Annotated in this window: 44 protein-coding genes and 1 pseudogene (2 of these 45 only partly in view); 15 read left to right on the top strand and 30 right to left on the bottom strand. The window is 66.5% G+C overall.

The genetic code is table 11. The annotated features are described in order from the left end of the window. Positions 1–2,678, bottom strand: the 5' portion of a protein-coding gene (locus Q4A20_RS01930; protein WP_303119591.1) for a glycosyltransferase. The gene continues 1,384 nt to the left of window position 1, outside the view; the window shows 2,678 of its 4,062 coding nt (coding positions 1–2,678); the start codon lies at positions 2,676–2,678; the stop codon falls past the left edge of the window. Further along, positions 2,675–2,992: a WhiB family transcriptional regulator gene (locus tag Q4A20_RS01925; protein WP_303119588.1), complete on the bottom strand. Its 318-nt coding sequence runs from the start codon at positions 2,990–2,992 to the stop codon at positions 2,675–2,677. The genes Q4A20_RS01930 and Q4A20_RS01925 overlap by 4 nt, the downstream gene beginning before the upstream one ends. 352 nt (positions 2,993–3,344) lie before the next feature. On the opposite strand from Q4A20_RS01925, the gene Q4A20_RS01920 reads away from it, so the two are divergent. Beyond that, positions 3,345–4,250 (top strand): TIGR03089 family protein, encoded by a 906-nt coding sequence (locus Q4A20_RS01920; RefSeq protein ID WP_303119586.1) that lies wholly within the window; start codon positions 3,345–3,347, stop codon positions 4,248–4,250. Here Q4A20_RS01920 and manA read toward each other — a convergent pair. After that, a complete protein-coding gene (gene manA, locus Q4A20_RS01915) occupies positions 4,180–5,367 on the bottom strand; it encodes a mannose-6-phosphate isomerase, class I (RefSeq protein ID WP_303119583.1) in 1,188 nt (395 codons plus the stop codon). The genes Q4A20_RS01920 and manA overlap by 71 nt on opposite strands. Before the next feature lie 113 nt (positions 5,368–5,480). On the opposite strand from manA, the gene rfbA reads away from it, so the two are divergent. The 5 genes from rfbA to Q4A20_RS01890 all read left to right on the top strand — a co-directional run bounded on the left by rfbA (position 5,481) and on the right by Q4A20_RS01890 (position 11,269). Then, positions 5,481–6,353: a glucose-1-phosphate thymidylyltransferase RfbA gene (rfbA, locus tag Q4A20_RS01910; RefSeq protein WP_303119581.1), complete on the top strand. Its 873-nt coding sequence runs from the start codon at positions 5,481–5,483 to the stop codon at positions 6,351–6,353. Between the two features lie 78 nt (positions 6,354–6,431). Continuing rightward, complete coding sequence (locus Q4A20_RS01905; RefSeq protein ID WP_303119578.1) at positions 6,432–7,919, top strand: bifunctional dTDP-4-dehydrorhamnose 3,5-epimerase family protein/NAD(P)-dependent oxidoreductase; 1,488 nt, start codon at positions 6,432–6,434, stop codon at positions 7,917–7,919. A 156-nt stretch (positions 7,920–8,075) separates the two neighbouring features. Continuing rightward, entirely contained in the window at positions 8,076–9,398 is a 1,323-nt protein-coding gene (locus Q4A20_RS01900; RefSeq protein WP_303119575.1) for a hypothetical protein, read from the top strand. Further along, a complete protein-coding gene (locus tag Q4A20_RS01895) occupies positions 9,379–10,308 on the top strand; it encodes a glycosyltransferase (protein ID WP_303119572.1) in 930 nt (309 codons plus the stop codon). The genes Q4A20_RS01900 and Q4A20_RS01895 overlap by 20 nt, the downstream gene beginning before the upstream one ends. Then, complete coding sequence (locus Q4A20_RS01890) at positions 10,301–11,269, top strand: glycosyltransferase (RefSeq protein ID WP_303119569.1); 969 nt, start codon at positions 10,301–10,303, stop codon at positions 11,267–11,269. Before Q4A20_RS01895 ends, Q4A20_RS01890 begins: the two co-directional genes overlap by 8 nt. Positions 11,270–11,319: 50 nt before the next feature. On the opposite strand, the gene Q4A20_RS01885 is transcribed toward Q4A20_RS01890, so the two are convergent. From Q4A20_RS01885 to Q4A20_RS01855, 7 genes are all read right to left on the bottom strand, one after another. Further along, positions 11,320–12,075 carry a glycosyltransferase gene (locus tag Q4A20_RS01885; protein ID WP_303119566.1) on the bottom strand — a complete coding sequence of 252 codons (756 nt, stop codon included), beginning with the start codon at positions 12,073–12,075 and terminating at the stop codon, positions 11,320–11,322. Next, entirely contained in the window at positions 12,072–12,485 is a 414-nt protein-coding gene (locus Q4A20_RS01880; protein ID WP_303119563.1) for a DUF2304 domain-containing protein, read from the bottom strand. The genes Q4A20_RS01885 and Q4A20_RS01880 overlap by 4 nt, the downstream gene beginning before the upstream one ends. Then, positions 12,485–13,252: a glycosyltransferase family 2 protein gene (locus Q4A20_RS01875; protein WP_303119562.1), complete on the bottom strand. Its 768-nt coding sequence runs from the start codon at positions 13,250–13,252 to the stop codon at positions 12,485–12,487. The genes Q4A20_RS01880 and Q4A20_RS01875 overlap by 1 nt, the downstream gene beginning before the upstream one ends. An 85-nt stretch (positions 13,253–13,337) precedes the next feature. Further along, on the bottom strand, positions 13,338–14,660 hold the full coding sequence (locus Q4A20_RS01870; protein ID WP_303119561.1) for a UDP-glucose/GDP-mannose dehydrogenase family protein: 1,323 nt from the start codon (positions 14,658–14,660) through the stop codon (positions 13,338–13,340). 149 nt (positions 14,661–14,809) lie between these two features. Beyond that, complete coding sequence (locus Q4A20_RS01865; RefSeq protein ID WP_303119558.1) at positions 14,810–16,159, bottom strand: hypothetical protein; 1,350 nt, start codon at positions 16,157–16,159, stop codon at positions 14,810–14,812. A gap of 70 nt (positions 16,160–16,229) precedes the next feature. Beyond that, complete coding sequence (locus tag Q4A20_RS01860; RefSeq protein WP_303119555.1) at positions 16,230–17,615, bottom strand: glycosyltransferase; 1,386 nt, start codon at positions 17,613–17,615, stop codon at positions 16,230–16,232. Next, positions 17,612–17,899, bottom strand: coding sequence for a hypothetical protein (locus Q4A20_RS01855; protein WP_303119552.1), 288 nt, complete (start codon positions 17,897–17,899; stop codon positions 17,612–17,614). Before Q4A20_RS01855 ends, Q4A20_RS01860 begins: the two co-directional genes overlap by 4 nt. Before the next feature lie 56 nt (positions 17,900–17,955). Between Q4A20_RS01855 and Q4A20_RS01850 the strand changes: the two genes are divergently transcribed. Then, the gene (locus Q4A20_RS01850) at positions 17,956–20,559 is read left to right on the top strand and encodes a glycosyltransferase (RefSeq protein ID WP_303119549.1); all 2,604 of its coding nucleotides are present in this window, start codon (positions 17,956–17,958) and stop codon (positions 20,557–20,559) included. 50 nt (positions 20,560–20,609) lie between these two features. Here the strand turns inward: Q4A20_RS01850 and Q4A20_RS01845 are convergent, their stop codons facing one another. The 4 genes from Q4A20_RS01845 to Q4A20_RS01830 are packed head-to-tail and all read right to left on the bottom strand — an operon-like array spanning position 20,610 to position 25,022. After that, positions 20,610–21,536 (bottom strand): glycosyltransferase family 2 protein, encoded by a 927-nt coding sequence (locus Q4A20_RS01845; protein WP_303119547.1) that lies wholly within the window; start codon positions 21,534–21,536, stop codon positions 20,610–20,612. Next, complete coding sequence (locus tag Q4A20_RS01840; protein WP_303119546.1) at positions 21,533–22,897, bottom strand: glycosyltransferase family 4 protein; 1,365 nt, start codon at positions 22,895–22,897, stop codon at positions 21,533–21,535. Before Q4A20_RS01840 ends, Q4A20_RS01845 begins: the two co-directional genes overlap by 4 nt. 26 nt (positions 22,898–22,923) lie before the next feature. Beyond that, positions 22,924–24,114: an ABC transporter ATP-binding protein gene (locus Q4A20_RS01835; RefSeq protein ID WP_303119544.1), complete on the bottom strand. Its 1,191-nt coding sequence runs from the start codon at positions 24,112–24,114 to the stop codon at positions 22,924–22,926. Positions 24,115–24,140: 26 nt separating this feature from the next. After that, positions 24,141–25,022 (bottom strand): ABC transporter permease, encoded by an 882-nt coding sequence (locus tag Q4A20_RS01830; protein WP_303119543.1) that lies wholly within the window; start codon positions 25,020–25,022, stop codon positions 24,141–24,143. Positions 25,023–25,240: 218 nt separating this feature from the next. Here Q4A20_RS01830 and Q4A20_RS01825 point away from each other — a divergent pair, with 218 nt between their 5' ends. The 6 genes from Q4A20_RS01825 to Q4A20_RS01800 all read left to right on the top strand — a co-directional run bounded on the left by Q4A20_RS01825 (position 25,241) and on the right by Q4A20_RS01800 (position 29,661). Beyond that, positions 25,241–25,501 (top strand): transposase family protein, encoded by a 261-nt coding sequence (locus Q4A20_RS01825; RefSeq protein WP_303119541.1) that lies wholly within the window; start codon positions 25,241–25,243, stop codon positions 25,499–25,501. 25 nt (positions 25,502–25,526) lie between these two features. Further along, positions 25,527–25,826, top strand: coding sequence for a transposase (locus Q4A20_RS01820; RefSeq protein ID WP_303119540.1), 300 nt, complete (start codon positions 25,527–25,529; stop codon positions 25,824–25,826). Then, on the top strand, positions 25,796–26,371 hold the full coding sequence (locus tag Q4A20_RS01815) for an ISAs1 family transposase (RefSeq protein WP_303119537.1): 576 nt from the start codon (positions 25,796–25,798) through the stop codon (positions 26,369–26,371). Before Q4A20_RS01820 ends, Q4A20_RS01815 begins: the two co-directional genes overlap by 31 nt. A 164-nt stretch (positions 26,372–26,535) precedes the next feature. Beyond that, positions 26,536–27,564 (top strand): glycosyltransferase family 2 protein, encoded by a 1,029-nt coding sequence (locus tag Q4A20_RS01810; protein ID WP_303119535.1) that lies wholly within the window; start codon positions 26,536–26,538, stop codon positions 27,562–27,564. A 4-nt stretch (positions 27,565–27,568) separates the two neighbouring features. Beyond that, positions 27,569–28,732: a glycosyltransferase gene (locus tag Q4A20_RS01805; protein WP_303119533.1), complete on the top strand. Its 1,164-nt coding sequence runs from the start codon at positions 27,569–27,571 to the stop codon at positions 28,730–28,732. After that, positions 28,729–29,661, top strand: coding sequence for a lysylphosphatidylglycerol synthase domain-containing protein (locus tag Q4A20_RS01800; RefSeq protein ID WP_303119531.1), 933 nt, complete (start codon positions 28,729–28,731; stop codon positions 29,659–29,661). The genes Q4A20_RS01805 and Q4A20_RS01800 overlap by 4 nt, the downstream gene beginning before the upstream one ends. A gap of 102 nt (positions 29,662–29,763) precedes the next feature. Here Q4A20_RS01800 and Q4A20_RS01795 read toward each other — a convergent pair. Both Q4A20_RS01795 and Q4A20_RS01790 read right to left on the bottom strand, forming a co-directional pair. Next, a pseudogene (locus Q4A20_RS01795) lies at positions 29,764–30,216 on the bottom strand (YfhO family protein); the annotation flags it as partial. Positions 30,217–32,589: 2,373 nt separating this feature from the next. Then, on the bottom strand, positions 32,590–34,788 hold the full coding sequence (locus tag Q4A20_RS01790) for an N-acetylmuramoyl-L-alanine amidase (RefSeq protein ID WP_303119530.1): 2,199 nt from the start codon (positions 34,786–34,788) through the stop codon (positions 32,590–32,592). Positions 34,789–35,252: 464 nt separating this feature from the next. Here Q4A20_RS01790 and rfbB point away from each other — a divergent pair, with 464 nt between their 5' ends. Next, the gene (gene rfbB, locus Q4A20_RS01785; RefSeq protein ID WP_303119528.1) at positions 35,253–36,248 is read left to right on the top strand and encodes a dTDP-glucose 4,6-dehydratase; all 996 of its coding nucleotides are present in this window, start codon (positions 35,253–35,255) and stop codon (positions 36,246–36,248) included. An 85-nt stretch (positions 36,249–36,333) separates the two neighbouring features. Here the strand turns inward: rfbB and Q4A20_RS01780 are convergent, their stop codons facing one another. Genes Q4A20_RS01780 through Q4A20_RS01735 form a run of 10 tightly spaced genes read right to left on the bottom strand, consistent with a single transcriptional unit; the run spans position 36,334 to position 52,095 of the window. Beyond that, a complete protein-coding gene (locus Q4A20_RS01780; protein ID WP_303119524.1) occupies positions 36,334–37,911 on the bottom strand; it encodes an LGFP repeat-containing protein in 1,578 nt (525 codons plus the stop codon). 48 nt (positions 37,912–37,959) lie between these two features. Next, a complete protein-coding gene (locus tag Q4A20_RS01775) occupies positions 37,960–39,987 on the bottom strand; it encodes a DUF6541 family protein (protein ID WP_303119521.1) in 2,028 nt (675 codons plus the stop codon). Positions 39,988–40,018: 31 nt separating this feature from the next. Further along, positions 40,019–42,076 (bottom strand): DUF6541 family protein, encoded by a 2,058-nt coding sequence (locus Q4A20_RS01770; protein ID WP_303119518.1) that lies wholly within the window; start codon positions 42,074–42,076, stop codon positions 40,019–40,021. Further along, complete coding sequence (locus Q4A20_RS01765) at positions 42,073–43,368, bottom strand: nucleotide sugar dehydrogenase (RefSeq protein ID WP_303119516.1); 1,296 nt, start codon at positions 43,366–43,368, stop codon at positions 42,073–42,075. Before Q4A20_RS01765 ends, Q4A20_RS01770 begins: the two co-directional genes overlap by 4 nt. A gap of 49 nt (positions 43,369–43,417) precedes the next feature. Next, the gene (locus Q4A20_RS01760; RefSeq protein WP_303119514.1) at positions 43,418–45,073 is read right to left on the bottom strand and encodes a glycosyltransferase; all 1,656 of its coding nucleotides are present in this window, start codon (positions 45,071–45,073) and stop codon (positions 43,418–43,420) included. Positions 45,074–45,079: 6 nt separating this feature from the next. Beyond that, positions 45,080–46,363 (bottom strand): glycosyltransferase family A protein, encoded by a 1,284-nt coding sequence (locus tag Q4A20_RS01755; RefSeq protein WP_303119511.1) that lies wholly within the window; start codon positions 46,361–46,363, stop codon positions 45,080–45,082. Continuing rightward, a complete protein-coding gene (locus tag Q4A20_RS01750) occupies positions 46,360–47,466 on the bottom strand; it encodes a glycosyltransferase family 4 protein (RefSeq protein WP_303119509.1) in 1,107 nt (368 codons plus the stop codon). Before Q4A20_RS01750 ends, Q4A20_RS01755 begins: the two co-directional genes overlap by 4 nt. Further along, positions 47,463–48,695, bottom strand: a complete 1,233-nt coding sequence (locus Q4A20_RS01745) for a hypothetical protein (RefSeq protein ID WP_303119506.1) — start codon at positions 48,693–48,695, stop codon at positions 47,463–47,465. The genes Q4A20_RS01750 and Q4A20_RS01745 overlap by 4 nt, the downstream gene beginning before the upstream one ends. After that, positions 48,692–50,230, bottom strand: a complete 1,539-nt coding sequence (locus tag Q4A20_RS01740; protein ID WP_303119505.1) for a glycosyltransferase — start codon at positions 50,228–50,230, stop codon at positions 48,692–48,694. The genes Q4A20_RS01745 and Q4A20_RS01740 overlap by 4 nt, the downstream gene beginning before the upstream one ends. Next, on the bottom strand, positions 50,227–52,095 hold the full coding sequence (locus tag Q4A20_RS01735) for an ABC transporter ATP-binding protein (protein ID WP_303119503.1): 1,869 nt from the start codon (positions 52,093–52,095) through the stop codon (positions 50,227–50,229). The genes Q4A20_RS01740 and Q4A20_RS01735 overlap by 4 nt, the downstream gene beginning before the upstream one ends. A 188-nt stretch (positions 52,096–52,283) precedes the next feature. Between Q4A20_RS01735 and wecB the strand changes: the two genes are divergently transcribed. Continuing rightward, positions 52,284–53,390, top strand: a complete 1,107-nt coding sequence (gene wecB / locus Q4A20_RS01730; protein ID WP_303119500.1) for a non-hydrolyzing UDP-N-acetylglucosamine 2-epimerase — start codon at positions 52,284–52,286, stop codon at positions 53,388–53,390. An 825-nt stretch (positions 53,391–54,215) separates the two neighbouring features. On the opposite strand, the gene Q4A20_RS01725 is transcribed toward wecB, so the two are convergent. The 4 genes in view from Q4A20_RS01725 to Q4A20_RS01710 are tightly spaced (at most 1 nt apart) and all read right to left on the bottom strand, a layout consistent with a single transcriptional unit that may run on beyond the window. Next, on the bottom strand, positions 54,216–55,469 hold the full coding sequence (locus Q4A20_RS01725) for a glycosyltransferase (RefSeq protein WP_303119497.1): 1,254 nt from the start codon (positions 55,467–55,469) through the stop codon (positions 54,216–54,218). Then, positions 55,466–56,482: a Gfo/Idh/MocA family protein gene (locus Q4A20_RS01720; protein WP_303119494.1), complete on the bottom strand. Its 1,017-nt coding sequence runs from the start codon at positions 56,480–56,482 to the stop codon at positions 55,466–55,468. Before Q4A20_RS01720 ends, Q4A20_RS01725 begins: the two co-directional genes overlap by 4 nt. 1 nt (position 56,483) lies before the next feature. Further along, the gene (locus tag Q4A20_RS01715) at positions 56,484–57,614 is read right to left on the bottom strand and encodes a DegT/DnrJ/EryC1/StrS aminotransferase family protein (RefSeq protein ID WP_303119491.1); all 1,131 of its coding nucleotides are present in this window, start codon (positions 57,612–57,614) and stop codon (positions 56,484–56,486) included. Next, positions 57,614–57,671, bottom strand: partial view of an acyltransferase gene (locus tag Q4A20_RS01710; protein WP_303119489.1) — the 3' portion only. It continues 647 nt past the right edge of the window; 58 of the gene's 705 nt are visible here — the last part of the coding sequence; its start codon lies beyond the right edge, outside the window — the gene reads right to left on this strand; it ends in the stop codon at positions 57,614–57,616. The genes Q4A20_RS01715 and Q4A20_RS01710 overlap by 1 nt, the downstream gene beginning before the upstream one ends.

Raw genomic sequence — 57,671 nt, 5'->3', positions numbered from 1 at the left:
ACAGGCAGACCGGTGTCGGTGAGAAGATAGCGCAGGGCGTCGCCCGGGTCGCCTGCCTGTGCCAGGCGCAGGGCACGCCACCAGGCGGGTGCGGCAGTGGCCACGACCGGCAAGAGCGTGAGCAGCAGCCGCGGCGCGCTGCGGCGCACACACACTGCCAGCAGGATCAGCCCGCCAATGCTCAGCACGGCGGTCACCGGGGCGACAGCGACGATCAGACTCAGCAGCAGACCTGCGACTGCGGCGGCGGTGGGCGAACCGGGCCCGTAACCTTCCGGGGGCATCACCGCGGCCTCGGTTCCGGCAGCCTGCGCCGCAGCCGTTCCGGTGTCAGTCGATTCCGAGTCGGTCCCGTGCGCGCCGGAGCCATGAGAGTCGCCCGCATCAGCGGGATCCGTGCCGGACGGGGCGTCGACCGACCTCTCTGCCGCCTGCACCGATGTCCCCGGTTCCGGGGCGGCTGCGTCCTCGGTGCTCGCGGTCGGCCTCAGGACGGGGGCGTCGGGGTCGAGCATGGCCGCGTCTGCGACCGCGTCGGAGTACACCGGGATCACCTCGTCCTCCGCCGCTGTGTCATCGGCGACCGAGGCACTGTCTGCCGCCCGATCCGGCGCCTGCTCGGCAGCTGTGTCATCGGCGAGTTCGGCCAGGTCCTCAATGGTTTCGGCCGCGAACCGGTCCAGCTCGTCCTTCTCCGCCTGGGTGGCGTGGTGCGCGCCGATCATCCCTGACAGGATCACGTCGCGCCGGTCCGTCCCCAGCGCGCGGGCGAGAGCCGTCAACGCCCACGGCAGCGCCAGGTGAATGATCACAGCCGTCAGCCGCCCCTGCCCGACCGCCAGCAGTAGCGCCGGCGCCAGCGCCCATACACATGCGGCCCAGGCGCGCAGCGGATTGCGGCGGGTGATCGTGCCGGCGGCGTACCAGGCTCCGAGTGCGGCCAGTGGAATGGCCAGCACCAACAGCAAATGCATCAGGGCGTCGCCGTCGAGACCGAACCAGGAGCCAACCGCCACAGGTGGGGCGAGTACGGCCAATAGGGGGCTTATAGCGGCGGGGTAGCCGTCGCCCGAGACCGCCCAGGTGGACCAGGCGGCGTCCCACAGCTCTCGCCAGCCGGCCCCCAGGCCCGGCAGGGCGCCACCCATTACCGTGCGTGTTACCAGGATCTGCGACAGCCCGACGGCGGCGACCGCGGTCACAACGATCATGACACAGGCCAGGCCGAGGCGGCGCCGTCGGGTCAGGGCGGCCAACTCACGCAGTTCCAACTCACTGCGGGCCGCCTCGCGGGCGGCGCGTTCACGCTCCTGCCGGCGCCGGTCACGGCGGGAGGCACGGATGTCTCCTGCGCTGACATACAGCTCGGCCAACACCGAGCGGCGTACCTCCTGGTGTTCCGCCAGACGCCTGCGGCCGCTGCGGATCGCGGCGGTGCGTCCGGCGACGGCGAGCGCCGCGGCCAATTCGTCGCGGGCCAATGCGGGGGCCTTGGTCAGCAGCCGCCAGGCGGCGCGGGCCAGCCCGAGCATGAGGAACCACACCCTCAGCATCCAAACCGGCCGGGCTGAGAAAGTCGCCCACGCGGTCAGCTGGGCTACACGCCGCGCACGGAACGACCGATCCGGGTCGGGCTCTGCAGCCGCGGCAGGCGGGCCGAGATCGAGCGGCTCACCGGATCCGCGATCCTGTCCGGCCCGGCTTGAGCCGTGGATCCGCTGACCGGGGCGCAGCCCTAGGTAACTGGCGCGACGGTGACGAATGATGGCGTTAGGGACCACCACCACGCGATGCCCGGCCAGACGTACGGCCCGGGACAATTCCAGACCGTCGTCGAAGATCGGAAATGCGCAGGAGGTGCCGTCAAGCTCATCCCAGACCACGCGGTCGATCAGCGCTCCAGCACTGCCCACGGCGAGCATATCGGAACGGTCGTCATACTGACCCTGATCGACCTCCCCCTCAACCACGTCGTTGGCCCGCCTGGCGGAGGCGGTGGTGCGCAGACCTACCTCCAACAGCTCATGGGGTCGGTCCCAGTCGACCTGTTTGGGGCCGGCCAGAGCCACCGAGCGGGCCGTGCGGACGGCTGCGAGCAGACAAGCCAGACAGTCCGGCCCGGGGGCGGAGTCGTCGTGCAGCAACCAGAGCCAGGAGCCGTTGAAGGCCTCCTCGGCGGGCGCGTTGATGCGGGACACTCCACGGACCTCGGCCTCGGAGATCGGAGACATGGCCCCCGTAGGCCCGGTGAGTGGTCCGGATCCGGTTGCGGATGCCGCGGCGGAGGCATCCTCGCAGTCCGTCGGCTGCGTCCCGATATGACGGTCGGCACCTCGCCGGCGCCGTCTGCGATTGCCCTTGGCGATGAGTTCGGCGTATTTGGCCAGGCCACGTTTCACCGCGTCACCGAAACCGGTCGCCTCGGGGGCATGCACCACGCGCACAGCAGCGAAGTCATCAACACCGGAGGCGACCACGGCCTCCTCAATGGGCGTGCCGTCGCCGAGCCCATTAGCACGGGAGGCGACGTCGACGATCAGCAGCACTTCCGGGGCGAGGGACTGATCGGACAACGCGCGCAGGGTCTCAGGCAAGTACGGAGTGACCCCGGCGGAGACGAGGACCGCGAGGACCCCGCCAGGCGCGGACTCCTGCACGGCACCTCCAGCCCGACTCATACAGCGCGCCGTTTGAGCTTACGCCGCTCGCGCTCGGACAGGCCTCCCCAGATCCCGAAGCGCTCGTCGTTGGCCAGTGCGTACTCCAGACATTCCTCGCGGACCTCACAGGAGGCGCACACGCGTTTGGCCTCGCGGGTGGAGCCGCCCTTCTCGGGGAAGAACGCCTCCGGGTCGGTCTGGGCGCACAGGGCGCGCTCCTGCCACGCCAGCGGGCCCTCATCGGGATCGTCGTCGCCGAGCAGAAGAAGGAGCGCCTCGTCGTCGGCGCCGTCAGACCGCTCAAGCGGCCCGTCACCGAGGATGTTCCACACGATGGCCTCCTTTCAGGACAAGGACGATGTATACGTAGAATTACACGGGTGTGAGCCTCCGCGAGTCAAGCCGAGGCCGGGAAATTCACTCAATTGCGACGGCCCGCACACCTCCTTGGAATCAAGTGCGCTCACCCTGACTTTCGCGCGGCGTTACGCGATCCGCGAGGTCCGACCGGATACGCCCGCCGACGACCCCCGCCTGATTCAGGGCACTTTCCTGGGAAAGTACCGTGCGGAAGATTGCGGTTCCGCAACGTCTCCTGCGGGCCGCAGGTAGAGCTGCATACCCGGCGCACCAGATAGGGCCCAATCACTTTCGCCTCGGCGCCCGGTCTGATTGGATCCGGTTGTGCACGACACCCCAGCCGATCCCCTGGCCACACTGCTCCCCTCCGCTACGGACTCCGATCGCCCCTGGCTGGTCTGGTATGCACCCGGCGAGCGTGTGGAGCTGACCGGACGCGTGCTGCACATGTGGCAATGCAAAATCGCCAACCTGCTCGTTGAAGAGGTTATCGGGAACGATCCCGGAGCGGGCCCGCTCGTGCACCTGGGTCTGGGCGTGCACTGGCGCACGATGACCTGGTGCGGCGGCGTCTGGCTGACCGGCGGCACCGTGCTGTTCAGATCCTCCGCCGAAACCGACCGGCCGACCCCGGCCACGCCAGGGCCGCCCCGACCTGTGGACGTGTCGGTGGCATTCACCCACTCCGGGCTGGATGCGAATGCGCAGCTGCAGGTCCTGGTTCCACGCGAACCCCTGGCAGTGCGCTGGCCCGAATCGCTGCCGCCGCTGGTACTCGATGGCGTCGCCGACGTCATGACACGCGCGGACTCCTTCCCGTCCCTGCGAATCGATGGCCATCGTGCAGCGGTTCTGGAGGGAGCTGAGACACGACCGAGGAAACTACCGGGCGACTCGGCGGAGCTGTCGCGCGACGCCCTGGCCGCGGGCACGGTCGATTCGCCCCCAAAGGCAGGCAGCGCTGGACCAGCTCCCGTTCACCCAGGCATCGAGTCTTCCGATCTGCGCGGCGCCGGGCGCGCCGTCATGGTTCGAGCCGATTCACCCCTGGGGGCGGTGCGCGGCGTGCTCGCCGCATGGCGCACCGGCCTAACGGCAGTGCTGATCTCCCAGGACTCCGATGCCGAACTCGTCCGGGCAGCCTGCCGACAGGAGGGCGCTACGGCACATCGGCCTGGACCACCGTCCCCTCCCCCTCAACGGCAAGCGTGCGCTCATCGGCACCGATGAACAGCGCCTGCCCCTGGATCAACCGGGCCTGTCCCGCAGGCGTGGTGATCAGCGTGTCGCCTTCGGTCGCCAATAAGATCCGCGGCCCCCGGCCGGGAACCTGGACGCGCCCGTCGGACGGGACCACCGTGGTCACCATCAGCTCGAAATCGTCCACAGGTGCGTAGTAGGCGCGGGTGGCGCGGGACAGATACTCGGGGGCCGGACGCACCGGTGGCGCCGCCACATAGTCCACACAGGCCAGCATCTGCGGCACATCCACGTGTTTGGAGGTCAGCCCTGCGCGCAGCACGTTGTCGGAGGAAGCCATTACCTCAATGCCCATGCCGGACACATAGGCGTGCACACTACCGGCGGGCACGAACAGCGACTCGCCCGGACGCAGCGTGACGGGATTGAGTAGTAGAGCCGCAGCCACACCCGGGTCGCCGGGGAAGGAGCGCCACATGCTGATCACATTGGAGTCCACCCGCCGCGACGGCGAGGCTCCGGCGATCAGGCGAGCATCGATCTCCGCAACCAGTGCGGCGGTTTCCTCGACCTGCGGCCGGGTGGCGGCGGAGACGAGATCGGTGAATACCTGCCGGATTCCGAAGCGAGTCGGATTCAGCCGCAGGGTGCGGCGCATTCGCCGGGCCAGCGGGGAGCGCAGATCTGCCAGTATCTCCGCTGCCCGCCGGGGTGCCCGGAAACCCGCCACGGCCTCGAAGCGGGTCAGGGCCAGCACCATCTCGGGCTTGTGGTTGGTGTCCTTGTAGTTGCGCACCGCACTGTCCAGGGGCACGCCGGCCTCATTCTCCAGCTCGTAGCCGGCAACGGCCTGTTCCAATGAGGGGTGCACCTGCAGGGAGAGGACCCGGGCGGGAGCGATGAGCTTGAGCAGGAAGGGCAGTCTGGGTCCGAAGCGCCGCGCCACATCCTCGCCCAGCAGGCGCCGCGGATCGGAGTCGATCAGCTCGGCGAGAGTGCGCGTACCGGCCAGGGTGCGGCCGGCCGGGTGGGCGCCGAACCACTGCTCCGCCCATGGTTCGCCGTCCGCCTCAATGCCCAGGAACTCGGGGATGGCCTCGGCTGAGCCCCAGTCATAGCGCCGCCGCGCACCGTCAAGACGTTCCATGGGCGCCAACGGTAGCCGACCCTTCAGTTAAGAGTTCGAACGCCGGCCGGAATCACAAAACGCGTCTGGCCCATTTGCGGCAGAACAGCACGTGGATGGGCCACACTGTGCCCATGCGAGGCATCATCCTGGCCGGCGGCTCCGGCACGCGACTGAACCCGATCACTCTGGGCACCTCCAAGCAGCTGGTCCCGGTGTACGACAAGCCGATGATCTATTACCCACTGAGCACACTCATGCTTGCGGGCATCCAGGACGTCCTGGTGATCACCACTCCGCATGACGCGGCGAGCTTCCACCGGCTGCTGGGCGATGGCTCTCAGTTGGGCGTGAACCTGTCCTACACGGTGCAGGACGTGCCCAACGGACTGGCGCAGGCCTTCGTCCTGGGCGCGGACTTCATCGGCGACCAGCCGGCCGCCTTGGTGCTGGGAGACAACATCTTCTACGGCCCGGGTATGGGCACGCGTCTGCGCCGCCACACCAGCCCCGACGGCGGGGTTGTATACGCCTATCAGGTGGCCGATCCGAGTGCGTACGGCGTGGTGGAGTTCGACACCGACTTCAAAGCCATCTCCATAGAGGAGAAGCCCGCCCGACCCAAGTCCGACTACGCCGTGCCCGGCCTGTACTTCTACGACAACGACGTGGTGGAGATCGCTAAGAACCTCACTCCCTCCGCGCGCGGCGAGTATGAGATCACCGATGTCAACCGCACCTACCTGGAGGCCGGGCGGCTCACCGTGGAGGTCCTCCCCCGCGGCACCGCGTGGCTGGACACCGGCACCTTCGACTCCCTGGCTGACGCCACCGGATTCGTGCGCACCGTCCAGCACCGCCAGGGCCTGAACATCGGCTGCCCGGAGGAGGTCGCCTGGCGCATGGGCTTCATCGACGACGACGGTCTGCGAGAGCGCGCCGAGCCACTGGTCAAGTCCGGCTACGGCCAGTACCTTCTTGATCTGCTCGAGCGCGGCCGCCGCTGACACCCCTAGGGGGCCGGGTGCACGGCTTCCCCAACCCGCAACCACCGAGACCCACATCCCCACGAGCATTGGAGACTCATGACTGACAGCACCGACACGCCCACCACGGAAGGCAGCGGCATTGAGCTGCTCAAACCGCTCGGCGTCGAAACCACCCCAATCCCCGGATTTCTACGCATCGACCTAACCGTGCATGGAGACAACCGCGGCTGGTTCAAGGAGAACTGGCAGCGGGAGAAGATGACGGCTCTGGGACTGCCGGACTTCGGCCCGGTGCAGAACAACGTCTCCTTCAACGACGAGGTCGGGGTGACCCGTGGCATTCACGCCGAGCCGTGGGACAAGTTCGTGTCGGTAGCCACCGGGCGGGTCTTCGGCGCCTGGGTGGACCTGCGCGAGGGACCTACCTTCGGCACCGTGTACACCACCGTCATAGACCCATCGGTGGCGGTATTCGTGCCCAAGGGCGTGGGCAATGCCTACCAGACCCTGGAGCCCAACACCGCCTACACCTACCTGGTCAACGACCACTGGTCCGCCGAGGCCCAGTACACCTTCCTGAATCTCGCCGATGAGACCGTCGCAGTGCCGTGGCCAATTCCGCTGGACCAGGCGATCCAGTCCGACAAGGACCGTGCCCACCCGCGCCTGGCGGACGTCGTCCCCTTCCCTGCCGCGGAGGCTGACGCTACCGCGCCTGCCGGAGTGGGGCGGCGCGTGCTGGTTACCGGTTGCAAGGGGCAGCTCGGCCGGGAGCTGATGAAACAGCTGCCCGAGGCCGGCTACTCCCCCGTCGGAGTGGACCTGCCGGAGGTGGACATCTCCGACGCCGAGGCGATGGCCGCCTGGGACTGGTCCGCCTACGACATCATCATCAACGCGGCCGCCTGGACGAACGTGGACGGAGCCGAGACCATCGAGGGACGGCGCCTGTCCTGGCGCGCCAACGCCACCGGGCCGGCCAACCTGGCCCGGGAGGCATCCCGCCACGGGCTCACCCTGGTGCACATCTCCAGCGAATACACCTTCGACGGAGAACTCGAGCCCCACACCGAGGCCGAGGCCCCCAGCCCGCTGGGCGTGTACGGCCAGTCCAAGGCGGGCGGAGACGCCGCCGTCGAGGCCACTCCGAACCACTACCTGGTGCGCACCTCCTGGGTGGTGGGCGACGGCAAGAACTTCGCCAAGACCATGGCCTCCCTGGCCGCCCGCGGGATCGCCCCGAAGGTGGTGGACGACCAGACCGGCCGGCTCACCTTCACCACGGACCTGGCCGCCGGCATCATCCACCTACTGCGCACCGGCGCCGAGTTCGGCACCTACAATCTGTCCGGCGAGGGGCCGGTGGTCTCCTGGTGCGACGTCGCCAAGCGAGTCTTCGAGCTGGTGGGTCACAGCGCCGACGAGGTGACGCCGGTATCCACCGCCGAGTACTACGCCGGTCAGAAGGGCATCGCCCCCCGACCGCTTCGCAGCGCCCTGGATCTGAGCAAGATTGAGGCAACCGGCTTCACCCCGGCCAATTCCATGGAGCGCCTGGACACCTACGTAGCCGCACTCGGTTGACCACGGTACCCGCCAGGTCGCTCTACCCCGCCATACTCGTAGCCGAACCCGTCATCTAGGATCTTTGCATGCTGATTCCTACCAGTTGTCGCAACCGCCGCCCGCGCTGCGCATTCCAGGACCCGTCGCCCGACCCCGCCGAGCAGGAGACCACCTGTGCCCTCTGCTGAGGCCCATCGTGTCGTGCTTAGACTCCTGGGCTTCACCGGATGGCCGCTGCTCACCCTCGTGACGCCACTGTTGGCCATGCCCGTCGTGGCTCGGCTCGCCGGTCAGGGATGGTCAAGCATGGCGACGGCGATGTCGGTAGGGACTTTTGGTTCCGCTGCTGTCCTGTGGGGATGGAACTATGTCGGTCCCGCCCGTGTTGCCCGGCTGAAGACGGTCGAAGAACTCAACCGTCTGTACTCCGGCAGTGTGCTGAGTAGGGGTCTGCTGTGTCTTGGCGTCATCCCCGCATGCGCCGCGATCAGTGCATGGATCGCCGTACCTTCATTGCGAGTCGCTGCGGCTGCCACGGCAGTTGCTTTTGTCCTGCCCGCGATGTCGCCGCAGTGGTACTGCATTGGCGTAGGAGATGCGCGCCTGTTGGGCTACTTCGACACTTTGCCGCGGGCGCTCTCGACGGTAATCGCTATACCGCTCATGATTGTAAGCGGACAGGTGATTATCTACCCCTGCCTGCTTGCTATCGGCGTGTTCATCGGGTTGATGCTGTTTAGGCGCCGGGTATTTCCTGATGTTTGCGCCGACTACCCCAGCCTGCCCGAGGTGTGGGCCGACATCAGAAGGATGAGCGGGGCAGCCGGCTCTAACCTTGTGGGTGCTGCCTATGGGTACACACCCACTCCCATCGCGACTGCGGCCCTAAACCCGGGACTATCCTCCCGCTTCGCCTCCGCGGACCAGATCTACCGCTACGCCCTGTTTCTCGTCCAGGCCTTGGGCAACGCTCTCCAGGGCTGGGTCCTGGAAGTCGATGGACTCCAGGGGCGCAGGCGCCAGCGACTGGCTATCGTGGCACACCTGGTACTGGGAGTATGTGGCGCGCTCGGTCTCGCCGGTATGACTCCGCTGATCAGTTCTATCCTTTTTGGAGCACAGATTTCTGCCACCTATGCGGCTTCGGCATGGTACGGCGTGGCTTTCTTCGCGATCTCCACGGCGACCCCGCTATTGCGCAATGTCCTCATCCCCGCAGGTCAGGCACGCACTGTTTTCGTTGCTACTGTCGTGGCTGCCATCGGCGGCTTGGGAGTAATGACAGTGGGTGCCGTACTTCGCTCCATGACGGTCATTGCTGCGGGAATGGCCTGCTCCGAACTGCTTATCCTCATGGTCCTCGCTCCCAGCGCCTTGCGCGCCCTGCGACGCATGGACGCGCATGATCAGGCCCGGGCACCGATGTCCGTTACCGCCTGGGCGGAGAAGCCACCTCAGCGACGATGGAGCCCCGGTGATGAGCGCGACTGCCGTTGACCTGCCCGACCGGATTGACCGGGTGGGCGCCGTCGTGACCGCCTTTGCCCCGGGGCCCGGACTCGTCCGGACGGTGGAGAGCCTGACCAGCCAGGTAGATGAGATCGTTGTCGTCGACGATGGGCCCGAGCTGGCTACCGGAGCCACACGGGCGGTCCTCGCCGACTGCCGGGCACACGGCGTGCATGTTGTTATCCACGACCACAACCGAGGCATAGCCGCCGCTCTCAACGAAGGCGCTCGGCATCTCGGTCTGTCCTGCGACGCCGTGCTCACTGTGGACCAGGACTCCCTCCTGCCACCGGGCTACATCGCAGCCCAGATCAAGACCTTCGCCGCGGCACGGGCGGCAGGCATTCCCGCAGGAATGGTTGCGCCCCAGGCCGCGGGCAACATCCGAGGCCTGCCCGGAACCCACGGCCGGGATCATATCGTCGTCGGTGGTGAGCCCATCCAGTCCGGCCTGCTCGTCACCCGCGCGCTGTGGCAGGCGCTCGGCGGCTTCGAGGAGGGCCTGTTCATCGACGGCGTCGACTCGGACTTCTACCTGCGCGCCCTGGATGCAGGGGCAGTACCCGTTGTCGCCCCCGTGTCGATCGAGCACCAGCTCGGCACGACAGTGACCGCGAACCTGGGACCCTGGCACTTGTCGCTGACCCTCGCCGCGGAGTTCCGCTACTACTATCAGGTACGCAACCTCGTGGCACTTGTGCGCCGTCACGGCCGCAAGCATCCACGATGGTGTATCAAGGCTGTCGGCAAGCAGGCTCGGCACCTGATCATTGTCACTGCACTGGTTCCGGGCAGGCGCGGTCGGCTGGCACACGCAGCGCGTGGACTGATGGACGGTCTCGCCGGCCGCAGGGGCGCGCTGGACGGCACGCCCCGGAAAGCAGAAGAAAATGAATGACACCACTCACGGCCCCGGCGATGCTCAGGACGGGCCGGCGAACATCAGGCACCCGGTGGGGCATGCCCAGCACGTGGATTCTTCCCTTGCCCTCGACATCTTCATACCCTTCTGGGGCGACCCGGACTACCTGTATGACGCGGTGCGCTCCGTTCTCGCCCAGAACGACGACCGTTGGCGCTTGACGGTTGTGGACGACTGCTATCCGCGAGACGTCTCCGGGTTCTTCGAGTCCCTCCAAGACCCCCGAGTACGTTATCTCCGCAACGAGACGAACTTGGGCATCATCGAGAACTTTCGCGCATGCCAGCATCTTGCTGAGGCCGAATACACGGTGTTCATGGGCTGCGATGATCTGCTGGGGCGGGACTACGTCTCAACCATCCTGTCCGTGGCCGAGGCGAGACCCGGTGTCGAGATCATCCAACCGGGAGTCGAGGTCATCGATGAGAACGGCTTCGTACATCTGCCATTGAGCGACCGAGTCAAGCGGGTGATGCGGCCGCACGGAACCGGCCTGCGCACGATGCGCGGTCAGGCACTGGCTACCAGCCTCATGCACGGGGACTGGCTCTACTGGCCGAGTCTGGCCTTCCGCACCGAAGCCCTGCAAGCCGTTGATTTCCTGGACGAGTACGAGATCATCCTGGATGTCGGGCTGCTGGTGGATCTCATCATCAGGGGCGCACGGCTCGTACTCACCGACGAAGTCTGTTTCCGCTACCGCCGTCACGCTCAGAGCCTGTCATCAGTTTCCCTAGTGAGCGGGTCGCGATTGGCAGACGAACGACGTTTCTTCCACATGGAGGCCGAACGCTTCGACGAAATGGGCTGGTCGCGCGCGGAGCGTGCAGCACGGGCACACATAACTTCACGCCTGCATGCCGCGACGCTTCTCCCGGCTGCACTGCTGCACAAGCGCTCCGAGGTACCCGGACTACTGCGCCACATCGCCTGCTGAAGCGTGAGTGCACCGAGTGCAGGCGAAACAGCCGACGCACTTCACGTCCTTCAGTGGCACACGCCACGCCGAATCAGTTCGCGCAGGCAGCGCAGCAAAAGCCACCGTGATCTCAGGGCGGCGCGCACACCCCGCGGCCGGTTGGGTGTCTGATTCGACTCGTGAAACCGCCGCAGCACAGTTCGCTGCGGGCAATGCGCCAATGACCCTTGCAGGTTGCCGTACAGGGCGATCCACAGATCATGGGATTCATTCAGGAATGCGGGGAAGGGCAACAATCCGGCGGCAAGGGTTTCGGCACGCACCCCCATAGCACATCCGTAGTACGGCAGATTCCCAGCCAGCACACCAATGACGTTACGCATCCCATGAGTGCGCCGCTGCGGCTTGAGGCGCCAGTCGGACTGGCCGTATGGACCCCGAATCGCCTGAGGCCCGCCCAGTGTGGCTAGGTTGGTCGCCGCGACTCCACGCTTCCGCAGAGCCAGCGTGAGCACCTGAACGTGGTCCTCGGTCCAGATGTCGTCCTGATCGCTCAGCAGGAGGTATTCGCCCCGAGCCAGTTGCAGCGCCTGCTCGAAGGTCCGCACATAACCGCGATTATCCGTACGCGCCATCAGCCGAACCCTGGAGTCGTTTATGGAGCGGACAATCTCCACTGTGGCATCGGTCGATGCGTCATCAACGACGACGAGTTCATCGTCGGTACCGAGCTGTGCCAGGATCGACTCTATCTGCTTTTCAACGTAGCGTTCCCCATTGTAGGTCGCCATGCACACGCTCACTCGGGGCAGTTCTCCACTCATTCGTCCTCTTCATCACCTTTGTCTGTCTGCCCGGGGTGTGAGTCGCCGGGCCTGCCGAGCTTCCGGTCCAGCCTCGAGTAGGAATCGATCAGGCGGAGGACTGCAACGTTCTCGGCCAATACCCGGGTCTCGTCCTCCAGGCGACTGATCTCCAACGAAAGATGCAGGGACACTCCCAGCAGCAGGAGGATCGCCAGAGCGAATAGAAGGTTCGATGGAACCTGTATGCCGAGCAGGCCCGCAATGGCGCCCAGGAGATCTGGAGCCAGCGACAGCACCAGGATTGCGAGCCCCACCAGTATCCACAGTGCCGCGTACTTCTCCCGCAATTTGCGGGATCGCAACAGCGAGATGACGAATAGCATGATGACGCCGGCAATAGCAACGAAGAAAATCTGTGTGGCTCCCATCAGTGCACCTCCCCCTGATTCCGTTTCCCGTTCTCGAGGGGACGGCGCGACGTCCTGTCCACGGGCCGACGCGTCAATGAGATGAGCAGAGCGAACATGGATCGAATTAGATATACCGCCGATTTCCAGGGGTTATTCGACGGTTTGCCCGCCTGTCGCGGCCGCATCGACACCCCCACCTGATTGACGGCCAGACCCGAACGCACCGCTATGACGAGGGAGTCGATCGTGTCTCCGAGGTACTCAGCGGGGTAGTACAGGCAGTACTGATCGATGGCTATCCGGTCGGCCGCCCGGAATCCACTCGTCACATCCGTCAGCCGGGTGCGGCTCAGGCGGCCGACGATTCCTGCCAGTAGTACCATCGCCCAGCGCCGCGGACCGTGTGCCTCGTAAGATCCGACCTCGGTGAAACGAGCCCCGATGGAGATGTTGGCCGCCTTCAGGCCATCAAGGACCCTGTCGATGTCGCGAGGATCATGCTGCCCGTCGGCATCGACCTGTATCGCGCGGTCATAGCCGAACTGGCGGGCGAACTTGTATCCGGCACGCATAGCCCCACCGACACCGAGGTTGTAAGGCAGATCGAGGACCAGCGCTCCGGCGCTCTGCGCAACTTCGGCCGTCCGGTCATCCGAACCGTCGTTCACGACGAGCAGATCGTAACAGGGGACGGTCTCACGCAGCTCACGGATTGTGGAACCAATGACATCCTCTTCGTTCCACGCCGGCATGATGACCAGCGTACGGGGCGCATTGCTCTGCATGAGGCTCCTCTGGGAAGACGGAAGGCGTAGCTCATACTAGATGATCATTGCGCCCACTGCGGGCGGAACCCACTGGCTACGCCTGTCAGCGCCGTCCGATGCCAACGTAGGTGAAACCGGCGGCCTTCCAGTCCTCGCGCGGCAGTGCGTTGCGTCCGTCGATCACGATGCGGCGGGCCACTAGCTCGCCCGCCTTGACGGGGTCGAAGGTGGTGAACTGCTGCCATTCGGTCCCCAAGACAACCAAGTCGGCGTCCTTCAGCGCCTCCTCGATGCTGCCGGCGATCTCGTAGGGCAAGTCCTCGCGGTCGGCCAGGATCGGGCCGGCCGCCGGGTCCATGACCACCACCGAGGCAGACAGGTCGGTGAACTCCTGCGCCAGGTCCAGGGAGGGGGAGTTGCGCATGTCGTCGCTGTCCGGCTTGAATGCCGCACCGAGGATCGCCACCCGCTTCCCAGCCAGCTCCTCACCGACCAGCCTACGGGCGATGCCCACCACGGAATGGCGTACGGCCTCGTTGACCTTGTCCACTTCGGCGAGGAAACCGAGCGCCTGGCCGACACCCAGCTCATTTGCGCGGGCCTGAAAGGCGCGAATGTCCTTGGGCAGGCAGCCTCCGCCGAAGCCGATGCCGGCGCGCAGGAACCGCTTGCCGATCCGTTCGTCCAGACCGATGGCGGCGGCCAGCGCGGTTACGTCGGCGCCGGCGGCGTCGCAGATCTGCGCCATGGCGTTGATGAAGGAGATCTTGGTGGCCAGGAAGGCGTTGGCGGAGATCTTCACCAACTCCGCGGTCTGGTAATCCATCACCAGACGGGGCTTACCCGCCTCAATGATGGGCCGGTAAAGCTCATCGAGGGCCGCTTGCGCAGCCGCCGCGGCCCGCTCGTCGTTGGGCAGACCGTAAACCATACGGTCGGGTTCCAGGGTGTCCTTGACGGCGAAGCCCTCGCGCAGGAACTCCGGGTTCCACACCAGGGTGACGCCGGCGGGAGCGACCCGCTCGGCCAGGCGGGCGGCCGTGCCGACCGGGACGGTCGACTTACCAGCGACGACCTCGACGCCGTCGGCGCACTGGCCCAGGTGCGGCAGCATGCCCTCAACCGCCGCATCCACATAGGCGAGGTCGGCCGCGCCGGTCTCCGACTGGGGGGTGCCCACACCAATGAAGTGCACCTGCGCGCCGGCGATCGCCTTGTAGTCGGTGGTGAAGGTCAATCGACCGGCCTCAACGTTACGGCGCAGAAGCTCCTCAAAACCGGGCTCGAAGAAGGGCGCCCTGCCCTGAGACAGCAGTTCGACCTTACGAGAGTCAACATCGACTCCCACCACCGTGTGACCCAACTCGGCCATCGACGCCGCATGCACGGCCCCTAGGTACCCACAACCGATTACCGAAATACGCATGCGGGCAGATTATCCGATATGTGCCGGTGCTGGGATGCATGTCGGGCCGACAGCGAGGTTCGGCGACTGACCAGCGGCACACAGCCGTGGGTTGCAGATCATACGGACGTGACCCGGAACCGTTCGGGGTGGTCGTGCGCACACGGCCGTCAGTTGACGTGGAGTGTCCATGCACCGAAGACGTAGGCCAGTACCGCCAGAGTTGCCACAGCTATCTGCACCCCCCGCGATCTCAACGCCCAGGCGGCAGGAATCGCCAGCATGGGAATCAGTACCATTGCGTAACGCGGCTGCATGGCTACGGCGCTGCCGAACACCGCGGCGAATGCGACATTCACGGCGGGACCGATCCCCAGCAGCGACACCGCCCCGGCCTGTGCGAAGCGCCGCCGGAGCGGCTCGACTCCGGGGAGCAGCCAGGCGACGGCGACCAGGGCCGCAATCGCCCCCCACAACGCCAGGCTCGGGAACACCGACGCCTGTGTGGCGGCCGGCCAATTCGAGGTGAACAGCCCCAGCAGCGAGTCGTCCGCATAAAACAGGCTACGCGCCAGATCCACCTGCCCGGCAGGATCCCCGGTGAGCTGCTGAGAAGGCACCCTCAACTGTTCCTTGAGCCACATCCAGCCCAGGCCGACGGCCAGCGCCGCAGCCACCGGGACCAGTACGAAAGGCAACCGTAATCGCTGTTCCGATCCAGAAGCGCCTTTATCCGGCTCACCAGGCCGCATCCGGTACCACAACAGGAAGATCACCGCCGCAACGACCGCGAAGCAGTTCTGGAACTTCACCAGAGTGACCACCATCGAAACGACGACAAATGGCCACAAGGCCCACTCCCGCTTGGCATACAGCAGCGCTGCCAGAAAAACGAGGGAACCGCACAGAAGGTTGGGGGCGTCCGGGCTGATGTAGGAGTTCGTGACTCTGAAGCCCGGCATGGCGGCAATCAGGAGTGGCAACGCGCCGACCATCAACCATGATGCCTCCCCCACGCGCCGCAACAGGTATGCCAGTACCAGCATGCCTACGGCCAGCCACAGAGCCCCCGTCAGACGGGCGGCCGTGATCAGCGACAGCCCCGGAAGCACCGCCATGATGGCCTTCGCCATCCACGCAGTTGTGAAGTAGTACACCGGAGAGTGGACTCCGGCGGTGGAATGGCCGTTCCAGGGATAGACGTCTAGCGGCTCGTCCACGCCACACGTCCCGGAATACGTCACGGACTCCTGTTCGAGTCCGAAACCGCGGCAAGACGCCGCCTCCCGGGCAAGGCCATCGACGGTCTGCCCCTCCCGGGCCAGGACTCCTCGCGAGGCCTTGTCGACAGCGTCCACGTAGTTGTACTCGTCGATGGGCGATAGAGCCGGATGCACGTAGACGTAGCGGGCTGTCACTATCGATGCGAGCACGGCGAACAGGACGGTGATGAGCAGCCAGCACACCCAACTCGGCATGGCCGTGAGTCGGGTACGGACCGATCCAACAGATGAGGACATCTAGGCACCTTTCGCTTCAACGGCACCTGATACTAGCCGCATCCGACTCGTTCCCGGAGGCGAGGGCCGGTCAGCCCCAGTACTCGATGTGTGGATCCGCGACCGCGTGGTTCTGCCAGCGCTCGGCCGCGCGGCGTTCTGCGTCGGATACCACCGCCGTCCGAGTGGATGACTCGCGGTGTATCAGCCGAACGCTATTCACACACATGCTCGCACCGAGACTCCCGAGCCGTATGCACAGGTCGACGTCGTTGAAGTTCAATGGCAGCGATTCGTCCATACCACCGACAGCAAGGTAGTCCCGGCGGCGCGTCGCCAGGCAGGCACCGGTCACCGCGGCGTATTCGATGTCCGCCTGGGCCAGGGGATGCAGCGGGTCGTCAGGCTCGAAGATCCGCGGGTGCATGGGTAAGTCATGAGGCGGACACACGATCCCGATGTGCTGAAGCCTGCCGTCATCGAACAGCAGCCGTGCTCCGACCGCTGCGACACCAGGACGTCCCAGCGCCCCGAGCAAGCTGTCCAGCCAACCCTCGGTAAGCGGTTCGACGTCATCGTTGAGCAGCACGACGACGTCGCCGTGCGCGGCATCCACCCCGGCGTTCACCGCGTGCGAGTAGTTGAATTCACCCTCGGTCCTGACGATCTCGTGGATCCCGTTCCAAGCGGACGCGCACCGCTCGATGGCGTCGTCATCAGCTTCCGAGTCGGCGATGAGAACCAGTTCCAGGTCAGGGGCGGTGGTAGTGGCGCGCACCGCCCGCACCGCTACATCGGCCAGCACTCGCTCGGCGCCGTCGCTCAATTGACGGCAGGCGAAGGCCGTGGGCAGGATCAAGGAGACGCGCGCCGAAGCATCGCGTGCGCGCACCAGCGGCATTCCGAGAGGACCCGCCAGGACCTTGCCGGGCTCGCCGGTTCGGGACAGGTGAGCTCTGACGGCGTCTAGACGATCAGCGACGCCGCCGCGAACCACAGGGGTCGCCTGCTGGACGGCAATGATCGGGCAGTGTGCAACCAAGTCCGCGGCGTCGATCAGACGCAGCTGCGCGTCCCACTCCGTACTCGCCTCTGCCAGCCCCGCGTCCATCGCCGCCGCATACACATCGCATCTGACCAACAGGGCCCTGCCCGTATAGGGAAACTGCTCGAACAATCGTTCCGACCAGCGCTGGCAGCGACGGATCACCCCCTGCTCGATTCTGTCGGCGGTCACCACACCGGCGCCGGTATCCGTCGCAAACCGTTCCAATGCCTCCAGCGCCCCGGCCTCGAGTTCATCACCGGCCCCTAGACCGAGAAGGTAGCGGCGCTGATCGCCGACCCGTGTGAACTCCTCGCCCCAACGCCCGAGCTCCAGGGCATCCTGCGGCCGAGAGGCTCCTGCGAAACTGCGCCGGGTTCTGGCGACCGCATCCTCATCCCCCGTGCCGACAATCACCAGCACTCCGCTCATCGGCTTCTCCCGATTCGACGCCTATGCGGGAGGGCGGCCGGGGCCTGTAACCGCTGCTCCATCTCTCCGAGACGATCGTGCAGGGAACGAACCAACTCGCGCTCGTCCTCAAGTGCCGCTTCGAGTTCGGCGATCCTGCCGCTCTGGGAATCAATGATGCTCGTTCTGATCACCACCGCAGCGCGCAACGAGGTCACCTGCGCCTCGAGTTCGGCACATCGCAACGCCGTCGGGGCTCCGTCTGAAGCGGCGGCAGGATCGGCCGATGGTACCTGATTCGTCATACAGCAAGCATACGACCTGTCGGCCCGCGACCGATTTCCTGGGTAGCATTCAGTCTATGCGGATCGTCCAGGTTTCTGCCCACTACCCTCCGAACTTCATCTCCGGAGGAACGCTGGTTCCTCAGCGTATTGCCCGCTACCTGGCGGCCTCAGGGCATGAATCGTATGTCTACGCCGGTCACCTAGATGAGTCCCGTGCGCCTTTGACCACCTGGGATGAGGCCGACGATCACGGGGTGCACGTCACTTGGCTGAGCACGACGCCGTGGACGGCCTGGACGGATGCGAAGAACTTCGACAATCCGGGGGCGACGGAGGCCTTCGAGACCTGGTTATCCACCGTGAAACCCGACATCGTGCATGTGCACTCGCTGCAGACCCTGGGAGTTGGGCTGATCGAGGCCGCCCGCAGAGCGGGCGCCAAGGTCGTGCTCACGATGCATGACTTCTGGTGGTTCTGCTCCCGCCAGTTCCTCGTGGACAGCAACATGCGTCCGTGTTCACTCGTTGTCGACTGCGGCGCCTGCGACTGCAACACTCACCCTGCCCTGGGCGGACGATCCCAAAGGCTGCGCGAGGCATTGCGGTCGGTCGACCTGGTCCTGGCCCCATCGGAATCGGCCGCCAAAGTGTTCGCCGCCAACGGGGTTGAACCACAGCGCCTACGTGTCAACGAGAACGGCCTGCCTGACACGCAACTGGAGCGCCTGGGCGACTCCCCGTCCCCGCGCACAGGTGCCGGTCCCCTGCGTTTCATGTACGCGGGCGGCACCCAGGCGATGAAGGGATACGATGTCCTGTTGGCTGCCGCGCGGACGCTCGGAGACCGAAGCGGCCTCGTGCTGGACGCCTATGGTGTGGCAGATGCGCCTAACGCTCCCAGGAACGTCCCGCAATGGTTTCATGCCCGGCCCGCCTATCGGCCACAGGATCTTCTCGGAGTTCTCGGCGAGCATGACGTACTGGTCCTGCCATCCGTCATGCGTGAGTCCCACTCCATACTGACTCGGGAGGCGCTCGCAGCCGGTCTGGCCGTGGTGTGCACCGACACGCTCGGACCCGAGGAGGCGATAACCGAAAACGTCAATGGCCACATCGTCCCTGCGGGCAATCCCTCCGCGCTCGCCGAGGTCCTGGGAAGGCTGGCCGATGATCCCGTAACGGCCCGCACGCTCACGGGCGTGGGGCCGTCCTCGCCCATCCGTTCGTTCTCCGAACAGGCCAGAGAACTCATCGACTACTACGCCGAAGTCGTGCCCCGTGATGGCGCCGCGGGAGGACAGACCGCCGGCGGACAGTCCCCGGATGCTCCGGACCGGTCCGCCGTTCGGCGCGCCCAGGCACAGTTGCTGCGCAAGGTTCTGTTCATCGTAGGAATCGACGGCGCTCCCTTGCGCTATCGGGTGCATCTGCCCGCAGAGGCGCTCGGGCTGCGCGGGCACCTGTCTATCATTCGCCATTATCGTGACCCGCAGCTCCTCGCCGACATCGATCAGGTTGATGCGGTGGTGGTTTACCGTGTCCCCGCTACGGTGCAGGTGCTTGAGCTAATCAAGCGTGTGCAGGCGCGTCCAGAACCGATTCCCGTCCTGTTCGACGTAGACGATCTGATCTTCGATTCCACTCTGCGTGGACAACTGGACGGTTTGAACGGGATGTCTGAGAGTGAGATCGACCTGTGGTGGCATGGTGTGGACCGTTATCGGACAACACTTGAGGCATGTGACGGCTTCATCGGTTCCACTCAGGCATTGTGCGATGAGGCCACCCGTCTAACGGGGTTGCCGTCCTACCGGTTCTCCAACGGCGTGGGAATGCTTCTCGCCCGCGCCTCCGACCGCGTGCTGCTGTCGAGCCATCAGCATCGCGGTGCTCACATCACTATCGGCTACTTCTCCGGTACGACGACGCACGACTCGGACTGGGCGTTCGTTGAGCCCGCCGTGATTGCGGTCATGGAGCGGCATCCGGAGGTCCGTTTACGCCTGGGCGGATACCTGCGTCCTTCAGCGGCCATGTCCAAGTACTCGGATCGGATCGACCGGCTGGACTTCACACATTGGCTCAAGCTTCCAGCCTTATTGCGAGAGACCGATATCTGCCTTGCCCCGCTCACCGGTGACTCCGTGTTCAATGAGTCGAAATCTGCAATCAAGTGGTTAGAGGCGGCCCTTGTCGAGCGGCCAATGATAGCCAGTCCCACATTGCCGTTCCGCGAGGTAATCGATGACGGCGTAACCGGAATCATCGCTGAAACTCCGGAAGCATGGGAGGACGCGCTGGAGTCGTTGATCTCCTCCACGGCGATGCGTGCGCGTATCGGGGCGATGGCGCGTCGCAAAGCGCTGCTCGAGCTGTCTCCTCATATTCAGGGGCGCGTTTACGAGGACCTGCTCATCAACGCCACGCTCAATCTGCGCGAGCACGGCAGAAGAACTTCCTCCTCCTGGGAACCGATTGTCGAAGATGAGCCCTTCTCGGCTGCCGACTCCGTGGTTGATCCCTACACCGAGATCGTTCCCGGCGCCTTTGTCTCTCCGCCGGCAGCCGCACGCACCATACGTCTGGCCCGCCGCGCCGCCGCTGTTGCGAAATCCGATGGCATGGGTGAAGTCGTCCGCCGCATCGGTGGCAAACTCCGCTCTCGGATCAGGCTTTGAGACGACACGCTCGGCGGCTTCGCGCAAATGCCAGCCGGGCGTGGCCAGACTCAGTGCCGCATGCCGTACCTACGGTGCACGGCGTCGGCGACTCCCTGCAGCACCGCGGCCAGTCGCTCGCGCCGCGGAGCGTTGACCAGCACATTGAACCCGGAGTACTTCGCCAGCCACCACAGGTAGCCGACACGCCACAGCGGTGGCAGGAGCCCCGATCCCACCAGCCACAAGGTGTTGCGCACCATGTAGTAATTTCGCACCGGAGCGTGAACGTGAACCGGCTGCCGTCTGCCCGGAATCTCTATCACCTGATCGCCCAGAGAATGATCCATCCGCGCGGCGGTGGCTACCAGCAGCTCGTAGCCACGGCTATGCGCACGTAGCCCCCACTCAAGATCGACATGATCGATGAACAGGTCCTCATTCATACCGCCGATGTCATCCAGGGCGCGTAGATCAATAAGGCAGCCGGAAGCGATAAGAAACGCCACCGAAAGCAAAGGCGTGTCCAACTCAGTGGGGCTCGCCCGGCGCGGCCCCCACCGCCGCGGCACATACACCAGGTCGTCAGCACCATTGTTCTCCCGGACTAGCGGTCCTATAGCGGCTACGCGGCGTGTCCTGCCGGCCGTCTCCGCCGCATTCACGAGTCGGGACACCATCCCTGGCGTGGGGGCCGAATCATCATCAGACAGCAGCACCCAACGCGCGCCCAGCGCTCGTGCCTCACTAATGCCGCGATTCTGCGCCCGAGCGATCCCGGCGTTGTGTCCCGTCTCGATCAGGACGGCGCCCGTCCGGTCGCACTGTGCTCGCAGCCTTAGCAGCTCGGTCTCGGTTGAGCCGTTGTCCACCACCACCACGCGAGCACACTGGGCGGCCAGCACCTCCAGCAGCCCCTCGCATCCGGAGGTCGGGTGGTAAGTGACGACTACGGCGACCACTGCGTTCCCTGCCCCTGGCTCTGGTGATGCCGTCACTTTCTCATCCTCGCCGCGCGCCAGCGCAACTTCCTGACGACCCCGCGCGCACCGTGCATCCGGAACACCCGAGCCGCTGCACGCAGATCCCGACGAACAGCGGAGATGGGCGACGTCCTCTCCGCACGCCCAGACCGCAGACGGCTATAGTCGTCGGCTCGGTGCGGTGCAGCGCAGAATTCGAGCAGTGGTGCCAGCGTGCGCCGCCATCGGAAGTCCTCCGCCACACGGGCTACGTTCTGGCGGGCACCAGCGGCGGCCTCGGTATCTGTGAGCATGCGGATAAAGGCATCCCGTAGGGCATCGGTGTCACCGACGGGCACACTTTCGCCCAAGTTCTCGGCGGCGACAAGCGCTCCGAAGGAGTCGCCCTCTGAGCATACGATCGGCAGACCCGCCCACAAATAGTCCAGAATGCGCGTGCGGAAGGAGAAGTCGGTCTCAACGTGCGCGAAGTGTGTGGACACACCGATGTCGGCGTCCAGCAGGTAGTTGACGCGGTCCTCGTATGCGACCCAGTCCTCGTGGAAGAACACCGTGGTCCCGGTCAGACCGAGCCTGTCCGACTCGGCCCTTGTCCGCATAGCCATGTCCATCTCCGGCACGTCCGGATTCGGATGTTTCATTCCCAGGAAGAAGAGTTTGACTGCTGGAACTTTCTCGCGTACTTGGGCGACTGCCTGCACCACGAGCAATGGGTCGAACCAGTTGTATACACCGCCTCCCCAAATGATGACCGGGTCATCTTCACCGATTCCCGGAATAACCCCCTTGATAGGGTGGCGTGACTGGGTCGCCGGAGTATCGGAGGTTCCGAATGGGACAACGTCCACAAGTCTGCGCAACGAGGGGTCGGCGTCGTACGTAACCGGATTGATGCGCCCGGCCGAGGCCAGTTGACCGAGCCACAGGTCACGCTGCTTCTCCGAGGCGCAGATGAAGAAGTCGCCCCGCGCCAACTGGGCGTTCAGTTCCAGGAGTGCGCGTGCGAGTGCCGCATCGCGCTGTTCGATCGGCTGGTACCGCTCCACCTCGAGAGACTCCAGGTGAAACGGGTCGTACAGGTCGTACACGATGCACTGGGGGGCATCGGCGAGCCAGGAGAACGTGGCTGCGATGTAGCCCTGAATAATTACCACATCGCTGCCACTCACGGCGGCGCGGAACGCTTCCACCTCGATGTGTTCCGCAGAGAAGCCCTGCCCGCTTCTGTCGCATTCGGCGAAGGTGACCAGCCTCACCGCATGACCGCGCTCAGCGAGATGAGTGGCGATCTCCCACGCCCGGATCGCAGGGCCCGCCATCTTATCGCCCAGGGTGTCGAGCGTCGCTATGAGTACGCGAGGCCTGGAGTTCTTCACAACGCCTTGTTCCGCAGACACTTCGATCACCGCATTGCTCCTGTCGCATCCCATGCCCACTCGCCGCGCATCGACACCGGACCACCTGACTCGCGATATCCGCCGACGCCTACATCGAGCACCGCAATCTCCCGCACGAAGTCTATGACGTCCTCGCCGTTGTCCGCGATGATGGCCGCGTGCAGCGGGTACCTGCCCGGCTGCAGAGGCAGGTGGGGAATTCTTAGATCGACATGTCCGGCACCGTCCACGACGGGTACATCGAATCCCAGGTCATTTGAGTAGCTCGCCCACAGATGGCTCCCCTCCCCCGTGTCCAGAGTGAGCCCCAGTCGGGGTCGGCCGACCGGCCGCTTGGCGTTGAAGTGGAGACGCAGCACTACTTCATCACCGGAGCGCAGTGCCTCAGTCACCGGTTCGCCCGACGGATCAAGGATCTCAACCGTCTCAACGAGCGCCTCCGCACTTCCCCACCTGACGCGGCCGTTCTCATCCGTTCGGATGTTGGAACGGGCGGCGTCGGCGTAGCGTTCTAGCACTATCTGGGCCGGACCGACGTCACGCAGCTCGCCGTGATCCAGATATGCCGCCGTGTCGGCCATTTCACGGAGCTGGGAGATCGAGTGCGACACCACGACGATGGTGCGTCCCTCACGTCGCAGTTCCGCAAACTTCTGGGCGCACTTGGCCTGAAAGGACGCATCTCCCACCGCGAGGATCTCGTCAACGAGCATGATATCGGGCTCCGTGTGAATCGCGACCGAGAAGCCGAGGCGAACGTACATGCCGGAGGAGTAGTTCTTCACGGGCTGATCGATGAAGTCCTCGACACCGGAGAATCCGACGACGTCATCGAACTTCTTATCGATCTCACGGCGACTCATCCCCAAAATAGAGCCGTTCAGGTAAATGTTGTCCCGACCCGACAGCTCGGGATGGAAGCCGGACCCGACCTCCAGCATCGCAGCCATACGGCCGTTGCGCTCGATGGTACCCTCATCCGGCACCAGGATCCGCGCCAGGCATTTGAGGAGTGTCGATTTTCCGGACCCGTTGTCTCCGACAAGGGCGCAGGTGGTGCCCTGCGGGATGTCGAGCGAGACGTCCTTGAGCGCCTCGAAGTCCCGGTAAGCCGACCGCCCTCTCCTCAGCAATGCAGACTTCAGTGTGTTGTTGCGCTCCTGATAGACCCGAAAACGTTTGGAGAGGTGTGCCACAGAGATCGCGTTCCGTACCGTCACCATCACAACACCTCCGCTAGACTGTCCTGACGGGACTCGAACAATCTCCAGCCGACCAGGAAACACAGAAGAGACAACAGGACCAGCACCACCCATGTGGTCACGTCAGGCATTCTGTTATCATACAGCAAATTCCTGAACGCTTCAATGAAGTAGTAGAACGGGTTGGCACGATACACGTCGAAGAGCGAGATACCATAAAACTCTTCTACGCCTGCGGAGACCGATTCCACCATTGTAGCGGGATATACAATAGGATTGGCGTAGAACCAGATCTGGAAAACGATGCCCATGAGGTACTGAGTGTCGCGGAAGTGAACATTGGCTATGGACATGGCCATCGCCACGCCGGTGGAGAACAGGGTAAGCAGCAGCATCACCGCGAGGGTGGGGACGACATAGAGGTAGGGCGCCCCCCCGAGCAGGATCACGGCCACCACGAGCACCAGCATTTCGATCGACCACGAGTACAGCCAGGACAGCGAATTCGAGACCAGCAGCGCCGAACGGGGGAAGTAGACCTTCTTGATGAGGTTCTCGTTGCCAACGAGCACGCCCATGCCCCCGGAAACGACGTTGGTGAAGAAGGACCAGGGCAGGAGCCCACACATCAGCCACAGCGCGAAGACGTCCAGGCCGGAGGGATCGCCTGCCGCCGGTTGCACCCGGATGATGAACCGGAAGACGAAAGAGTACACGACCATGAGTGCCAGAGGATTCGCCAAAGACCACAACTGGCCCAGGGCGGTACGCTTGTACTTCCCCTTGATCTCACGCATGGTGAGGTTGTAGAGGAGCTCACGCGACTCGCGCAGGTCCTTTAAGATCGCCAAAACACGCCCTTCATCGAGTATTCGGCACGGCAGGACGCGCCGCTGCCGCACTCATCATACGGCTCCCGGCGGAGTACCGGGACAGCCCACCGCACCGGCGTCCCGGCGGACCCAGGGGGTCGGCAAAGTTGTTGGCTGGGTTGGGGGTTGTTAGGGGTTTTCGGCGTGTTGGTGCGGGCGCGGCGCGACCCGCCGGTAACGATAGGTGGTGCTAACAATCCCGAAACCGGAGAGGTCGCGCCGCTGTGTCATCGGCCCCCACTCCTGCCTTGTCGCGCCAGCCCCAGACCGGGGTGTTCGCCACTGTCCCCGACCCCCGGCACCGGCGCGGGGTGCGTCACCGCCTGGATGCGGTGCTGGCCCTGGCGGCGGCGGGGGTGCTGGCCGGCTGCCGCACCCTGCTGGCCGTCTGGGAACACATGGCCGACCTGGACCCCGGCGACCTGGCCGAACTCGGCATGGACAAGGACCGACCGCTGCCGTCGGCAGTCCACCATCCGCCGCACCCTGCAAGGCCTGGACCCAGATGACCTGGACGCGCCGATCGCCTCGTGGATGCTCACCCGCACCGGCACCACAGGCGGCAGGCGCGTGATCGCTGTTGACGGCAAGACCATGCGCGGCGCCAAGGGGCCCGACGGTGGGGTGCCGCACCTGCTGGCGGCCCTCGACCAGAGCACCGGGGCGGTGGTGGCCCAGCAGCGCGTGGCCGACAAGAGCAGTGAGATACCCGCCCTAAAAGACCTGCTGGAACCCCACGACCTCCAAGGCACCGTCGTGACCGCCGACGCCCAGCGCTCACCCAGCACGGCACCGCCGAATGGATGCGCGACCGGGGTGCCGACTATGTGCTGACGGTCAAGAACAACCAGCCCGGCCTCAGAGCCAGGCTCAAGGCCCCGCCCTGGAAGGGCGTCCCCGCCGTCACCGGGATGGACTGCTCTCACGGGCGGCGGATGCGCCGCACCATCAAAGCCGTACAGACCCCCGACTGGATCAACTTCCCCGGGGCGGCGCAGGTCCTTCAGATACGCCGCCCGCACCACCACCAAGCGCCAGCCCGACGGCTCCAAGAAGTCCAAGCGCACCACGCAGGTCGTCTACCCGGGTACTGCTCTGTTCCGATCAAGGACGCTCAGCCCGAGACCGTGGCCGCCTGGATACAAGGGCATTGGGCGATCGAGAACCGACTCCACTGGGTGCGGGACGTGACCTACGACGAGGACCGCCACCAGCTGCGCACCGGTTCCGGGCCCCAGGTGATGGCCACCCTCACAAACCTGGCCATAAGCCTGATCCACACCCTCTACGACGATCCCACCACCACAGGCATCGCCTCAGCCAACCGCTCCATGACACGAAAACCCAGCAAAGCCATCAAACTCCTAACAACCCCCTAACCACACACCAACTTTGCCGACCCCCTGCCGGCGGACATGCGACCAAGGCGTTCTGAGGCTCGGCACTCCGATAGCATTGCGACTACTCATCCATCACGCTTGTCCGCCTCCCCAGAGCGCCCGATGCCCCCTGGGTGCGGCTTTGAAGGAATCCGACCACGACTATGAAGCTCTTCATCCAAGTCCCCTGCCTCAACGAGGAGCGGACGCTAGGCATGGTCCTAGACACGATTCCCCGCCAGATCGAGGGCGTCGACGAGATCGAGATCCTGGTGATCGACGACGGCTCCACCGACCGCACCCTGGAGGTGGCTCGCGAGCACGGGGTGAAGCACTTCGTGCGCCATGCCCGCAACATGGGCTTGGCCCGCTCCTTCCGGGACGGCGTCGACTACGCCCTAGCGCACGGCGCCGACATCGTGGTCAATACCGACGGCGACAACCAATACAAGCAGGAGTACATCGGCAATCTGGTGGCTCCGGTGGTGCGCGGCGAGGCAGACATCGCCATCGCCGACCGTCAGACCGCCAAGATCGCCCACTTCTCCTGGTTCAAGAAGCGCATGCAGCACTTCGGCTCACAGGTGGTCAACTACGCCGCCGGCACCCGCCTGCCCGACGCCGCCTCCGGCTTCCGCGCCTACTCCAAGAACGCCCTGCTCAAACTCAACGTGATCACCCAGTTCTCCTACTGCATGGAGACCATCATCCAGGCCGGCAACAAGCGGCTGCGCATCGCCTCGGTCCCGATCACCACCAACCCCAAGACCCGCGAATCGCGCCTGTTCAACAACATTTTCCAGCACATGGCCAAGTCCGGTGGAGCGATCACTCGCTCCTACCTGATGTTCAAGCCGCACGTGGTGCTGGGCTGGTTGGCGGCCTTCTTCGCGATCATCGGAGCCGTCCCCTTCATTCGCTTCTTCGTGCTCTGGCTCATGGGCACCGCCGGCGGTCACATCCAGTCCCTGGTCTTCGGCACTACCATGCTGGTGGCGGCCCTGCTGTGCGTGGCCCTGCTGGTGATTGCCGACCTGCAGCGCACCAACCGGGTGCTAATCGAGGAGACGCTGGAGCGGGTGAAGAGTATTGAGTACGGGCGTGTGGATGACACGCGGATTCGCGGGATTCGGGCCGCTGTCATCTCTGGTCCGGCAGCGTCGACCGATGCGTCCTCCTACCGGGAGGACTGAATCGATGCGAAGGGTCTTGGGCTTCGGCACCTACGATGTCGCCTCGCATCCGCGCGTGGCGGTGCTTTTGGAGGGACTGCGCCGCACGGCGGGCAACCAGGTCCGGGAGTTGGATGAGCCGCTGGGGTTGAGCACCGCCGACCGGGTGGCCATCCTCAAGCAGCCCTGGCGCCTGCCGGTGCTCGTCGGGCGTCTGACCTCGCGTTGGTTGCGGCTGGCCGCCGGCAGTCGGCGTTACCGCGGCGCTCACCGGCCAGATGCCGTGCTCGTGGGTTACATGGGTCATTTCGACGTGTTGCTCGCCCGCCTGCTCTTTCCCCGCACGACGATCATCCTGGATCACCTGATCTTCGCTTCCGGTACGGCCCGTGACCGCGGCGAGGACGGGGCTAAGGCGAAGCTCCTGTCTGTCCTGGACCGCCTGGCCACGCACAGCGCCGACGTCGTGGTACTGGATACCGTCGAGCACGCCGCCAAGCTCGACCAGTCCATTACCAACCGTGGTGTGGTTGTCCCGGTCGGAGCTCCCGCCTCCTGGCATGCGGCCGGCAGGGACGCCGCTGCCTTACGTGTCGACGACGACGGCGTGAGGACGGCGGATCGTCCTCTCACAGTGGTGTTCTTCGGCCTGTTCACCCCGCTTCAAGGAGCGCCGGACATCGCCCGTGCGCTGCGCCTGCTCGGTGAGCGCGGTACCGCGGTACGGGCGCTGCTGATCGGCTCAGGGCAGGATCGCGCCGAGTGCGAGCAGATCCTGGCAGGTTCCCCGGCGGAGCGAATGGTCCAGTGGAGCGATTGGGTGGAGGCGACCGAGCTGCCGCGCGTGGTGGCCGAGCATGACGTCTGCCTCGGCATCATAGGCACCACCGACAAGGCCCTCGACGTTGTCCCGAACAAGGTCTACCAGGGGTTGGCGGCCGGGTGCGCCGTCGTCACCTCTGATACGGTGCCGCAGCGACGCCTGCTCGACGACGGGGCGATCATGGTTCCACCGGGCGATCCCCGCTCGCTCGCGGACGCCCTGGAGCATTTGGCGACCGAGCCGGCGGCACTGCGCGACGCACGTCAGCGCGCAGCAACGGCGGCGGCGCGATTCGTTCCTGAACAGGTTGTGAGGCCGCTGGCGTCCTTCCTGGAGCGTATGGACGCCGGGGAGACGGCCAGGTGAACGCACTCATCAGAGGGGTTATGGGGGCACTGCGCTCAACGCCGGTCCGTCTCGGCTTTCTCGCGCTGGTGGTCGTGCTCGCCGTGTACGCGGTCCTCTCCCAGTGGGATGACATCGTCGTGGCCATGGCTGGTATGAGCCCACTGCTGTTGCTTGGTTCTCTGCTCGCCGGTTTCATCTATGTGCTGATGACCATGCTCGCCTGGCGGGTTCTACTGGCCGATATGGGCACCATCTTGCCGCTGACTGCCGCCTTCCGGGTGTTCTTCGTGTCCCAGTTGGGCAAGTACCTGCCCGGCGGAGTGTGGAATGTCCTGGCCGCCGCCGAGCTGGGCGCCGACCATGACATCCCCCGGCGCCGGTCGTTGTCCGTGATGGTAGTGACCGTCATAGTCTCCATTGTCACCGGTGCGGCGCTGGCGGTGGCGGTTATGCCCTTCGCCTCCGAGCAGCTGCGCAACAGCTACGGCTGGGTGACCTGGACGCTGCCGGTCTTCATCATCCTATTGCTCCCGCCCGTCCTCAACCGGCTGCTGGCGCTGATCTTCCGGCTGACCGGTCGGCCTGCTTTGGAGCATCCGGTCAGCTGGTCCGGGATCGGTGCGTGCACGGCGTGGACGCTTGTGGCCTGGACGGTTGCCGGGCTTCAGGTGTGGCTACTGGCGATCGGCACCGGGATGACCGCTTCCGCGGGGACGTTGGCGCTGTGCATCGGCGGATACGCCATGGCCTGGACCGTGGGCTTCCTGATCGTCTTTGTCCCCGCGGGCGCCGGAGTGCGAGAGGGAGTGCTCGGCCTCGTCCTCGCGGGATCGCTCAGCACCGGCGGTGCGGTTGCCGTGGTGCTGCTCTCCCGTGCGGTACTGACCGTCGCTGATCTCGCCATGGGCGGTGTCGGCATCTTCGCCGCCCGGCGAGTCCGGATCTGACAAACTCTCAACGTTCAGTCTGGAGGATCGAAACCTGCGGCTGAAGGCGGGCCGGACCACCGCGATCATGATCCCTAAGAGACTGAACATCGAGATGGCAGTTCCGGCCTTGAACGTCGATGGGCAGTAGCGCAGCACTATGGTGTGCCGACCGGAGTCGATCCGCACAGCGCCGCCGGCCTGCTCAGCGGCTACTAGTTGCGCGGGTTCGCCATCGACGGTCGCCGACCAGCCGCCCATCTGGAGAGGGTCTGCCACCACCACCCATCCGGCACCGGAGGCATCCACGTTGATCCGGATTGTATTGGCGTCCAGATCCTCACTAGTCACGGCCGCAGTACTCCCCGAATCGACCGGCGAGGCATCCGCAAAGTCCTCCAATACAACAGTATTGTCCGGAACCTCGCCGGAGTCCAATGCGGCGATGCGCTCCTCCTCTGATTCGATCACCGTCGCCGCCGAGGCCCAGCGGATTCTGCCCAGGGCGGTGTCCCTGCGGTAAATGAGCACCTCATCGGCATATACCAGGGTCAGACCGTCGTCGGCTGCCCGCATCACGTCGAGCACCACCATCCCGCTCTCATCAACACCGAGTTCCAGAGGGTCTGCCGACTCCACGACAACCTCCGTGTGCCATGACTGGTCCGAGGCGAGTCCCTCGAGCGCCAGTGGCACAAGGCCGGCCTGGTAGACCAAGTACTCCCCGGGAATACTCGTCCGCTCGAGTACTTCACCCGTATCGTCGTCGACGGCTGTCACCTGTAATACCGAGCCCTCAGGGACATCGCCCCGTATCCGCAGAAGCGCCCCCCGTGCCGGACCATTGATGCTGCTACTCGTCATTGATCCCTTCGCGCCATCCGCCCAGGAGGACTCGGCGATGCCGTATTCGATGTCACCGGGAACCGCCTCCTCAAGCCCTGTCACCGCATACTCAACCCCCAGGCGGTCGAGTACCGCAGCACCAATTCCATGCTGAACCGTGCCGCCGGGAGCCGATGTATACGTTGCAGACAGGTACAGGCCTGGAATCGCGGCCTCAAGTAGGCTCGCCCACCGTGTGGACCCGAATGAGTGACCGTTCACCGAACGTTGCTCGTATACCGTAGCGGTACCCGGCATCATTGCGAAGTTAGAGGCGATATACCTTTGTTGTCCGAGCACACCGTCAAGAAATGCATGCGCACGAGTAATCGGGTACAGGGTCGATGATGTCGATAGTGGCCACCAGGCCTGCCCTACCGACACCGAACTAGCAGCGGAGGCGACAACCACGACCACCGCTGTCACAAGGCCCAGGCCGCGCCCCACCCGCCCCCTCCAGAAGATCGCAATAAAGGCAAGGGCCCCCACAGCGATCATCTGCAGAGCGATGAGTTTCGTGCTATGAATAGTAACCATGTCCTCCGCGCTCAGCACGGACTGACGCGTGGCGACGGCGATCGGAATCGCAATGGCCAAGGCCATGCCCAGCCGCACGCAGAACGCTCCGATTGCGGGGCCGTGGCAGCCGGATCGCGCCGGTCGCATATCCTTCTCCCGACGTCCCACCAGACACTCGACTCCGGCGGCCGCCAACACCGCGCCGAACATGCCGAGCAGCACGCGCATGCGCCCAATGGGACTGGATGACACCAGTGGGAGCATTTGCAGCAGGTCATGAGTGATGCCGGCATGATAGATCGCCGAACCAACAACCAAGGCGCCCGCTCCGAAGAACACAACCGTTCCGCGGGGCAGGCGCGAAGGAGACACGATTAGGCCGATCAGGGCCATGACTACAAGCACAGCCCCGATGTACGAGAAGCCCTCCACCGGATGCACCTGCCAGTACTCGCTGTCGTAACCAGGGTCTCCCAGCGCATGTGGGGCAACGACCGTGGCAAGAACCTGAGTGGGCAGGGCATCGGCGTTACTGGAAGTACGATCCTCGAAGTTCACCTCCTTCATGACAAGCTGAATGAATGGCAGCAGCTGCACGGCCGAGAGCCCCACGCCCAGCAGCATCCCCGCTGCGGCGCGACAGAAATCAATCGCCGCGCGACGCAGACCCCGCCGCGCTGCAACGACGCGCAAGACGAAGTACGGCACTGCCGCATAAAAGGTATATCCGACTATCGCCGGAAACCCTCCCAGCAGCATGCATGCCGTGACCAGCGCCAGAGTTATTATCCGCCACCGGCCGTTCCCTGTAGCGATGCGCTCCACGCACCAGAAGAACAGTGGTACGAAAGCCGCCACGCGAGTCTGGGGCCAATTGGTCCATGAGACCATGAACCCGCTCATGAAGTAACCGAGCGACGCAACCGGAACCGTGGCACGAGACAGGCCCCACTGCCGCCTGAGCAGCAGATGCATGCCGCCGGCGATCGTAAGCCCCTCCAGAATCTTTATCACCGACGGCGCGGCGCTTGCGGGGAGAATCCACCACGGAAGTGACAGGGGGGACAACATGGCCGAGTTCGGAAGTGTGGCCAGGGGAGCGCCGCCGTTGCCGTATGGATCCCACAGCGCCAGACCTTGCCCCCGCCATGCGTGCTGAGCGATGAACATGTCCATGGGAGCCGCGCTGTCAACGGTGTCCCATGTCATCATGTTGCCACGAGTAATGTCCCAGTAGTACTGACTCCACGGAGCGAACAAGCCGAGGGACTCGGTGGACAGGAAGACCCTGTCCGGCAGCAGGCCGGGTGCCACGGTCACCGCCAGCACCGTGAAGAAGGCGAGCCAGCCGATTAGCGCCACGACGTGATCGGGACTGCCGAACAGCACGGAACTGATCCGAGGAAACCGACCGACGCCGACACTCGCGCGTTTCACAGGCACTCCCCACCTCTTGCAAGACCTGCTGCTTCCAGACGGCGCACCGTCTGGAAGCAGCAGGCTACGCCATCATCGTCCGACACGACGCTCCACGGCGCACGATACTCATCTCACGACGCCCAGCGTGTCCTTGCCGTCGCCGTTCCAATCGCCCACGATGGCGACGTCGGTGGGCCGCCCATAGGCCACGGTGACATCTGCACTGCCGGCGGCGATCGTGTTCTTGACGTAGTAGGTGTTCAGTCGACGTACCGCGAGTGTGTCTTTGCCGTCGCCGTTCCAATCGCCGGAGAGAACCGTGTCCCCCGGTCGACCATATCCGACCACTGCGTCCGCCTCGCCGCCCGCAAGAGAGTTCTTGATGAAGAACACATTGCTGCGACGCACTGCGAGCGTGTCCTTGCCGTCGCCGTTCCAGTCTCCTACCACCACTTCATCGGAGGCGGCACCGTAGCTGATGACCTTGTCCGCACCACCCGCGTTCATGGAGTTCTTCAAGTAGTAGGTATTGCCACGCCGCACTGCCAGAGTGTCGGTGCCGTTGCCGTCCCAGTCACCCACCAGGACCTCATCGGTGGCCAGTCCATACCCGAAAGTCCGCAAGCTGGCGCCGGAAGTGTTGGTGTTGCGGAAACCGTAGGCGGAACCGTTGCGCACCCCGGTGGTGTCAACACCGTCACCGTTCCAGTCTCCTGCCAGGACCATAGTGGCCGCAGTGGTATAGGTGAAGACCGTGTTGGCGCTCGCCGACCAGGAGTCGTTGAGGTAGATCTGGTGACTTCGGGCGACAGTAGGAGTTGCAGAGGTCGCGCCGGAGTTGTTTGCGTCGAGCTGGCTCTGCGCGGTCGAGCGGATCTCACCCAGCTTGGAGTAGCCGACGTCGCCGGGGCAGGTCGTGTAGCCGACATCGCGGTGCCCGGTGATGGCGGGCAGGGAGATCGTCTGGCCGGCGCTGTACTTCTGGGTCGATTTGAAGGTGAATGGCGCGGAACTGGTGGCGCTGGTGACCCCTGCCCGCTTAAGGAACCAGCCCGCCATCTTGCCGACGTTGGTCAGTTGGGTGGAGGCGGGGGACACGCTGGTGTAGGTACCCATCATCGAGATGCCCATGGTGCCGGTGTTGGCGCCGTAGGCATGACCGCCCACCACCATCTTGCCGGCCGCGGCACCGGTGGAACCGTAGCGGCCCTCGAAGACCTGACCGTACTTGTCCACTAGGAAGTTGTAGCCGATGTCGCCCCAGCCGAGGGTGACCGCATGGTAGTAATAGATGCCGTTCACGATCGATGCGGACTGGCTCGCGGCGTAGTTGTTGGTGCCGGCGGTGTGGTGGACGATCACGTGCCTGGCCGTCGCGTACGACGGCGTCCAAGTCATGTAGGCGGAGTTCGCCCCCCATTCGGAACGGGTGATCACGGGCACCGGTAGACCGCCGGCAGTGGTGGTAGCTGCCAGCGCTGCCGACAGATTCGGTCCCACAGACATGCCCCCGCCCGCGCCGGTGGAGGCCGTTTCGGAGTCAGTCTCCGGAGCTTGACCGGCCCCCGACTGCTCTCCATCCGTCTGCGGGGCCAGACCGTTCTCCGGCTGGGTCCCAACGTCGGGGACTGGGGCCAGTAGGCCGTCGGTCAGACCCTCTTCCGATTCGTCGGGCGGGGCCACCGCCGTTGGTTCGGCGTCCGCAGACTGGAGTTTGGCAGGATCGAGCACCTCCTCCCCCACGGGCCGCCCCGGGATCAGGGCGAGCTGAAGGTCGGCAGGCAGCTGGGCCGCATCGCCGATGACGGCTGCCTGGACGGCGTCGGCACCGCCGGTGACGAATTCCTCGGTGCCGGCCACGCCAGTGGCGTCATCTCGTCCGGCCCCATTGGCCTCATTCAGGTACCAGTCGGACCAGACTCCGCCTTCGCGCACCCGCAGGTAGACCTCCAGGCCGTCGGGCAGTTCATCGGCACCGGCCCAGGTGAAACCCGCCACCAGGAAGTCGTCCACCTCCAGCGGCTCGGTGAGCAGGAGGGCATCCTCCTCAGGGTCCACACCGCCCACAGTGGCAGCTCGGGCCACCGCAGCCAGACGGTGAGTGAGCGCCGGGGCTACGCCTGTGCCGCCGCTGGTGCCATCCGACGCCGTCTGCTCCAGTCCGGCCTCGGCGACGTCGGTCGCCCGTCCGTCGGAGGTAGTCAACTCGAGCAGCTGCACGGGGGCGGCCTCGTCTGCGGTATCGGCTACCGCTGCCGCGGGCATGAGCCCCGCCGCGAGTAGCGGGAGCGCCACGCCCAGGCTGAGAAGTCGAGGGGTTCTCATGGATTTCCTTTCAGCGTTGCGAACAGTACCTGTGAGCCGCATGTGCACGCTGAGACGCATGTGACTTATGTGAATCATGATGCACCATACCGCTCACCCACCGTCATTCCACCCCTTTGTGCCTCACGGCATACTTACACAGGCGTCATTACCCCCATGTGTTTTAGACTCTTTGCGCGACGTCTCAACGCCGACGGCATGTTGGCGACGAGCATTGCAGAACCGTTTCGGAGTCTTGGTTCTTGTCATTTGAGGGTGTGCGGTTCGCGCCGGGCGGCGGTGTGGTGTTCGGGTGCTGGAAGTCGTTCCCGGGCCGTTGAGGACGTTCTAGGACCGGTGGAGACGATGGCGGCCGGCGGCGTTGCACTTCTTCATCGACAACGGGCACGACCGCGGCCGACGCCGGAGTGTGGCATGATTGCCGTCGTTCACAAACCCGGCCAACAGCGCAGTGGGAGCACTCCATGCATGTCCTCATCACCGGCGGCGCCGGCTTCATCGGCGCCAACTTCGTCCACCAGACTCTTGTTCGTCATCCCAACGCGAAAGTAACGGTGCTCGACAAGCTCACCTACGCCGGCAACCGGGGCTCGCTGACCGACCTGGACGACCGCATCAATCTGGTGGTCGGAGACATTGCCGACGCCGACACCGTGGACCCGCTGGTGGCCGAGGCCGATGTGGTGGTCCACTTCGCCGCCGAGTCCCACAACGACAACTCGCTGCGCGACCCCTCCCCCTTTATCCGCACCAATCTGGTGGGTACCTTCACGCTGCTGGAGGCTGTGCGCCGTCACGGGGCGCGCTTCCACCACGTATCCACCGACGAGGTCTATGGCGACCTGGAGTTGGACGACCCGGCCAAGTTCACCCCGGATACCCCCTACAACCCATCCTCCCCGTACTCCTCCTCCAAGGCCGGGTCCGATCTGCTCGTACGCGCGTGGGTGCGTTCCTTCGGCGTTCAGGCCACTATCTCCAACTGCTCGAACAACTACGGGCCCTACCAACACATCGAGAAGTTCATCCCCCGCCAGATCACGAACCTGATCGACGGTGTGCGTCCGAAGCTTTACGGCGCCGGCGAGAACGTGCGCGATTGGATCCACGTGCTGGATCACAACGACGCCGTGTGGGACATCATTGAGAAGGGTCGTATCGGCGAGACCTACCTGATCGGCGCCGATGGGGAGAAGAACAACAAGGAGGTCGTCGAGCTCATCCTGGAGCTGATGGGGCATGATCCCGGTGACTATGAGCACGTGGCGGACCGTCCCGGCCATGACATGCGCTACGCGATCGACAACTCCAAGCTCGTGACCGAACTCGGCTGGTCCCCGCAGTACACCGACTTCCGGTCCGGCCTGCAGGCCACCATCGACTGGTACCGGGACAACGAGGCCTGGTGGCGGCCGCTGAAGGCGGAGGTCGAGGCCAAGTACGCCGCGCAGGGACAATGACCGTGACACACCCGTAGACGAACGGTGCCCGGCCCATGCTAACCGCATGGGCCGGGCACCGTTCTACTGCGTCGACACTAACAGCTCACACTCCGGTGCCGCCGAACCAAGTGCGGTAGTAGCGCCAGAAGTTGCGGTTGCCGTAGGCGGAGCAGGCGTCTCCGCTGCCGTACATGTTGTCCAAGGCGGCCGCATTGGGCACATACGGCGTGTAGTTGTACAGCGCCGCGGTGGCGCGATTGAGGATCGGCACGGTCTGCGAGCCGCACCCGGCGTTCGGGTTATTGCCCACTGCCGCGACCTGACCGGCCCGGTAGGTGAATGCGTCCGGCTCGACTCCGTACTGGACCAGCCTTGAGGCCGCGTAGTAGATCTGTGAGGGAAGGCCCGCATAGGTCGGATCGCAAGGGCTGGTGTCCCGGCAGAACAGGCCGGTCGCCTTCGCATAACGGGTGGCGTTGAGCGTGTTGCCCGTGGCCAGCACGAGTCCCTGTTCCTTCTGCAGGATGACCAGCAGTACTCGGGGGTTTATGCCGCAGGCGGCGGAGGTCTTGGCGATCACCGTGGCGACGTCCTCGTTGCTGCCGCCCTGGTAGGCGCTGCAGTATGCGGAGGTCATGGTGGAAGTGGTCGCCCGGTAGTCCTTCAAACAGGCGGTGCCGTCGTCCGCGGCCACACACGCCGGGTTCTTCTGCGCCAGGAATGAGCGGATGGCGGGGGCATCCATGGAGGAGGGATTGAAGAATTCGGCGTCCGAGATGATCATGGCCGCGTCGAAGCGGGCGCCTTCCACGGTCTGTCCGGCGGTACCGGTAGCGATGACACCGTCGGCGGCGGTCCAGCTCAGCCGTCCTCCTGCGAAGGTCTGAGTGGCGATGCCGTTGATGACGGTTTCCGCACTGGTGGCGGCACCCAGGGGGCCATTGGCACCGCCACGGAAACCCCATTCCTTCTGGATGGCGCTGGCATTGCAGGCGTGGGCAGGTCGAGCACCCCGATACACGCCCGGAGTGTCGGTGCCATTGCCGTCCCAATCGCCGACTATTGCAGTATCCGCCGCGCGCCCGTAGGCGACAGTGGTCTGAGCGACGCCGGAGCGCAGGTCGTTGCGCAGGTGCCAGCGCGATCCGCGCCGCACCGCCAGGGTGTCCACGCCGTCGCCGTCCCAGTCCCCCACCAGCACCTCATCACCCACACGACCATAAGTGATCACATGATCGGCCTGGCCTCCCGCCAGCGAGTTACGCAAGTAGAAGGTGCTGCCCCGCCGCACCGCCAGGGTGTCCACGCCGTCGCCGTCCCAGTCCCCCACCAGCACCTCATCACCCACACGACCATAGGAGAAGGCGGTGGTGGCGGCGCAGGTTTCAGCAGATGCGAGCAGGGCGAAGGCGGCACCGGTGCGGGTTCCCACAGAATCGGCACCATCACCGTCCCAGTCACCGACGACAGCCGCATGTGGGCTGCCGCCGACGGCCAGGGCGGTGTCGGCTACACCTCCCCTCCAGGAGTCGGATAGATAGAAGGAGCAGTCGTCGGCAGCGAGACAGGATTCCCCGTTGGCGGCGAATGCTTGTGTCCCAAGTGGCGTAGTGGCAACAGCGAGAGTGCCGATCGCCATGACGACGGCGGCAAGTGCGGATAGCGAGGCGCGGACATGCATGCCATTACCTTCGCAGGAAAATCCTCACCTGGCCAGCCACGCCCCGACTCATTCGCGATCGCAGGCGGTGATGCGCCACAGCTGCGCACCGCCCTGCGAGTCGACCAGTTCCACCCCCGTCTCAGGCAGCCGGGTCAACGGCTCATCCCAGCGCAACGGCGCCGTTCCCGTCTGGGAGCCGGCAGCCGTGGGATCGGTGTCGATGAAGAAGTATGCGGCACGCAGCTCATGCAGAGCCGCGCAGGTGGACCGACCCAGGTTCGGCCAGGTACTGAGCAGCGCCGCCTGGGGCGTGCCTGCGGAGGGAGCGGCCCGCATGGGGTAAGCCACGCTCACCCCGCCGATTGACCACAGGTAGGAGCCGCCCAGGGAAGGAGAGCCGATTACGACCGCATCCCGGGGCAGGACGGAGGCGGCCCGTTCGAACAGGGCGATTTCGTCCGCGGTCACCAAAGTCCCGTACTGGATACGTGCCGGGTCGTACACCGACGCCACCAGCGCCCGTTCCAGAGGAATCCTCCCCGCCACGGACAGCATCACCAACGCCAGCAGCACCAATGCCCCGGTATACCGCCGAGCCGCCGAGCGGTGCTGCGCTATCCGGGTCACCGCCACCTGCACAGCGGTGGCGGCCAGCGGCAGCGCCGCAAACAGCACCAGCGGGGCGATCCTCGCCTTCTGCAGATACCAGGGCGAGCCGAGTTGCCGCCCCACCCACTGCGGACCGCCCACTACCACAATGAATACGAGCATGAGCGCCCAAAGCACCAGCCACGGCCGCAGCCTCCGGTCGTGCCGTGCCGCCCATGCTCCCGCTACCACGAACACACCGAAAACCGCACCCACCGGAACCAGGGCACCGGCATAGGAGCCGTACATCGGCAGGTCTGCAAGCGTCTGCATCAGGGTGCCCAAAGCTCCGGCCGCGCCTCCGGACGGGCGCCGGTAGCTCAGCACTGAGGCCAGAGCCCCCCGCAATCGCCAGGCGCCGATACCTACGGCGATGGCGCCGCCCGCTGCCCCGGCCAGCAGCCAGATGCGTGCGCGCCCGGTACGCCGCCTGACCCAAAGCACCGCCTCTGCCAGGAATGGCAGCGCCAGCAGTATCAGATTGAACAGTCCCGTTCCGTGCGCGGCCATTACGCCGCTGCAGGCGCACAGGAGCAGGATTGACAGGGTGATCCGTGTGCGTGGCACGCCCGGCCCCGCCGTGTGGCGCAGCATATCCAGGACCACCATGATCCCGGGCAGTCCAAGCAAGCTGAGCGAGTAGGGCCACACCGCCAGCGCGGTCATGGGGAGCAGCGCGAATGCCACGAGCCCGGCCGTCATCGCAGTCGTCGCCGCCACGGCGATGACCCGGGCGAGCCGGCTGGCCTCGGCTGAAACATCGGCGTCAACGACTCGGGAAAGCATGCCGAAGACGGTCAACGGCCATACCAGGGCGAGCACCGCCAGAATCGCTCCATTGGTCGCCACGACGGCACTGCCGGGAGCCAGCGCGACGATCCCGTGCCAGATACTGGGGTAGTAGACGGAGCGGCCGGCGTACATCTCGGCCAGCCCACCGAACATGGAGGCGTTACCGCCCTCCCTGATGGCGGCGACGGCATTGAGATGGAAGACGGCGTCAAAGGCCTGGGCCGGGTACCCCGCGCCGGGCAGCGTTGTCAGAAACACCAGCGTCGGCACCGCCACGGCCACGGCCAGGCCGGCGGCCAGGATTCGACGCCCGCCCCGGCCCACCTGGCGCCGGTTCCCAATGGCGGCGCCCGGACCGGCGGCCAGGCGCGCTGCCGCGCAGAGTGCCATGGTAAGGGTGCCGATGACTGCCCATCCCCACGGGCGCCAGGGCAGGCCCGCGGCATGGGCGAGCACCTCCGCCGTCCCGACAATCGCGCAGCTGAGCGCGGGGGCGAGCCCCAGAGCCACCGGCGCGGTCAGCCGAGCCACCCGGGCCACGACCCATCCAGGCAGTAGCAGGATCAATACGGCTACCGCCGCCGTGTGCAGCAGCGTGAGTGGACTGGATGCCGCGTACACAGTGATGCTCAGACTCGCCTCCATCTGGACCATGAAACCAGATGCTTCAGGTATTGCAACGGGTTCACTGGTCCCAGCCGCAGGCACTGATCAGCCACAGCGTATGCGTACCGTCCGTCGCCACCGGCCTAAGCGCCTCACGGGGCAGCTCGTCGAGCGTGTTTGCCCAGCGAGGCGTCTCCGAGCCACCGAGGGCGCCGCCTTCAGTCGGGTCGTCGTCGGTGTAGTAATAGTGGGCACCTAACCGGTCCAGGGCGGCGCACACCCCCGGATCCGTTAGGATCTCCCCCACATGGGCCGCCACAAAGCGTCGATCCGGCTCAGCATAACGACGCAGGGTCGAGTAGACCACGTCCGTGCCGGTCAGTGACCAGTAATATGCCGAGCCGTTGGTGGGCTGACCGAGTACCACGGCGCCCTCGGGCAACAGTTCGGCCGAAGAACGAATGAAATCGGCCTCGTTGTCGGAAAGCATCATCGGCCAGCGGCTGGCGAGCGGCTGGTAGGAGAAGGCGATCACATAGTGGTGGAAGGTGGAGCGGGCCACGGCGGCCGCCCCCAGGGCCACCACGCTGACGGCGACCAGCCCCGCCGCCACCGTGCGCACCGCCGGCTCCCGGCACTGCACCGAGGCGCGCAGCGCAGAATGGCGGGCCAGGTCCACCAGGCCCTCCAGCGCAGTAACCGCCAGCACCGCCGCGGCGATCTCGAACAGTGGCACGATTCGGGCGCGCTGCAGATACCAGGGGAAGGCGAACAGACGTAGTGGACTACCCGTGGAGACGGACGCCGTCACCAGCACCACGGCGATCCCCGCCGTGAGTATCGCCCACCGGTGCCGGCGCCGCACCACGGAGACGACCACCCCGGCGGCAGCCACCACCGTCAGGCTGGCCCCGCCCCAGCCGCCGTCGCGCACCGCCCAGATCATGGCCGAGTCGTGGAAGATCTCGCGCAGCACCACCCCAATATTCGCGCCCGGCCGGTGGTAGGTGAACAGCATCCGCAATTGATCCCAAAAGCCGACAATCCCGAGGGTCACCGCCAGCAGGACGATGCCTACGATTATGAGGGTGACCGTCCGCTGGCGGTTCCCGGCGCGCCAGCGCTGCCCCGCTGCCACCAACATCACTACCAGCAGTGCGGGCACCCCGATGACCGCCAGGTTGAATACGGAGGCGCCGTGCACAGTTACCAGCCCCAGGCAGGCGCAGGCGGCAGCGAGCCAGCCGCCGGCCCGGGAGGCGGATGCCCGGCGCGCCCCGCGGCGCGGCCGGGCCACCATCACCAGCGACACCGCCCCGGGCAGCAGGCAGACCGCCCACCCGTACGGCCACAGAGTAGCCATGAGCACGAAGGGCCCCGTGAAGACGGCTGAAGCGACTATGCCCGTCAGCAGCGGCATCGCGTCCCAAATGCGCCGTGAGCGTGCACTGAACAGGGCCGACAGCAGAGAAGCGCAGCCCAGAGGCCAGACCACTGCCAAGCCAAGCAACACAATGAGGTTGGCGGATACAGTCACGGGCGCCGGCACGATGGCCGCCAGCGCATGCCAGCCGGTCGGATAGTAGTGGATCTCCCCCCAATACATCGGTGCGAGTGCACCAACAGGATAGGCATTCGCCAGTTCCCGCACGTAGGCAACAGCGTTCAGATGCCAGACTCCGTCTGAGGCCTGCATGGGCTCGTCTACAGCCCCAATACCGGAGATCACAGCCCGCCCGGACAGGGCGGCGGCAAACCCCAGGACCACTCCCAACGGCCACCATGGCCCCGGCCCCACGGCGGGTGGCCGCAGCCAGGCGCGCAGACGCTCCCAGCCGGAACCCGAAGCTGGCGGATAGCCGCAGCGGCGGCGTGCCCACGCGCGGACCGCAGCGGCTCCGGCCAGACAGGCCACCAGCAGCACCAGCGTGCCGGCGAGGGCGGTGCCTGTACACCAGGGCACCCCGCCCCAGCGGTATAGGACGGTCAGCGCTCCGACGGCGGCGGCACCCAGGGCCGGGGCAGCGCCCAGGGCCTGCAAGCGCGCCAAGCCGAAGGCCCTCCCCACCAGGTAGCCTGGGGCAAGCAGGAAGACCAGAAGAAAAGCGGCTGCGGGCAGTACCTGAAGCCAGGTCACTTGCCCCCGCCAATGGTGAGGCGAGGGGTGCCTTTCCACAGGGCGGGGTCGGTGGCCCGACGTCCGTCCAGCAGCAGTCGCACACCGGGCAGGTCCGCCGGGGTCAGGGTGGCGTACTCGGGATGATCGGCCTGCACGATGGCGACGTCGACGGCGTCACCCAGGTGGTAGGTGTCCCAGCCGAAGCCGGCCAGCTCGGCGTCGGAGTACATGGGGTCGTGCACCAGTACCTGCGCGTCCTTGGCACGCAGCGCCTCCACGGTGGGGAAGACGCCGGAGAAGGCGGTCTCCTTGACCTTGCCCCGGTAGGAGGCGCCCAGCACCACCACGCGCAGTCCCGCCAGGCTGCCCAGGACCTCCTCGGCGCGGTCGACCACGTACTGCGGCATGGTGGCGTTGAAGGAGCGGGCGGTACGTACGATCGAGGCGTCGGGGTCGGTGGACAGGTACAGGCGCGGGTAGACGGGTATGCAGTGCCCGCCCACGGCGATACCGGGCCGGTGGATGTGGGAGTAGGGCTGAGAGTTGCAGGCGTCGATGACGCGCTGGATGTCGAAGCCGGCCTTGTCGGCGTAGACGGCGAACTGGTTGGCCAGGCCGATGTTGACGTCCCGGTAGGTTGTCTCGGCCAGCTTGGCCATCTCCGCGGCCTCGGCGGCACCCATGTCCCACACGCCGTTAGGCTGGGGCAGGTCCGAACGCTCATCGAAGTCGAGGACCTGCTCGTAGAAGCGGACGCCGGCGGCCGTGCCGGCCTCGTTCAGGCCGCCGACCAGCTTGGGGTAGCGACGCAGGTCGGCGAAGACCCGCCCGGTGAGTACTCGCTCGGGGCTGAACACCAGGTGGAAGTCCTGGCCCTCCGTCAGGCCGCTGATCTCCTCGATCAGCGGCTTCCAACGGCCGCGGGTCGTGCCCACAGGCAGGGTGGTCTCGTAGGAGATGAGCGTGCCGGGGGTCAGGTGCTCGGCCAGCGAGCGGGTGGCGGCGTCCATCCACTCGAAGTCGGGGTCCCAGGTCTCATCGTTGACGAACAGCGGCACCACGAGAACGATGGCGTCTGCACCGGGGATGGCCTCGGAATAGTCGGTGGTGGCTCGCAGCGCCCCGGCGGGAACCAGCGTCGCCAGCCGGTCGGCGAGTTCCGCCTCACCGGGGAAGGGCTCGCGGGCGGCGTTGACGGCCTCGACGGTGGCGGGGTTGACGTCCACGCCGATGACCTCGTGCCCCTTTCCGGCGTACTGGACGGCCAGCGGAAGACCGATCTTTCCCAGGGCGACGACGGCGATGCGCATGCAGGTTCCTTCCTCAGCAGCTGCGGCAAGCAACAGTGAGGATACCGGTTCACTCCGCCGCGGAAGCCCCGAGCAGCAGGGTATCGTAGTGAGACCTGACATGTGCCCAGTCGTTACTGCGCAGGATGTGTTCCTGCTGGCGGCACCGGTAGCCCGCGTCATCGGCCATAGCCAGGATGCGGGCGGCCGCCTCTTGCGGACTGCTCACTACCCATTCGGCAGGGAACAGAGCCGCTGGGCCGCCCCAGCGGGCGACGTCGGGCCAATTCCTGCACACGGGCAGGGCGCCCGAAGCCGCCCCCTCGATGAAGCCTTCGTGAGTGCCCTCCCGGCGAGAAGCAGACAGAATGACCGCGGCGCGGCGCAGGTATTGGGGCACTGCTTCGGTGCGGCCGGTGATGGTGACGGCATCGCCGAGTGCGGCCAGGCGGGCGGTGACGGTGTCGGCGTAGATACGCTCATCGGGGGGCAGGTGCGCCGGGAAACCGGGACCGATGAGCAGCAGGTGCCAGGCGGGATCGGCTTTGCGGAGCAGGTCGAGGGTATCCAGCGCCCAGGCGGGGTCCTTACGCAAAGCCGCCCAGCCGACCAGCGCGATGGTGCGAGCCGCGCTCGGCTCCTTGGGCAGGGTGTACCGCTGCAACAGTGCCCGGTTGGGGACGGTGGTGATCTCCAAGGCATCGGGCAGGCGCAGGCTGGCGCACAGGATCTCACGGATCGCCGGGGCGACGGTGATAAGGGTGTCGACGGCCGTCCAGTCCACCAGTTGCGGCATGACGGTGGAGGCCTCGTAGGAGTGGATGCGGATCAGAAGCCGGGCCCGAGGAGCGAGCACGGGGGCGAGCAGGCTCGCCCAGACGGCGGCGGCACTGCCCCACTCCACGAAGATCGTGTCAGCCCAGGCCAAAGTGGCGGCGACCTCGTTAGAGACACCGGCGAGCAGACCCGCCGCGGCCGGGTCCGCTCCACGGGCCAGTCGTAGGCGGGCACGCAGGAGGCTACGCCGCGACGGCCTGGCAGACAGGTCGAGCAGGTCCAGCGTGCGCACCTCACAGCGGGCATCGGCACGATATTCCTCCACGATGCCGCCCACGAAGTTCCAGTTCCTCAGGGAGATGAACAACAGCCGCCGGGGCCCGCCGGGACGGCGCGGGGTACGGGGGTGGGCGGGCAGCGGTGCGGTGGCGGCGGCCCAGGCGGCGGAGGCTCGCAGTGGAGCCAGGAATACGGCAGGGTCTGCCGCCAGGGCAGAGGGAGCGGCCGAGAAGTGCAGGCTCGGGTGAAACACGGCCCGCACTGCCATGTCGAGTAATTCCTCCGTATCCACATCCCGGCCTGCCGCCCAGGCGACGTCGGCCTCGGCGAGCAGGTCGGCCAGCACGGACGGCGGCAGCGCACCGGAGGCGGAGGCCGTGCCCTCGGTCATCGCCAAAATAGCCGCCTCAATGGCGACCACGGCGCCTGCTCGCCGACCGGTGAGGATACGTCGAGCCCGGTTCAAGAGTCGGTGGGCAGGGGCGTTCTGTCCGCGATCGGCCAGGAAGCGGGCACGACGCGCCGCTTCAATTGCGCAGCCTTGGGCGTCGTCGCGGTGGGATGCCAGGCGCAGGCGCGTGAGGGTGACGGCGGTGAGCGCCGCCCGCCCCGGTAGCGTGGCAGCAGCGCGAGAGGCGATCCCGGTGATACCAGTAGCAGCGCGTGTCATCAGTATTCAGTCCTGTTTGAGGGCCGGATGGCAATTGGCAGACGCGGGCAAGGGTGCTGCGGGAAGCAGTTTGGTCAACAGGGAAGCGGCCATGAAACGCAGGGGCGCCTCTCGGTCCAACAGCCAGGCGGGGTCGCGAGTGAGCACAGTGGCGGGGCGCCCATGATGGCGACGCACCTGGGCGCGGTGAATAAGCGTGGCTGCGGACACTGACGGGTCCAGGCAGGCGTCAAGCAGGTCACGGTCCGCGCGCGACAGGACGCGGAAGAAACCCGGCGCAGCGTGGTGTAGGCGTCGGCACATGGCCGCCAGCGCAGCCCGCTCGGCGGGGGTCCAGATGTCCTCACGGTCGCGATAGTAGACGGCGCCGAACACGTGTATGCGCACCATTTTGACCACCACGGCGCGCCGCTGGGCACCGGTGAGCGAGGTGAACCAGGTGGCGGCGAGCAGACCGGGCAGGAAACCGAGCTGCTCAGCCATTGGACGCATCACGTAGGTGACACGGTCGGAGGCGTCCTCGCCGATCAGGTAGACAGGCCCTCCGGCATCGTAGGCGGTGATCACAGTTGCGAACAGACCGGTAACCATGGCAACGTCACCGCCCACGGCGACCCCCTCCACCAGGTGGGCGCCGTTTCGCTTCAGCATGTCCGTGCTCATAAGTCCCAGCGGGGCGGACCGATAGGCGAGGCGGTCAGCTGTCAGATCGGTGCGGGCGAAGCGGGACAGGCGGCCGTTCGGAGCAGCCCCACGGATGCTCCTGCAAGAGTGCAGGTAGGCGCCAAGGAGCCGGCTGAGGCGCGGTGCGGGCGTGGGCACGATGGCCGTCGGACTCCCCAAGGCCAAGCGGGGAATAATGAAGTCGGCACCGGTGGCCTCAGCCAACGCCAGCCACGAAGCGACGGCGCCGGGGGCCAGGCGATCGTCGGAGCCCATGATGGATACCCATGGGGCGCGGGCGGCACGCAGGCCCGCGTTGAAAGGGCCGGACGCGGAGGGGCGGGGGTCGGTGTGCTCAAGATAGCGCACCAGTTCACGGTGCTGCGGGCCGATCGCTGCAGCAATCTCCTCGGCGGGCAGATTGTGGCAGACGACCGTGACGGCAGCCTCAGGGTTGCCGACGAGCAGCGAGGCAACCGCCCGGCCGATCGGCCGGGTGGACGTATGGCAGGCGACTACGACGTCCACCTGGGCGCCAGGCGGCAGTTCGGGGTGCCCAAGGTCAGTGCGTTCTACGGTCTTCGGACCGAGCCGCCGGGCGGAATCGGGGACGAGCGACGCACTCATGCGGGGACCCTGAGCGCAATGGCGTTGCGGTAGGCGGCGTTGTAACCGGCCGCCACTACCGGCGTGGAGAAGGCATCGCCGATAGTGGCGGCGATATGGACGGCATCCACGTCGCGGGTGGAGCGGTCCAACGCGAGCAGGGCATCAGCCCAGTCACCCGGGTCACGGGAGTCGACCAGTGCGCCCGTTGTGGGGGTCAAGTATTCGGCCTGTCCACCGGTGGCGCCCACCACCACGGGTCTGCCGGCGACGATGGCCTCAGCCGCAGAGACGAAGAAGTTGTCGGCCTTGGTGGTTCCCAGGAACATGTCAGCATCCGCGAGGGCGACACGCACGCCCGCGGCGTCCATGGCACCGGCCAGAGCGATCCGCCCGGCTAGGTCGGGCATGGTGGCGCGCTGGGCTACGGCGTCATGGAGGGGGCCCTCCCCCACCCAGGTCAGGTGGGCGTCGACACCGCGGCGCACGAGTTCCGCAACTACCTCGAGAGCCAGCAGTGGATCCTTACGGTCGATTAGGCCGCCGACGCTGACCAGACGCAACGTCCCATCTTCCCGATCACGCCTGGGAACGACCGGATATGGTTCCACGATGCAGGGCACGATGCTGGTCTCACGGCTTCCCCGCACCCCTCGGATGGGTGCGGCAAGGTAGTCGCAAACAGCGGTGACGACATCGGGACCGGCCAGCAGGCAGCGGGCGACCGGTAGAGCGGCGCGTGCGGTTCGCGGCAGGGTAGCGGGATTGGTCAGAGCTGACCAGTGCTCGGTATGCACCCATGGAACGGCGGATCGACACAACACCAGTGGCAGCAGGGAGGAGAAGGCCATGGAATGGACCACCTGGGCGGTGCCCAGGGCGGGCCCCAGGCGGCTGGCCGCGTCCGCGACGGAGACGGGGTTCGCGGGAGCCATGGGGATGCGCAGCACGTCGATGCCTGCATGGCGCAGGCGACGGGTGCCGTCGTCATCGGCAGGCGGTACCAAGTGAACCAGGCGAACGTCGTGGAGGGTGGCGATAGCGGCCAAGTCGCGGGCCACAAAACTCCCGCGGGAGGGCGAGACGGTGGTGGGGAACCAAGTGGTGACGGCAGTGACTCTCATGCCAGATCCTCCTGAGCGGCCGGCTGTTCAGGCAGAACGATGGAGCGGTCAATGGCAGCAGCGCGCCGGTCCGCCGTAACTATGGCGTCCCACCAACCGGACATCTGCTGCTCGGCGGACAGCTCGCGGGCGGCGGCGTCGGCGGCGGCCTTGCCGGCGGCGACCTTAGCGTCGGTCAGCACGTCCAGGGTGGCGGCCAGGGAGGTGGCGGTGAAGTCGTCGGTGACCGCGCCCAGGTGGTATTGGTCGACCATGCGGGCCATCTCGGGACTGGGTGACACGACCACCGCTAGGCGGGCCTGAACGAAGTCGAACAGCTTGTTTGGCAGGGTGTGCTTGTAATTGAAGGAAACCGGCGGAATGGAGAATACGCCAACGTCGTAGCGGGCGAGAGTGTCGATGAGTTCGGCGTAGGGGACGGGGTCCATCACGCGCACGCGGCCGGCGCGCGCAGCGGGCAGGGCGGCGGCCCGGGCACGCAGGGCATCGATGACGGCGCGGTCGTTGCGGGTCAGGTACAGGTCCAGCGTGACGTCGCGTTCGGTCAAGCCGACGGCCTCGACCATGATCTCCAGGTGCCGGTCGGGCAGGGCGGCACCGGAGTGCACCAACCGCAGGGGGCGCCCGACGGGGGTGGGCTCCGCCTCCCGGTAGGGGGTGGCGTTGGTGACTATCTCGGCGCGGATGCCGTATTCGCGCCGGTAGGCGTCGGCCAGTCCCTGGGCGACGGTGGTGACCGAGTCTGCCCGAGTCACGTACGTGCGGCACAGCCAGCGCATGTAGGGGGCGACGAAGATGCGCCAGCGGGGCACGCCCTCCTTCTGCCGGGGGGCGTACTCGTGCAGGTCGGCGTGGACGCCGCCGGCCGGGCGCAGCCACTGGGCCAGCGGCACGGTTTCGGCGTCGTCGGCCAAGATCACGTCGAATTCGCCGGGCTCCAGTTGTTTACGCGCCCAGACAACCACCTCCTGCTGTGCCTGGACGTGGGCGAAGCGACGGGCGACCAGGGCAGTGCGATTCAGCTGCCAGGAGACCAACTCATCCGGGATGCGCACATGCCGAGCCACGCCGTCGGGAGCCTCGCCGTAGCCGCAGGTGGTGACCTCGTGGGTGGGGGCGAATAGCCGCACCTGTTTCAGTACGCGGGCGTCGGCGGCGATTGGGGAGAAGGAGATGATCAGCAGGCGAGGGCGACGAGGCGCGGAGGAGAGAACAGACGGGTCGCTCATGCGCGTTCCCCCATAAGGGCGCGGCGGTAGGCGCCTATCAGCGCCTCGGTTTCCTGTTCCCAGGTGAGCTGCGGGCAGGCTGCCAGGGCAGCGGCCCGATACTGCTCGGAGTCGGCGAGGACATGGGAGATGGAGGCGGCCAGGTTCGCCGGATCCTCCGCGGCGAAGACCTCCCCCACCCCGTAGCGTTCGACGACGGCGCGGACATCCGGTAGATCGGCGGCGGCCACGGGCAGGCCGCCGCGGATGGACTCGAACAGCTTGTTGGGCAGGGCAAAACGGTATGACAGACAGGTAGGGCGCACGTGCACCACCGCCACGTCGGCGTCGGACAGGGCATCCGCTACCTCGTGCGGGGCGACTGGTCCCACCCGGTGCACGCGTTCGCTCACGCCGTGGCGGGCGGCTTCGCGGGCGACGACGGCGAGGTAGTCCGGTTCGCCGTATCCGAGCATGACCAGGTGGACGTCGGCGGGCAGGTGCGGCAGAGCGGCAATGGTCTCCTCAATGCCGCGGGAGGTGGTGATGCGGCCGCCGTAGGCGATAATCCGGTCGGTTGGCGCCAGGCCCGCCAATTGGCGCAGGCGTCCGCGCGCGGGGTCGGGCAGGGGGCCGGCCGCGGGAATGTTGCGCACCAAGGCCGGCGGCCGCTGAAGCCGGTAACGCTCAGCCAGCCAATCCACGATGGACGGCGATACGGTGATGACGGCGTCGGCACGGCGGATGCCCCGCTTCTCAATGGCGGCCTCCACTTTCCGGGCCATGGGCCGATCAGTGCGGACGTTGCGGTTAAGCCACAGCTCGTGGGAGTCGTAGACGAGGCGGGCGTTGCAGCGGTCCGCGATCCACAGGGCCGGGGCGAGGGTGTTGCCATCATTGGCGTGAACCACGTCGGGCATCCATGCCAGGGCGGCGCGGGCAGTGCGCAGCCAGTAGTCGCCCAGGGAGACGGTCTTGTAGGCGCGCATGACCGCGTCGGCGGTGAGCGCGCCGACGCGGCCGGCCGCCGCGTGTGCCGCGGTGGTGATGGTCGGGCGGGGGGCGCGCTCACGAGCCGTGTCAACCTGGGTGGTGTCGATCGCCGATACGGGAACCGGCGCAGGCCTCTCCCCGAGCGCGGGCGCGCCCTGGGGTTCGCCGCCGGCCGGCGTCCCCAGGGCATCGGCACCCGTGGGCGCGCCGGTCTTGCCGGCGACGCGGTCGCGCAGAGCCGCCAGGCGGGGGGACACGTTGGCGAGGGCGAACTCGCGGGCGCGCACGATGTCGACGCCGTCGCTCACCGGGACGGTGCCCTCAGGGTAGCCGGAACTCGTGCGCGCTACGGCGAAGATGCGCACTGTGGCGCCAGCAGCGCGCAGGGCGGCCGCCTCCTTCAGGACGCGGGCGTCGTTGTGGGCGTCGTTGTATACGAGCATGGCGACGCGCGGGCCCCGTCCGTTGAAGGTCGGCAGCCGCAGCGCCGCCCCGTCCGGGATGGGTGCGCCGGAGGGAGCTGTCCGCGTGGTGGCAGTGTCGGCCGGCATCATCTCAATCATGCGGTCTTATCCTGCCTATTCGGTTGCATGCGGGAAACAGCACCGACGGCGCCCCGGACGGCCGACTCATCGTCGTCATCGAGCAGTCCGGCCAGGGCGGCCTGCTGGGCGAAGTCGGGGGCGGCGGCTACCACCTCGTCGAAGGTACCGGAGGCGACCAGGCGGGCGTCGCGCATGAAGCACACCTGGTCGCTGTGGCGGATGGTGGCCAGGCGGTGCGCCACCACAATGACGGTCACCTCGCCGGACAGCTCCGCGACCGCCTCGGTGACGGCGGCCTCCGTGGCCGTGTCCAGTGCGGAGGTGGCCTCATCCATGATCAGGACGAGCGGCTCGGAGTATAGGGCGCGGGCGATGCCCAGGCGCTGGCGCTGCCCGCCTGACAGCCTCATGCCGCCCTCGCCGACCGAAGCCCAGATGCCGCCCTCGCGCTCCTCAATGACGTCGAGCAGTTGGGCACGGCGCAGTGCCCGGCGTACTCGGTCCACGTCAATGGAGTCGGTGTCCCAGGACAGGGCGACGTTATGGGCGACGGTGGAGTCGAACAGAGAGACCTCCTGGGGCACGTAACCTACGCGGGAGCGCCACGACTGCAACACCTCGGTCAGGGATACGTCATCGACACGCAGTTGCCCGGCGGAAGGGGTGAGCAGACCAAGGATCATGTCCACCAGGGTGGACTTGCCCGAACCGGAGGCGCCGACCAGGGCCAGGGAGGTGCCAAAGGGCAGGGTCAGTGAGACGTTTGCGACCGCCGGACTGTCGGCACCGGCGTAGGTGAAGGAGACGTCGTCGAGCACGAGAGCGCGGGCGTCTTCGGGCAGCTCGGTGCCGGCGGCCATTTCGGCATGTTGGGCCCGGTTGACGCGGCCGGCCTCAATCTCCGCGAGTACGCGCTCGGCGTAGGCGATATTCGCGCCGGTCTGCCCCATGATCGTCTGGAAACGCGTGATGGAGGGGACGATGCGGAAGCCGCACACGCCGAACAGGGCCAGCGAGGACAGCGCCTCGCTCTGGCCGCCCTGGGCGTAGCCAATGCCGGCGGCGATGGCCAGACCACCGATGAGGGCGATCTCCAGCATGTAGCGGGGCACGGCGCCGAGGAAGGACTGGTCGGCGCGGGCCTGGGAGGCCTTGCGGCGCTCGGCAAGTACCACGCGCTCGAGCTCGGCGGCCTTGTCCCGCAGGGTGATCTCCTTCAGGGAGTGGACCATTTCGGAGACCAGGCGAACGGCACGCACCGAGTAGGTGCGGTTGTCCTTGCCCGCGGCCACCGCCCGGCGCAGTACCCACAGGTACATGACCAGCGCAACGATTCCGAAGTAGGCGACGGTGACGGCCGCCATCGTAGGGCGGGCGACGAACAGCACCGCTATGACGGCGACGAAGGTGCAGACCTCTCCGGCCAGCTGAGTGAAGGGGATAAGTACGCCGGAAATGGTCGAGGCCACCCCGACATCGGTGGAGCGGACCAGGTCGGTGGAGTGGCGGCGCAGCCGCTCGGCCCAAGGCGCGTAGAAGAACGAGTCGAGCAACTGGGCGCCCAGGTCCTGCTCAAAGCCGGCGAAACGCTTAGTAGAGGCACGCTGAATCGCTATGGCCAGTATGTCCTTGCTGATTATGAGCACGCACACCACAAGTAGCAGCCAGGCGGCGCCGGTTCCGCCTACGCTCACACCGATCACCGGGATGTTGAAGGAAGCGCCGGTCATCAGCGGAGTGAGCAGAATGGCCAGCAACCCCAGAGCAGCAACGTCGAGCAACGACAACGCCGAGAACAAGCCCGCAAAGGTGAGAATGAAGCGCGCGGCGCCGCGGGGCAGAACGCTCAGCAGACTCCTAACGGTGCGCAACAACAGACTCACCCGGCGAGTATATCCAGGGGACGTCTGCGAGCGGGGCCCTCTCATTGGCGCTTCCCCGCCACCACACGCCGAGATCGGCAAAAGTCATGTGCCGAGATCGGTCATCGCGGCAGGCGCCGGAACGGGCCGTGCCGACGACGGCGCCCGAGTCGCCTGCTGGGGGCGCGCCGGCCGGTAGAGTCCGAGCCATGAAGGTGCTGTCCGTGGTCGGAGCCCGCCCCCAGTTCGTCAAACTCGCCCCCATCGCCCACGCCTGCGCCGCCGCCGGCGTGGAGCACGTGATCGTACACACCGGCCAGCACTACGACCCCATGCTCTCCGACGTCTTCTTCCGCGACCTGGACATTCCCGCGCCCGACGTGCACCTGGGTGTGGGGTCGGGCTCGCACGGGGTGCAGACCGGGGCCATGCTCGAGGCGATGGACGGGGTTCTGGCCGAGCGCGCTCCTGACTGGGTGCTGGTCTACGGGGACACGAACTCCACGCTCGCCGGCGCGCTGGCGGCGGTGAAGCTGCACGTGCCCAGCGCCCACCTGGAGGCGGGGCTGCGCTCCTTCAACCGCGCCATGCCCGAGGAGATCAACCGGGTACTCACCGACCACGCCGCCGACCTGCTGCTCACCCCCACCGCAGTGGGCGCCGCCCACCTGGCTGCCGAGGGGCTGGCCGAGCGCACCGTAGTGGTGGGCGACGTCATGACCGATGTGCTGCTGCGGGTGCGTGACCAGGTGGCGGGGGCACCGTCGCCGGTGATGCGCGAGCTGGGTCTGGCGGAGGGAGGCTACTCGCTGGCCACAATCCACCGGGCGGAGAACACCGACGACGCCGGCCGGCTGCGCGCGGTGCTGGATGCCCTGGCCCGCGTGGATAATCCGGTGGTGCTGCTGGCGCATCCGCGGCTGGTGGCCAAGTGCGCCGAGCACGGCATCGACCTGGAGGCCGTCGGGGCCTCCCCGGGCTCGCACCTGCTGGTGCACCCACCGCTGGCCTACCCGGACCTGATCGCCTCCGCCCTGCATGCCCGAGGCGTAATAACAGACTCCGGCGGCCTGCAGAAAGAGGCCTTCCTGCTACGCGTGCCGTGTACGACTGTGCGACCGCAGACCGAGTGGGTGGAGACCGTGGAGCTGGGCTGGAATGTGCTGGCGGAACCCGGGGAGGCACTGGTGGCGGCGGCCTCCCGGCCCAGGCCGGCCGAACCGGACCCGGGCGCGGCCACCCCCTACGGGGACGGCCACGCCGCCAAGCGGGTAGTGGCCGAGCTGAGTGCCCGCGCCGGCACCGTCACCTTCTGACAGGCCTGCCGCCGGCTGGGTCCGGATCGGCCGGACGCCTACTACCGCTACCTGCTTGTGCTGCAAGCCCTTGCCCCCTGGTGTGCGGCGAATTCGCGTACACCAGGGGGCTAAAGTGACTCTTCAGGTTTGGGGGTGTGGTGGTTGTGGTGGGCTGCGGCAGAGCGGTCGCCGATGTCCTGAGGCTGACACGGGGGTGGGGTGTGTGCTTGGCCGGTTGGGCGTTAACAACGCTGCTTAACGTTCTGCTGTAAACCTCGGGGGCCTTCAGCAGACGGTTAACCGGCGTTGTCAACCCCGAAGCGGCGCAGCAGATCGGGAAGTGGCGTTGCAGATGGTCCCGCTTCCGGGCACCGGGGCCGCCGGCAGCCAAGTCCGGCACGGTTGAACCGGCAGGCTCGCCACGGCACGGCTCATCACGTCCCTTGCCTGGCAACATGCCGGCCAGCACACCCACAAACATCAAGACACACCAGCCACCACAGCCACCAGCACCAAGAGTCGGCTTGGGTGGGTTGGTGGGGGTCGTTCGAGGACGCCGGTTCGCCGTCGACGACGCGGGTTGGCCCTCAAGGACGCCGCCCGGGAGAGCGTCCTCGGCGGTCAGCCCACGTTCTGGAGGTTTAACCCGCGCCCTCGACCACCCGGCCAACACCGAGAGCACCCCTACCGGCCCGAAACGTCCCCGCCAGCCCGACATCGACCTCATCCACCCCCGAACACAACCCCCACACCGCAGCCCGGGCCTAAGCCACCACGTCGCAACCACCACACCCTCAAACCGGAACAGCCGCTGAAGTTCGCATCAGAGCACAAAGTCGCGCGTCAGCCAGCCAACGCCTCGGCCAGCAACACCTCGGCCGCATCGCGCAGGGCGGCCTGCATGGAGCGGTGCCGCATGACCCAATCTCGACGGCGCTGCGCCTCTTGGGTCCGCTGCACGTCGTCGGCCCGGGACGCCTCCAAGGCGGCCAGCATGGCGGCGGCGACCTGCTCGGCGTCGTAGTCACTCGCCCAGCCCAGGGCGTTGTCGGGCAGGTCCGTGCGCGCCGGCCCGGGACCGGCGTAAACCACCGGTGTGCCGCAGGCCAGGGCGGCGAAGATCTTAGTCGGGTAGGCGAAGTCATAGCCCAGCCCCGGGCGGATGGACACCACCGAGGCCACCGCCCCGCGCTGCCAGGTGGCGGCCTGTGCGGCCGGCACCAGGTCGCGGAAGACCACGCGCGCGTCCCCGTCCGCCAGATCCTTCAGCGTCTGCCAGTCGCTGCCATGCCCCAGGAACACCAGCCTGGCCTCGGGCTCCTCCCGGTGTACCAGGCGCAGCGCCTCAATGAAGACGCCCGCCCCCTGCCACTCCGAGGCGGTGCCGGCGTATAGGAAGTACGGCGCCGATGGCGCGTCGGCGGCGCTCGGTCCGTCCGGGGTGAACACGTCGGTATCGATGCCGTTGGGCACTACCGTGACTCGCCGAGCGCCCAGCCTCCGCACCCGCTCGGCCACGCCGTCGTTGACGGCCAGCACCGTGGTGGCTCCGCGCAGCGCCAGTCCCTCCACGCCCCGCAGGGCGCCGACCACCCATCCGGGGGCGCCGGTGGAGGCGGCGGCGTCGGACCACACGTCGGCGGCGTAGTAGGCGTAGGGGGCGCCGCGCAGAGCGGCGACCACGCGTACCACCGCCCCGGTCGTGGGCGGCGGCTCGGCGACGATCAGGTCCGGTGCGGACCCGGCCAACAGCCGGACCGCAAGCGGGATGTCGAAGCTGAGGTACTGGGCGTAGCCGCGGATATAACCCCCGGCGTCGCGCAGCGCCGGGGCGGAGCTGACAGCCACCCCGGGGTCGGCGGGGGCGCTCATGCCCGGCGGCGTGGACGTCAGCACCCGCACCTCGGCCCCGGCGGCGGCCAGGGCGCGGGCCAGTCCGCGCAACCGCAGCGCGGCGGCGGCCGGTTCGGGGGCGTACAGGCGGGTTGCCAGCACCACCTGGGAGCGACCGCCGCGTGGGCGGGCACGCAGAACGGCCACCGCAAGCACCGCGGCCACAGCTCCTGCAGCGGCCCGGTTGAGGGCCCGGCGGTTCACAGCTTCACGGTGCGCCCCTCGGCCGCGGAGGTGAGCACCGCCTCGACCACGCGCAGTGTGTTGACGCCCTCGGCCATGGTGACGTGCTCGGCGCCGATACCCCATACGGCATCGCGGAAGCGCTCCTGCTCCAAGGCCAGCGGCTCGCGCTTGGCAATGGCGTAGCGTATGACATCACCCTCGGTCACGCCGCGGAAATTAGCGACCTGGTCCCAGTCGGAGGCTACGGTCCCGTTGGCGTAGAAGGTCAGGTCACCGGTAAGCGTGTCGGCCACGAAGGCTCCCTTCTCCCCGGTGGCGATGGTGACGCGCTCCTTAAAAGGGGTCAGCCAGTTGACCACGTGGGAGACGATCACACCGCTGGCCAGCCGCCCGGAGGCGACCACCATGTCCTCATTCTCCCGCCCGGAGCGGTGCGCCACCTGGGCGCTGATAGACACATACGGAGAGCCTGCCACCCAGGCGGTCAAGTCGACGTCGTGGGTGGCCAGGTCCTTGACCACGCCGACGTCGCTGATCCTCGCGGGGAAGGGACCCTGGCGGCGCGTGAGCACCTGGTAGACCTGGCCCAGTTCACCGGCATCGAGCCGCTCCCGCAGTGCGCGCAGTGCCGGGTTACAGCGCTCCACGTAGCCGACGGCGCCCACCAGGCCGGCCGAGGCAAAGGCGTCACGTACCCGCTCCCCGGCCTCCACGCTGTGGGCGATGGGCTTCTCCACCATGGTGGGCACTCCCGCCTCCGCCAGCGCCAGGGCGACCTGCTCGTGGTAGACGGTGGGGACGGCAACCATGGCCGCGTCCAGACCGGTATCAATGAGGGCGTATACGTCCGGCAGCACCGGCAGCTCCCCGGCGACACCGAAGCGGTCGCCACCCGGGTCGGCCACGGCCACCAGCTCCACACCCTCGGTGGCGCGAATGACACGGGCGTGATGGCGCCCCATAGAGCCCAAACCAATCAGTCCGACACGCAGCGGGCTGTCGGCGTTGTGGGTCCTGGTTGTTTCAGACATATCAGGCACCTGCCTTCACAACCGCAGCGACGGCCTGGACGATGCGGTCCAGATCGGCCTGCGACAACGAGGGGTGGACAGGCAGGGACAGGCACTCGCGGGCGACGAGCTCGGTATTCGGCAGCTCCAGGCCGGGCGCGTAAGACACCAGCGAGGACAGACGGTGGTTCGGGATCGGGTAGTACACCCCGGTACCCACCTGCCACTCCTCACGCAGCGCGCTTTGGGCGGCATCGCGCTCGGCCACGCCCACCCCCTCCAGGCGGATCGTGTACTGGTGGTAGACGTGCCGGTAGCCGTCGGGGACGGTCGGAGTGATCACGCCGGGGACGCCGGCCAGCCCGGCATCCAGCACGGCGGCGTTGGCGCGGCGCGCCTGGGTCCAGCCGTTCAGCTTCTTCAGTTGTACCCGGCCCACGGCCGCCGCCACGTCCGTCATGCGATTGTTCAAGCCCACCAGCTCGTTGGCATACTGCTTCTCCATGCCCTGGTTACGCAGCAGGCGCACACGGCGGGCGAGTTCGGCGTCGGCGGTGGTTACCATGCCGCCCTCAAGGGTGGTCATGTTCTTGGTGGGGTAGAAGGAGAAGGACCCCCACGCCCCAAAAGTGCCCACGGGCCTGCCGTTGATGGCAGCGCCGTGCGCCTGCGCGCAGTCCTCGAAAACAGCCAGGCCGTGGCGGGCGGCGATCGCCATTATGGCGTCCATGTTGGCGGGCAGACCGTACAGGTGCACCACCTCGATGGCGACCGTGTTCTCGGTGATGGCGGCCTCGACGCAGGCCGGGTCCAGGTTGAAGGTGAGCGGGTCGATGTCGGCGAAGACGGGCTTGGCCCCGGTGATGGCCACGGAGTTGCCGGTGGCCGCGAAGGTGAAGGACGGGACAATCACCTCCGGCACGCCGGCCGCGGACTTGAGGTCGCAGGCCAGTGTGGCCAGATGCTGGGCGGAAGTGCCGGAGTTGACGGCGACGGCGTGGGCGCCGGCAACCACCTGGGCGGAGAACTCCTCCTCGAAGGCCGCCACCTGGGGCCCCTGTACGACCATGCCGGATGCCATGACAGCGTCTACGGCGGCCCTCTCCTCGTCCCCTATGATCGGTTTGGCGGCGGGAATGAACTCGCGTGACATCAGTGGGTGACCTCCCGGATGGTGTTATCGGAACTGTTATCGGCAAGCGTTTCTTCG

The sequence above is a fragment of the Actinomyces sp. genome (assembly GCF_030530635.1).
GTDB lineage: Bacteria > Actinomycetota > Actinomycetes > Actinomycetales > Actinomycetaceae > Actinomyces.
The sequence above is the reverse complement of the archived record's forward strand: the minus strand, read 5'-3'. Positions and strand labels throughout refer to the sequence as shown.

Bases quoted from the DNA above. Each gene is read 5' to 3' on its own strand.
- manA (WP_303119583.1), bottom strand. From the start codon at position 5,367: ATGGAACGTCTTGACGGTGCGCGGCGGCGCTATGACTGGGGCTCAGCC.
- rfbA (WP_303119581.1), top strand. From the start codon at position 5,481: ATGCGAGGCATCATCCTGGCCGGCGGCTCCGGCACGCGACTGAACCCG.
- Q4A20_RS01905 (WP_303119578.1), top strand. From the start codon at position 6,432: ATGACTGACAGCACCGACACGCCCACCACGGAAGGCAGCGGCATTGAG.
- Q4A20_RS01895 (WP_303119572.1), top strand. From the start codon at position 9,379: ATGAGCGCGACTGCCGTTGACCTGCCCGACCGGATTGACCGGGTGGGC.
- Q4A20_RS01890 (WP_303119569.1), top strand. From the start codon at position 10,301: ATGAATGACACCACTCACGGCCCCGGCGATGCTCAGGACGGGCCGGCG.
- Q4A20_RS01885 (WP_303119566.1), bottom strand. From the start codon at position 12,075: ATGAGTGGAGAACTGCCCCGAGTGAGCGTGTGCATGGCGACCTACAAT.
- Q4A20_RS01880 (WP_303119563.1), bottom strand. From the start codon at position 12,485: ATGGGAGCCACACAGATTTTCTTCGTTGCTATTGCCGGCGTCATCATG.
- Q4A20_RS01875 (WP_303119562.1), bottom strand. From the start codon at position 13,252: ATGCAGAGCAATGCGCCCCGTACGCTGGTCATCATGCCGGCGTGGAAC.
- Q4A20_RS01870 (WP_303119561.1), bottom strand. From the start codon at position 14,660: ATGCGTATTTCGGTAATCGGTTGTGGGTACCTAGGGGCCGTGCATGCG.
- Q4A20_RS01865 (WP_303119558.1), bottom strand. From the start codon at position 16,159: ATGTCCTCATCTGTTGGATCGGTCCGTACCCGACTCACGGCCATGCCG.
- Q4A20_RS01860 (WP_303119555.1), bottom strand. From the start codon at position 17,615: ATGAGCGGAGTGCTGGTGATTGTCGGCACGGGGGATGAGGATGCGGTC.
- Q4A20_RS01855 (WP_303119552.1), bottom strand. From the start codon at position 17,899: ATGACGAATCAGGTACCATCGGCCGATCCTGCCGCCGCTTCAGACGGA.
- Q4A20_RS01850 (WP_303119549.1), top strand. From the start codon at position 17,956: ATGCGGATCGTCCAGGTTTCTGCCCACTACCCTCCGAACTTCATCTCC.
- Q4A20_RS01820 (WP_303119540.1), top strand. From the start codon at position 25,527: ATGCTCACCCGCACCGGCACCACAGGCGGCAGGCGCGTGATCGCTGTT.
- Q4A20_RS01815 (WP_303119537.1), top strand. From the start codon at position 25,796: ATGCGCGACCGGGGTGCCGACTATGTGCTGACGGTCAAGAACAACCAG.
- Q4A20_RS01810 (WP_303119535.1), top strand. From the start codon at position 26,536: ATGAAGCTCTTCATCCAAGTCCCCTGCCTCAACGAGGAGCGGACGCTA.
- Q4A20_RS01805 (WP_303119533.1), top strand. From the start codon at position 27,569: ATGCGAAGGGTCTTGGGCTTCGGCACCTACGATGTCGCCTCGCATCCG.
- Q4A20_RS01790 (WP_303119530.1), bottom strand. From the start codon at position 34,788: ATGAGAACCCCTCGACTTCTCAGCCTGGGCGTGGCGCTCCCGCTACTC.
- rfbB (WP_303119528.1), top strand. From the start codon at position 35,253: ATGCATGTCCTCATCACCGGCGGCGCCGGCTTCATCGGCGCCAACTTC.
- Q4A20_RS01780 (WP_303119524.1), bottom strand. From the start codon at position 37,911: ATGCATGTCCGCGCCTCGCTATCCGCACTTGCCGCCGTCGTCATGGCG.
- Q4A20_RS01775 (WP_303119521.1), bottom strand. From the start codon at position 39,987: ATGGTCCAGATGGAGGCGAGTCTGAGCATCACTGTGTACGCGGCATCC.
- Q4A20_RS01765 (WP_303119516.1), bottom strand. From the start codon at position 43,368: ATGCGCATCGCCGTCGTCGCCCTGGGAAAGATCGGTCTTCCGCTGGCC.
- Q4A20_RS01760 (WP_303119514.1), bottom strand. From the start codon at position 45,073: ATGACACGCGCTGCTACTGGTATCACCGGGATCGCCTCTCGCGCTGCT.
- Q4A20_RS01755 (WP_303119511.1), bottom strand. From the start codon at position 46,363: ATGAGTGCGTCGCTCGTCCCCGATTCCGCCCGGCGGCTCGGTCCGAAG.
- Q4A20_RS01750 (WP_303119509.1), bottom strand. From the start codon at position 47,466: ATGAGAGTCACTGCCGTCACCACTTGGTTCCCCACCACCGTCTCGCCC.
- Q4A20_RS01745 (WP_303119506.1), bottom strand. From the start codon at position 48,695: ATGAGCGACCCGTCTGTTCTCTCCTCCGCGCCTCGTCGCCCTCGCCTG.
- Q4A20_RS01740 (WP_303119505.1), bottom strand. From the start codon at position 50,230: ATGATTGAGATGATGCCGGCCGACACTGCCACCACGCGGACAGCTCCC.
- wecB (WP_303119500.1), top strand. From the start codon at position 52,284: ATGAAGGTGCTGTCCGTGGTCGGAGCCCGCCCCCAGTTCGTCAAACTC.
- Q4A20_RS01720 (WP_303119494.1), bottom strand. From the start codon at position 56,482: ATGTCTGAAACAACCAGGACCCACAACGCCGACAGCCCGCTGCGTGTC.
- Q4A20_RS01715 (WP_303119491.1), bottom strand. From the start codon at position 57,614: ATGTCACGCGAGTTCATTCCCGCCGCCAAACCGATCATAGGGGACGAG.